This is a genomic window from Paenibacillus tarimensis (assembly GCF_021532315.1).
In the GTDB taxonomy this organism is placed as follows: Bacteria; Bacillota; Bacilli; order Paenibacillales; family Paenibacillaceae; genus Paenibacillus_I; species Paenibacillus_I tarimensis.
Genome location: NZ_JAKGAO010000009.1, coordinates 288,356 through 346,026, shown reverse-complemented (window position 1 = coordinate 346,026; position 57,671 = coordinate 288,356). Strand labels below are relative to the sequence as shown.

The window sequence follows — 57,671 nt, the reverse complement described above, 5'->3', positions numbered from 1 at the left end:
GCGTGGGACTATTCCAGCTGGCCTATCCTTTCATGATCGTGCTGATCACGATTGTTACCGGAGGAATCCCCCTCGCCGTTGCCAAGTGGACGGCTGAAGCAAAGACCCAGGGAGACGAATTACGCGTCCGGATCATTTTCCGCACAGCCTTGCAGCTTACACTAACACTTGCAGTCCTGTTTACTGCTGCTGCCGTCATACTTGCCCCTTGGATCACAGCTCATATTCTGACCGATTCCCGGGTATATTACACTTTCTTATGTATGAGTCCGATCCTCATCATTACGGCTGTCTCATCCGTATACCGCGGGTATTTTCAAGGCTGCCAGAATATGGTTCCGACAGCTGTGTCCCAAATCACCGAAACGGTTGTCCGCATCATTTTTATGCTTCTGTTCTCCAGTCTGATGCTTCCCTACGGTCTTGAATGGGCGGCTGCAGGTGCTATGGCCGGCGTAATTATAGGTGAACTGATGGGCCTTGGCGTACTGTTTATTCAGCATCGCAAGGACCGCATAACCCTTCAGCCCACAGACTTACCTGCTTCAGACCAATCTGAGCCGGATAACTCACTGTCCGCCAACAGTGACAGAAGGTCAGATCAGGTGTCAGCTTCCGGCCGTGACCCTTCGGCACTTCGCAAGCTGCTTGGCTTATCAGTGCCCGTAACCGGCAGCAGATTGGTCGGTTCGCTGTCTTATCTGCTCGAATCCATCTTCACCATGCGCAGTCTGGCCGCTGCAGGCGTTATAACCGGCATAGCGACTGCCCAGTACGGAGCCCTTCAGGGAATGATTATCCCAGTCATTCTGCTGCCGACTGCATTGACTTATTCCCTTGCGGTCTCTCTTGTGCCCTCCCTGTCAGAAGCAGCTGCAAGAGGAGACAAAGCGCTCATTCACAAGCGGCTGCACCAGTCCATGAGGCTGGCTTTGGTATCAGGTGCGCCATTTGCAGTTGTCATGTACTTGTTTGCCGAGCCGATATGCAGGCTGCTGTACGACCACGCCGAAATCACACCTATGCTGCAGTTAATGGCTCCTGTTGCGTTGTTTGTTTACTTGCAGGCTCCGCTCCAAGCAGCCCTTCAAGCATTAGAGAAGCCGGGAACCGCTTTGATGAACACCTTCATAGGCGCGGCGGTCAAGCTGGTGCTCATTGCACAGCTCGCCTCACTTCCGCATCTCGGCATCTACGGAGCATTAATCGCCATCAATGTAAATATCGTTCTGGTGACGCTTCTTCACGGCTTTGGGGTATTACGTGCTGTCGGCTTTCATATGAAGCTTCTGGATTTTGTTAAAGTAGGATCAGCCATGATCATTATGGGCGCGGTTTCCCGTCTGATAATGAACCGCGCGCCGTTGCAGGCGGAATGGCTGAATATGCTGAGCGCATGCGCAGCAGGCGCTGCAGTCTATCTGCTGCTGATGGTATGGATGAGAATTATTGACCGGCATGACATGGCCAGGCTTCCATACGTCGGGCGTTATTTTAAATAATGCTTATGGGGCGCAAGGCCACAAGCTCAGCCGAGATTTTTGTCTCCGAGAATATACAGCTCTCCCCGGCCATTAACCGTGCACCAATAGACCTGACGGATACCCTTCAACCCCGCCAGTGAGACTTCGCGATTCAGCCAAAACCTTGTTTTTCCTGTTTGCTGCAGGTTCTCTTCCATAACTTTACCGTGCGCAATCAGCAGCACGGGCAGCTTTTCCAGCCGGTATGCCGGCTTGCTGCCTGCCGGCATCCTCTTTAACGCCTTGGAAACGGCTGGTTGGAGATGCCGGTCCGCATATAAATCCTTGTTGAGCAGCTGCCCCGGATCGCTTTCAGCCAGCAGGCCAAGGAGACAGAATAACGCAGCCATCCAGATAAACACGATTAGAAACAGCACTAGCAGTATTTCATACAAGAGCTCCATCCTCCCTGACCGGTTGATGGTCATGCTGCTGCCTTCCGTTTCCGGTATGCGGTAGTTTAGCCCGCTTGGATGACCCTCATACAAAGAAAAACAGGACAATTGTTCTAATTGCCCGGCATACGCAATATGGTGTAAAAAAGGCTTGTCACAGCCTCTAAGGAGGAACGGCGATGGTTAATCCGATGAAAAATGCATCAAAAGGCGTTACACATGTCCGCAATGGCTCTTCCCTGCTGGTCGGGACGGTAACCGCTATGATTTGGCTGATGGCGGGCGCACTCCTGCTGTCTGTATTACTCCGTTACAGCAATCTGCAGGAATCAAGCTTGCAGCTGTACGCCTGGATTCTGCACAGCTTGTCCGCTCTGGCCGGCGGCTTTGCTGCCGGACGCAAGACGGAGAGCAAGGGCTGGTATCAAGGAGCGGTCACTGGCGTTATTTATGCCCTGCTGATAATCGTCACCGGCTTTCTTGCAGCAAATGCACCGTTCACAACCGAGACATTCATGCTCCTGGCAGCTGCCGTACCCGCGGGAGCCCTGGGAGGAATGTTTGGGGTTGGAACCAAAAATAATTAGTGAACTGGTCTGCAGCCGTATAGTTCTGCCGCTTTGTTCTATGCTATACTGGCATAGTTATCGAAGCGAACTATACTAGCAGGAGGACCTCCCTAACATGATTCATTACGAGTCCATGCAGACGGTTACCTGGCTTACAGCCTTGACCGTCTTCATTTTATTGTGGGCCGGCACACGCACCTTTCCATTATTCCCGGTCATCCGATTCTTTAAAGAGCTGGCATCATCGCCCCGCTACCTGCTTCATTTTGCGGCACTGCTGGCAATATTGTTTTTGAACAAGTGGGAATTATCGCTGGAGGAGAGTATGAATATTACCAGCGACTTTACAGGATTCATTCATTCACTTGAAGGCGGATTTGTCAGCGGGCTTCAGAATCTGTTTTACGCACCCTGGATGACATCCTTCCTGTCCTTCATGTACCTGATTGTCTTTCAGTCGCTGCTTATCGTCTCAATTGGCATCTATACGTACAAAAAAAATTACCAGTTATATTATGCGACCTGCTACGCTGTTATGATGAATTATCTGATCGCCATCCCCTTCTACCTGTTCTTTCCTGTGAAAGAGGTATGGGCATTCGATCCTACCGTCCAGTTCCGGATGCTGGAAGTGTTTCCAAGCTTCGAAACCCAGTATAGGGAGCTATCGGGGCTTGATAATTGCTTTCCAAGTCTTCATACCTCCATGTCCGTCACAATGGCCATTCTGGCATTCCGCTCAGGTATTAAGGGTTGGGCTTGGTTCTGCGGAATAACGGCGTCCATTATTATTTTCTCTATCTTCTACTTGGGCATTCACTGGCTGACGGATATGTTTGGCGGTGTGATGCTCGGAGTGTTCGCTTCTGCAATGGGTCTGCGGATTGCTCAGGTTCGTCCCCTCCCTGGTAAAGCGCTGGGCGAGGTCGGTGTTCTCTACGCTAGAGACGAAGCCAAATAATGATATAGATGTTCTTAACCTAACTGCAAGCTGCTCCCGGATATAAGGTTCAGGGAACAGCTTGTTTTTGTTAGGCAGACATAAAAAAAAAGCGGTCCGGCCGTAAGGACGTGAACCCGCTCTTGGTGATAACTTACTCCGCTGCCGTTTCAGCTGATACGACATTGTTGATCGCGCTGCGCTCGAAGGTAATCTTCGTCGCGTCATTAACGCGCAGAACAACCGTGTCATCTGTCAGTTCTACAATCGTGCCATGCATACCGCCAATCGTGGTGATTTTGTCACCCTTCTTAAGCTGGTTCAGCATGAGGTTGCGCTGCTTCTGCTTCTTCTGCTGCGGGCGGATAAGCAAGAAATAAAATACCGCAAACATCAGAACAAACGGCCAGAGCATGTTAATCAGACCGCCGCCGCTTGGGGCTGCTGCATCTGCTAACCACATATATATCCCCCCTTTCAAAAACCTTTCTCATTATCTACAAGGCCGTACTTATCAAAGAAGGAATCCCGGAAATCAAGCAGCCGGTCCTCCATGATAGCTTGACGCACGTCCCTCATGAGCTGCAATAAAAAGTGCAAATTATGATAAGTTGTCAGACGGATGCCAAAGGTTTCGTCCGCCTTCAGCAGATGCCGGATATACGCACGGGAATAGTTCGTGCATGTATAGCAGCTGCAAGCCGGATCCAGCGGCCCCAAATCCTCTGCAAACTTGGCATTACGGATTACGAGTCTGCCTTCGCTTGTCATAGTTGTCCCATTACGGGCAATACGGGTCGGCAGGACGCAGTCGAACATATCGATGCCGCGAATAGATCCCTCAATCAGGGCATCCGGCGAGCCCACACCCATCAGGTAGCGCGGCTTATGCGTCGGAAGCAGAGGAACAGTATGCTCCAGCACCTCATACATTACGGCTTTTGGCTCACCTACGCTCAGTCCTCCAATAGCATACCCCGGGAAATCCATGGAAGTCAAATCAAGCGCGCTCTGTCTGCGCAGGTCCTCGTAAGCACCCCCTTGTACGATCGCGAACAAGCCCTGGTCCTGCGGACGTCCATGAGCCTTCAGGCAGCGCTCAGCCCATCTTGACGTACGCTCCGTCGACTGCTTCACGTACTCGTATTCCGCCGGATACGGCGGACATTCATCGAAGGCCATCATAATATCGGAGCCAAGCGCATTTTGAATCTCCATGGCCTTCTCCGGCGAGATGAAGAGCTTGTCCCCATTCAGATGCGAACGAAACTCAACGCCTTCCTCTGTAATCTTCCGCCGCTCACTTAGACTGAATACCTGGAAGCCGCCACTGTCTGTTAGAATTGGACGATCCCAATTCATAAACTTGTGAAGGCCGCCAGCCTTCTTCACCAGCTCATGCCCCGGACGCAGGAATAAGTGGTAGGTGTTACTAAGAATAATATGCGCGTCCATGGCTTTTAATTCCTCTGGACTCATCGTCTTGACCGTCGCCTGAGTCCCTACCGGCATGAAGGTCGGCGTTTCAATAACGCCATGCGGAGTATGAACCCGGCCCAGCCTTGCACCGGATTGCTTACATTGTTTAATTAATTCGTATGTTATCGCCACAGTCACTCATCCAATCCTAGTATATGAACATCGCATCGCCGAAGCTGAAAAACCGGTATTCCCTTTCGATGGCCTCGGCATAAGCCTTCATCGTCAGGTCCGTTCCCGCAAGCGCGCTGACCAGCATCACCAGCGTGGACTTCGGAAGATGGAAATTAGTCAGCAGTGCATCTGTCAGTGTAAACTTATAGCCTGGAAAAATAAATATATCCGTCCAGCCGCTGCATGCCTGAATATGCTCGGCACCATAGCGGGTACCGATCGTCTCCAGCGTCCGAGCGGAGGTCGTACCTACTGCGACAACACGGCCGCCCCGCTCCCTGGTTTCCTTGATCAGTCTGGCATTCTCATCACTCAGCTCATAATACTCTGCATGCATCACATGCTCTTCCACCTTATCCACGGTCATGGGCCGGAATGTTCCGAGTCCCACATGCAGCGTGACAAAGGCGATCTGTATACCAGCCGCGCGCAGCTCTTCCAGATATTCAGAGGTAAAATGCAGTCCTGCCGTTGGTGCGGCAGCCGAGCCTTCATGCTTGGAATAGACCGTCTGGTACCGCTCTCGATCATCGAGCCTCTCTCTTATGTAAGGAGGCAGCGGCATTTCGCCCAGCTGGTCCAGAAGCTCGTGAAAGATGCCGTCATAGACAAACTCAACCGTGCGTGCTCCCATGTCGCCTTCGTCCCGGACAATGGCTTTCAGCAAAGGTGTGCCTTCGGCAGATTCGCCGAAATGCAGCACGGTGCCAATCTTCAGTTTCTTGGCCGGCTTCGCCAGCGTCTCCCAGCAGTTATTCTCTTCCTGCTTAAGGAGGAGCAGCTCCACCTGGCCGCCTGTATCCGCCTTGACGCCATGCAGCCTGGCCGGCAGGACGCGGGTATCATTCAATACCAGCGTATCACCGGGGCGGAGATATTGCTTTAAGTCCTTAAACATACCATGCGTTATTCCGCCGTTCCTCTTATCCAGAGCTAACAGCCTCGACGCCGTACGTTCCTTAAGCGGCGTCTGGGCGATCAGATGCTCCGGCAGGTGAAAATCAAATTGATCTACATTCATGCGTTTATCTTCCGTCCTTACTGATCGTCACGTTATTATAATAGTATTTCAATATATATTGGTAGTCATACCCTGCATCGGCAAGACTGCGGGCACCCCATTGAGATAATCCGACGCCATGCCCGTAGCCTGTGCCTGTAAACCGGAAGGACGGGTCCTTCGTGGCGGCCCGGACGGTGCCCTTACCGCTCATGATATATAAGCCCGGATCATCCAGCTTAACCGGCCTGCCGTCTGCCCCGACTGCATAGACAGCATTGTTATCCGGCTTCTGACGGGAAGAGCCGCTGCCGCCCAGAATCGTATAACGACCGGTTTCATCTACCTGAAACCGGGTACTCGGCAGGCCTCCCAATGCGGAGCGCAGCGTATCAGGTGTCTTCACATCCAGCTTCCTGCCATTGACAAGCAGCTCGGTAACACGTCCGGAAACACCGCGCTTACCGACTTCAAGTGTGGTAACCGGGCCTGCAACCGCCGTAGCCGACTTCCCGCTCATCGACTTCATGAGGGCTTCCGGGGTGAACGGCCCTCTTACCCACTTCATCTCATTGGACTGGACAGCTTTCTCGAGCACTGCGACCCTTACGCCGCTATTTAAACGGGTCACCGGTTCCACAGCGCTCTGGATAAGCGGGATGGGGCGAACCGCTGCACCATCCGTCTTGACTGACATAATTTCAAGACCCGTCAAGGTCTTCGATCCGGTCTGTGCCAGCAGATCCTCCCGTATATAGCCCGTCCGGCTGTCGGGCAGCACAACCCGGTACCAGCGGTAAAGTCCCTTCTCCGAAATCTCGTCGGAGCTTGGCACCGACGTTAAATAGGCAACCGGATTTCCCCATATTTCCGCTGCATCTGCAGTTGCTCCTCCGGCGCTGGAAGAGAAAAGCGCCTCAATCAGTTTTCCCTTGTGCAGTATGACCTCGCCTTTTGTCGCATCCACTGCCGCAATAGTCGGTTCCTTCTCGTAGCCGATTCCCCCATATGCCTGGCTTAATACACTGTCCACCACATGGGCGATCTTGAATCCCAAGCCCTGATAGAGCGCATAGGTTCGGGCGGCTACAGCTTGAGCTTTAAGCGATTCGGCCGGCCATGAAGCCGGCATTTCCCCGCCTACAACTGAATACAGGTATTGCTCGAAGGGAAGCTCATTGATGACAGCGAGCCGCTTGTTAAAGCCGCTGATTTCAAAAGCCCCGCGGTATGTCCGGCTGTACCGCTCGGTAAGCTTGATACCCGTACCGCCTCCAGAGGCAGTTATCCAGGCCTTCGTTCCTTCCGGAGGCAGCGCATAAGACAACCCTGCCTTGGCGGATTGGCTGATCGTATGGTCACTGAGAACCATCAGATAAGCGCCGGCAGACGGATCGAATGACTTCAAGGAACCATAGGCGGTAATCTTAGCCGCCGCTGTCTTTACAGCGTTTAATCCAGCCTCTGACGCCGCTGCCCCGACAAGGACACTATAGCTTGCTTGTTCGCCCGCTGCTGCTGGCGGCTTGACTGCCGGGAAGGCATCAATTCCCGCCGCTCCGAATGTCTGAGCCGCTTCACGGGCTTCGGCCAGCGTGCCGAACGGGCCTGCCTCCAAGCGGTGGGGCCCTGTCACTTCCATCCTGCCGCCTGAAGCTCCCGACAGCGCTGCGTCCTTACTCCATTTATCCAGCGCAGATTGAGCAAGTGCCGCAGTCGCATAGCTTCCCTCAAGTACTTGATAGACCGCCCTGCCATTCTTAAACAGTGATTGAATCGTACCGCTGCCAGAAGATCCCTGAAGGCGCTTGTATGCGGCAGCTGCCACGGCCAGATCCGTTGTCTCGGCAACACGCACTTTGTAGTCATCCAGCATAAACCGCGTCTGCTCGCCAGCGGCAGCCTGCATAACCCCAACCGTTCCTCCCGGCTCCCGGAAGCCGATCTCTAGACCAGAGGCTGCCGATAACGTAACAGCAGGGGTGTTAAGCGTGAATTTGCCCGGAAGCTCCATAAAAATCGCCACCCGAATATTGTCCAGCGCCGGAACAGCCGCCTGTACCGGTACCTTGTACGCCACTGTACCGGACAGCGCCAGCATCAGCGCCATGAACCAAAAAGCCGTCTGCCTGCTGAGCTTGCTTCCCGGCAGCCTGGGCCCCGAATCCTGCTGCATGGTGCCAATCTCAGGCTTATCCCCGCTCATTCTCATTCCCTCATCCCCTTTCCGTCCTGGATATCGTCTCGTCGGGGCAGTGAACAAGCCCCGCCGGCACAGCCTTCATCCGCGCGCCCGAACCAGTCATACCGGCGCTTGGCCACATACCGGTATACTGCGTCTGCCAGAAGCCTCATCCCCGGCAAGCGATAGAGCCAGGCAAGACGCCGCAGACCGCGCAGCGTTCTCATGATGCGCACGATGCCATCCGCTCCAGCGTAAATCCTGCCCGACATGTCCACAACGTGCAGCTTCTCGAGCAGCGCCTCTCTATTAAGCGAAGCCGCCCCGGGTACTTCCGGTGCGTCCGGTTCATCAAGCAGCTGCAGCGGAACATACACCAGCTCAGCGGCAGAGTGAAGCTGCTTTAGACGGGCCACTGTCTGTTTGCACAGCATACATGTATTATCGAACAGTACATACAGCGTCTCCTTCGATACCCCGGTTGTTCCCAAGAAGGACCCCCTCTCCAGCCTCCGCTTCCCTGAGTTTACACGGTTCGGCATGTGTATGGATACGGAACGCTTGGCTTAGAACAGTGTCTGCTCATCCTCGTTCTTCTCTCCCGGTACAGGCAGGCCCAGATGCTTATAGGCCAGCGGTGCTACCATGCGGCCTCTCGGAGTCCGCTGGAGGAAGCCGATCTGCATTAAATAGGGCTCATATACATCCTCGATCGTCTGGCTCTCCTCACCGATGGTCGCGGCGATAGTATCCAAACCGACCGGGCCGCCCCGGAAATTCGCAATCATGGTCCTCAGCATCTTGTGGTCAATCTGGTCAAGTCCCATCGGATCAACCGCTATCAGCTCCAGCGCATGCTTCGCCAGCTCGTAGGTGATCATTCCGTCGCCTCGGACTTGGGCAAAGTCGCGTACCCGCTTCAGCAGCCTGTTCGCGATCCTTGGCGTTCCCCTGGAACGCATCGCGATCTCGCGGGATGCTTCGCCAATCATTTCAACCCCGAGAATGTCGGCGGCGCGGGATACGATGAAAGCCAGCTCATCAACAGTATAAAACTCCAGCCGGCTGACAACACCGAACCGGTCCCGGAGCGGTGCCGAGAGCAGACCTGCTCTCGTGGTGGCGCCAACAAGCGTAAACGGCGGAAGATCCAGCCGTACCGAACGGGCGCTGGGCCCCTTACCGATCATTATATCAAGTGCAAAGTCCTCCATCGCCGGGTAAAGCACTTCCTCAACGGTCCGGTGAAGCCGGTGAATCTCGTCAATGAACAGGACATCCCCCTCCTGCAAATTGGTCAGCAGGGCAGCCAGATCCCCCGGACGTTCAATAGCAGGCCCTGATGTCGTCCGCATATTAACGCCAAGCTCGTTGGCGATAATATTGGAGAGGGTTGTCTTTCCAAGCCCAGGCGGGCCGTACAGCAGAACATGATCCAGTGCCTCTTTCCGCATTTTGGCCGCTTCTATATATACCTTAAGATTCTCCTTGACCTGTGATTGTCCGATATACTCGGCCAAGTAACGGGGACGCAGGCTAAGCTCAACCGCCTGGTCCTCCATCATCAGGTTGGCGGATATAATTCTGTCGTCCATTAATCAAGCCCCTCCCCGTCAACCTTTAAACAGCTGCTGAAGCGCGCGCTTCATTAACGTATCTACGGATTCATCCCCACTAACAGCCGGCTCCAGCTCCACCCAAGCCTTGTCCAGCTCGGAAGCGGTGTAGCCAAGCGCCGTGAGGGCTTCCCTGGCTTCCTGCCAGGCCGCACTACCGCTGCCGGAGGCAGCAGCCGCAGGCATCTCGTAGGAAGAAAGCCCGGAAGCATCTGCGGGATGAGCGGCCAGCTTGTCCTTCAGATCCAGTATCATCCGCTGCGCTGTCTTCTTGCCGATGCCAGGCAGCTTCGTCAGAAAAGCCAGATTCTCCTGGCGGATAGCCGCCACGACAGCATCCGGTCTTCCGGCAGCGAGTACGCCCAGCGCCACACGGGGACCAATCCCCGATACATCGAGCAATTTGCGGAAGAACTGCTGCTCCTCCCTGGTCGCGAAGCCGAAGAGCAGAATCGCATCTTCCCGTACATGGTGATGGGTATAGACCGTCACTTGGTCTTCTTTGCCGGAAAACGCATAGGGGTTCGGCGTGAATACCCTGTACCCGATATCATGAACCTCCACCACAATATATTCCGGCTCGATATGAGCCACTTTACCTCTTACAAAGTCGATCATGGACGCGTCACTCCGTTCGTTTTCTGCAGCAGAACAGCCGAATGGGCATGGCAGATCGCAATAGCCAGTGCATCCGCCACGTCATCCGGCTTCGGTATGGCAGCCAGCTTGAGAAACATGCGGACCATCTCCTGAACCTGCCTTTTTTCCGCTTTGCCGTAGCCCACAATCGCCTGTTTAACCTGCATAGGCGTATATTCCGCCACCGTGATTCCGCGCTGAACGGCAGCCAGTATAATAACGCCTCTGGCCTCGCTGACGGTAAACGCGGTGGTCACATTACGGTTGAAAAAAAGCTTCTCCACCGCTACGGCATCAGGCTTGTACTTATCCATGAGCGCGCCAACCGACTCATAAACCTGCATCAGCCTGGTTTCCTGCGGCGTTCCCGCCTTCGTTTCGACCATTCCGTACTGGACAGGAACCAGTCTGCTGCCGATTTTATCTATAAAACCAAAGCCAACAATGGCTATCCCCGGGTCAATCCCCAATACTCGCAAGCTATTCTCTCCCTCATCAGCCGATGCTGTCCTAAGCTTCATCCCATTATAGCAAATGTTCGTACTCATGAGAACAACCCGCGGCAACCCGGATTTGAACACACAAAAAAGAAGCGCCTCCCAGCGCTTCTAGCCATTCGTCATTACAGCCGTTATGCCTCAATAGGTCAAATCCTGTTGGTCCCTGTTCACCGGCAGTGCATATTCACTGAAGCTGGACAGCACGCTGTTGAACTCCTCCCGGTCTGTTACACGAATGCCTTCATGAAGAGCCCTGACCTGCTCCTCCGGCAGACTGCTCTCCATAAACCGGACATCAAGCTGATAGAAGGTGCGCAGCACCTGGTTCCGGGACGGAGGCCCCTCGAAGAGAGACAGATAATCGTCCTTGCTGATCCCGAAAACGGCACTTTCCTTGCAGGCCGGGGACAAGTCATCGACCCGCTCTTCGATTACCACCGTTCCCTCCTGATCCATAACAGCCGTCCAGCCGGGATTGCTCTGCAGCATCCGGATAATCTGACTGCTTGTCCGCAGCCCGACATCCTGTGACTCCTCCCCGCACAGGTATATCCGCTTCATGCTGACTGGTACCGGCTGCTTGCTCCTTCGCAGCGTCTCAATTACACTTGGCTGCTTCTCTGCTGCCCTGAACTGATTCGCTGTATCAGCCGCTGTGACCTCGGTATCAGCCTCATGTCTCCCTGCTGCCCGGGCCGGCTCAACTGATCCTAGACCCATAACCAGCACTAGCCCGCCTACGGCTGCAAGATGCCAGGTTGGCCTCTTCCGCATGCGCAGACGCTTCTTCAACTGCTTCCAAAGGCTAAATCCCATCATGAGGAAGTCTCCTTCAAAAATCGATTTTCCCTATTGTTTCCTTGGCATGCATAGGTTATGCACAGAAATCCGGCCCGCTTATTAGACAGCCCATGCTTGTTGGAATAAAACAAGGACTGCGCCAGTACCCGACTGAATGCGCAGTCCAACTATAGGAAAAGTTACGCAAGCTACTGATTAATCCATGGTCCTCTGCCGCGCTTTTTGCCAGCTGCCTTCTTAGTATCGCTCTCCTTCTTGACAGAGCGGACAGATGCCTTGCCGGGCTGCTTACGGGAAGATGCCCGCGCTGGCTTCTTCACTACATCAGCTGGAGCCGTGTCTGCCTCTTCATCCCCCTTATGGTTGGAGCCGCGGTCACTAGGCTGCTCCATGTTGCCCATACCAGGATAAATGCTGCCGGCTGGCATCATAAAAGGCACCCCAGCCGTTCCCTGAAAGCCGAACCCCGGATTGCCAGCGCCTGTAAATACCGGCGGCACACCTGCACCCGGCCCGGTCATTCCAGGATAGCCGGCTCCATGCACAGAAGCCATCCCGCCAGCAGCAGGTAATCCGTCCGGCGTCCACCCACCGGGAAACCCGGGCGGCATCATTCCAGGAGCAAAGCTCTGCGGCGGTTGGGGCATCATCATCCCAGGCTGCATTTCCATTCCCGGTACAGGCCACTCTGTCATGCCGCCGGGCAGCATTCCCTGCTGGCCGTATTGAACCGGTTGGCCATACGGTCCATGCTGACCATATGGTCCAGACTGCATCCCAGAGCAGCCCGCATGTGCAGGGTGGCTGGGCCACGCAGCCGCAGGAGCCGGACTTCCGTGAGCACCAGGCCATACACCTGGTTCAGGGGTATGCTGATAAGGGAATATGCCGCCTGGTCCTTGAGGTGTAATACCGGCCTGCTCACCATGGTAGCCCCATCCTGCGACAGGGACAGTTCCTGGAGGGCATGGATATAGTACAGGTACTGTGCCAGGAGGGCAAACTGGCGGTTCAGCCGGCTTGACATGCTCCGGGCAAGTCGCTGCTTCCTTTACCTCTGGCACCTTGGGAAGCTCAAACATTACCTCTGCAGCAGGTACCTTGAACTGCTTGAACAGATCAATATGCACCTGATGCTCGACTTGGTAGGCCTGCGGCTTGATTTCGACCTCAGGAAGCTTCGCTTCGGGCAGCTTGGGTGCGGTTGGCAGTTGATCCACAGCCGGTCCGGTGTAGATTTTGTCCGGATTTCCATGCCCGGACAGCTCCTTCAGCTCCGGCATGACGGCCGGATCACCTGCCTCGGCGGCCGCTTTCGGAATGTTGACAATCTCACCGGTCATCAGTGCATTCGGATTTTTCAGCTGCGGGTTGGCTTTAATCATGTCGGAAAGCGAAATGCCCCAAGCCTTTGCGAGCTTCCACAGCGTATCGCCCTGTGCAACAACATGCTGATGAGCCCAATCACCTGCCGGCGCCGCAGGCTTCGAGCCTGGAACCTTCACCTTCATCCCGACATCAATTGCATCAGGATTCTCGATTTCCGGATTCAGCTTCACGATTTCGTCCAGTGTCACGCCATACTTTTCAGCAATTTTATACAGCGTATCACCTTTTTTAACCATATGGATTTTCACGTGCCGAATTACCTCCTGTCACGGACTTCTGTCGCGGCTGGCTCTGCCCCATTCTATGACGCAGGACGCTGCCGTCAATCATTACATCCTATGCAGGAGAATGGGCGTATGTCCCCTAAATTCGTAAAAAAAGCACAAAAAATATAGGATGGATTGTCCTGCCGGGCATGTCCGCCGTCTGCTGCTTAAGCAATTACATCCCCTTAAAAAACAGCAGGAGCGCTCCGACGACAGCTGAAAGCTGTCGTGAGGCGCTCCTATCCTATCTCATTCGGTTCAAAAACCAGATCAATAATGCAGGCACTTTGGGCCATTTACCGGTGTGAATCTTCATATTTCTTGAAAGCGAGCGTGGCATTGTGACCGCCAAAACCAAAGGAATTGGAGACTGCAACTTTCACGTCGGCCTTTCTAGCCTCGTTAGGGACATAGTCCAAATCGCACGCCGGGTCAGGATGTTCATAATTGATAGTCGGCGGAATAATCCCGTCCACAATCGAAAGAATGCAAACCATCGCTTCTAATGCTCCTGCTGCACCCAGCAGATGACCGGTCATTGATTTCGTCGAGCTCACGGCGATCTTATAAGCATGCTCCCCGAACACAGTCTTAATTGCTGCAGTCTCAGCTTGGTCTCCCGGAGGTGTTGACGTTGCATGGGCGTTGATATAGTCAACCTGCTCCGGCTTGATTCCGGCATCCTGCAGCGCCTCCTGCATCGAGTTGGCTGCACCGCTTCCTACAGGGTCAGGGGCTACCATATGGTGAGCATCACACGTACTGCCATAGCCGACAATCTCGGCGTAAATTCTAGCTCCTCTGTCTAAAGCATGCTCAAGCGTCTCCATGACGAGAACGGCTGCCCCTTCACCGACCACGAAGCCATCACGCTCCGTATCGAAGGGCCTGCTCGCTTTCTCTGGCTCATCGTTTCGGGTAGACATCGCTTTCATCGAAATAAAGCCCGCTAAAGAAAGCTGTGTGATCGGCGCTTCCGATCCGCCTGTAATCATGACATCAGCATGCCCCCACTGCAGCATTCTGAAGGCATCGCCAACAGCATTCGTACTGGAGGCGCAGGCCGTAACGCTGGTGACATTAGGTCCGCGCAGCCCGTAGCTGATCGCTACCTGGCCTGCTCCCATGTTAGAAATCATCATCGGCACGAAGAAGGGGCTTACACGCTCCGGTCCCTTCTCGAACATGGTCTTGGCCTGGTTCTCGAACGTTTCGATACCGCCAATTCCAGAACCCAGCATAACTCCGATCCGGTCCTTATTCTCGCGTTCGAGATCCAGCCCGGCATCTTTTAATGCCATTCCCGCAGCAGCAACCGCAAATTGCGTAAAGCGGTCCATACGGCGGGCCTCTTTCTTATCCATGTAATCGGTCGGATCGAAGTCCTTTACTTCTCCCGCAATCTTCGTATTAAAATTTGTTGTATCAAATCTGGTGATCGTTCCGATTCCCGAGCGTCCTTCCTTCAGGGAAGACCAGAACGGCTCAATTCCAGTGCCAACCGGAGATATAGGCCCCAAGCCAGTAATAACAACACGTTTTCGCAACGGTAGTACCCCCTGCATTATATTTTCCTTGGCGCTATACATGCATGAAATCGTTATCCGTACCCATTTTTGGGGATAATCTTTATTTTAACAAAAGAAGTTAATTATTTCAAACTTGTAAATATTAATAGAATTCATTTTAGCCAACCCTGAGTTTTCACTTCGCCCTTCTGGGCCGCGTGTTGCCTGAGAATTATAACAGGGGGATTTCCAGGCGTTCAGGCCAGGCATCCGTTCACAGAAAAGAGAACGGGGCAGCCGCGAATTCCACGGCTGCCCCGTTTGTTCTCCACTTATACTTCTCCTGCAACCGCCACTCGCAGCATCGAGGACAAGCTCTCCACGCTTTCCAGCAGAAGCTGAGTCTTGTCCGTACTCTCCCATGGCACCTGCAGATCGTTGCGTCCGAAATGCCCATAGGCCGCTGTTTGCTGATAGATTGGACGGCGAAGGTCCAGCATCTGAATGATGCCGGCAGGACGAAGATCAAAGACCGATTTGACCGCTTCCACCAGCAGCTTCTCCCTTACCTTGCCTGTGCCGAAGGTGCGGACCGAGATGGACACAGGGCGCGCTACTCCGATCGCGTAAGCCAGCTGCACCTCGCACTTGTCGGCCAGGCCTGCAGCTACGATATTTTTGGCGACGTATCTGGCGGCATAGGCGGCCGAGCGGTCAACCTTCGTCGGGTCCTTGCCCGAGAAGGCTCCTCCGCCGTGGCGGGCAAAGCCTCCGTACGTATCAACAATGATCTTTCGTCCCGTTAGGCCGGCATCCCCCTGCGGTCCGCCGACTACAAAACGACCTGTCGGATTGATAAAAAATTTCGTCGCTTCATCTAAATATTCCGCTGGAACAGTTGGGCGGATCACATGCTCATGAAGATCCTGCTTAATCGTCTCAAGCATAATATCCGGCTGATGCTGGGTCGAGATAACGATCGTGTCGATCCGGACCGGACGATCCTCCTCGTATTCAACGGTTACCTGCGTTTTTCCGTCCGGTCGCAGATAAGGAAGCTGCCCATTCTTGCGCACTTCGGTCAGACGTCTCGCCAAACGGTGCGCCAGCGAAATTGGCAGCGGCATCAGCTCAGGCGTTTCATTGCAGGCATAGCCGAACATCAACCCCTGATCGCCAGCGCCGATCGCGTCGAGCTCATCCCCGCCCATCGTTCCTTCTTTGGCCTCAAGCGCTTGATCGACACCCATTGCGATATCCGGCGATTGCTCATTCATTGCAGTCAGTACGGCGCTTGTCTCGTTGTCAAACCCGTACTTGGCCCTTGTGTACCCGATTTCCTTTATGGTGCTGCGCACTATTTTGCCGTAATCGATCTTGGCGGTAGTCGTGATTTCTCCTGTGAGGAGCACCAGCCCGGTAGATGTCGCCGTCTCACAGGCAACCCTCGCATTCGGGTCCTGCTCCAGAATGGCATCCAATATGGCATCCGAGATCTGATCGCACATTTTGTCCGGATGGCCTTCCGTTACGGATTCAGAGGTAAACAGACTCCTATGATCGTTCACTATGTATCCCACCCCTTAGGATTCAGCCCAGCTCGACAGGTACTCTTCCTGCTCCGTGCTCAACCGGTCAATTTGGATGCCGAGCGAGCTCAGCCTGAGATCAGCAACATAACGGTCCAGCTCGGCCGGTACCGCGTGAACCTTAGGCTCTATGGCAGCTGCATGTTGGACGACATACTTCAAGGACAATGCCTGCAGGGCGAATGTCATATCCATAACCTCGGCAGGATGTCCATCGCCCGCTGCAAGATTTACGAGCCTCCCTTCCGCCAGCAGATACACCCTGCGTCCGCCCGGGAGTGAGTACTCCGTAATATTTTTGCGCACTTCGCGGATCTGTTCCGAGCGTTCGGCCATATGTTCCTTATTAATTTCGATATCAAAATGCCCGGCGTTGCACAGAATAGCGCCGTCCTTCATGACATCAACATGCTCGCCAGTAATGACATCCCGGTTGCCGGTTACGGTAACAAAAATATCCCCGACCTTCGCCGCTTCGAGCATCGGCAGCACCGTAAATCCGTCCATATAGGCTTCAATTGCCCTAATCGGATCGATCTCTGTTACGACAACCTGCGCGCCCAGGCCTTTTGCACGCATCGCAACGCCCTTGCCGCACCAGCCGTAGCCTGCAACGACAACGGTTTTGCCGGCAGCGACCAGATTGGTCGTCCGGTTGATGCCATCCCATACAGACTGTCCCGTACCATAGCGGTTATCAAATAAGTATTTGCAGTAAGCATCATTGACCGCCATCATCGGGAATCTAAGCTTCCCTTCATTCTCAAGCGCCTTCAGACGGATAATGCCGGTCGTCGTCTCCTCGCAGCCGCCGAGAATATCGCTGGCTTGATGCTGCCTCTGGCTGTGCAGCAGGCCGACCAGATCTCCTCCATCATCGATCAGCGCATTGGGCCGAAAATCTAACGTTTGGTTCAAATGCATGTGATATTCCCGTTCAGTCACGTTATTCCAGGCATATGCGGTAATTCCGCTCTCCACAAGTGCTGCTACGACATCATCCTGTGTAGACAGCGGGTTGCTTCCGCAAACGGCGACTTCAGCCCCGCCAGCCTGCACAACCTGCGCAAGGTACCCTGTCTTTGCTTCAAGATGCAGGCAAATCGCAATTCTCATGCCTTTGAACGGCTGCTCTTTCTTGAACTGCTCTTCAATCGTTTGAAGGAGCGGCATGTGGGCCTTAACCCAATCAAGCTTCAGCTTGCCCTCCGGCGCCAAAGTGATATCTTTAATCATAGACTGCTGCAGTGTTGACATAAGCCCCTCCTAAGTTTTGATTTGGCTTATCGTCCAACGGACGAAGATACCCGCGTTTTTCCAACAGACGGATCACTTCCGATGCTGCTTCTTCGATGGTCATCAGATCGGTGCGCAGCACGAGGTCCGCATTCTCCGGCTCCTCGTAAGGATCATCAATGCCGGTAAGCCCTTTTATTTCGCCTGCGAGCGCTTTTTTGTAAAGCCCCTTTACATCCCGCTCCACCAGCGTGCTGATCGGAGCAGAGACATATACCTCGAGAAATTCGCCGATTTCACTGCGGGCGTAGCTGCGGGAAGCTTGATAAGGAGAGATGAAAGCGGCAAGTGTAATCACATTGTGCTTCGTGAGCAGCTTCGCTACAAAGGCGACCCGCTCGATGTTCTTCACCCGGTCCTCCTTCGAGAACCCCAAGTCCTGGCACAAGCCTTGTCGCACGACATCTCCATCCAGCCTTTCGACAGCCTTGCCGCGCGCATGAAGCAGTTCATAGACGCGGGTTGAAACCGTCGTCTTACCTGCCCCCGAAAGACCCGTGAACCATACCGTCACCCCGGACTGCTGCATCTTAATCCCTCCCATGAATGATGGCCAGCTCTGGCCTTATCCAAGAATGGAGCATAGGATTGTCCATCCCCTAGCCGCACCACCCCCCTCTATAAAAACAACAGGCAGCCGTTAAGCCGCCTGTCTGCTGTCTATCCCTTAAGCCATGGCACCGCTGACGACTTCCTTCTTCGCAGGCTTCCGGTCACTGAAGTAAGCCGCAATGATACCGATCAGAATAAAGAAGCTGTAGTACTTGAATGTAGAGCCGAAGGCTGTGCTTGCCTCCTCCCTGAAGCTCTTCGTAATCTGCGGCCACAAGCTTCTGATCTCTTCCTGCTGGGCATCATCCACCGTACCGACCTGCTGCAGCACAGCATCCAGCTGCGGCGGCTGGTTTGCCCCTGTTTCGGCAGTGCCCTGAACAAGATTCACCAGCTTCTCCTTCACCGTGCTGTCCAGGACCGTATTCGCTTCAATCTTGGCCGACATTTCCGGGATGGCTCTCTCCAGGCCGCCCATGATCAGCGGATTAAGAATCGTTACAAGTAAAGCCGTGCCGAGCACCATTCCGAGCGAACGCGCCATATTGGATACACCGGATACGACACCCACCTTATCCCGCGGAACGTGGCGGACAACCGCACCCATAACAGGGCCGATGATAAAGCCGACGCCCAATCCGGCGATCACGAGCCTCCAGATGATGTCGAGCTTCGTGGAATCCGCGTTTAATCCGCTGTACAGATAACCGGCCACAGCCAGGCAGATCATGCCGAGCACAGCGAATGGACGGGTTCCCATTTTACTGGATAAAGGACCGGCCATCATTGAGCTGAAGATCGTCGCGATCGGCATTGCCGAAATCGTCAAGCCTGCCTCCAGAACCGTCATCCCGCTTACCTCAATCAGGAAGAAGGAGAGCAGGAAGAATGCGTTGACCATACCTACACCGGCAATCAGCAGCGTAATATTCGCGGCATTAAAAGGGATAATCCGCAGCAGTGACAGCGGGAGCATAGGCTCCTTGACCTTCGCTTCGACGACAAAGAAGGCAATAAAGCACACTACACTAGCTGCTAGCAGAGTAATAATATAAGTCGAACCCCATCCCATGTCGCCGGCCTGAATCAACGCCAGGACAAGTGTAAACAAAGCGCCGGTCAATGTAAGCATCCCCAGCCAATCGATCCGCTTGGAAGCAGTCGTGTCCCGGGATTCCTTAATTAACTTGCCCGTTAGAATAAGGCACAGGATGCCCAGCGGAATATTGACATAGAACACGGCCTGCCAGCTGAAAGCATTGGTCAACAGCCCGCCCAAAGCCGGACCGCTCGCGGAAGCCAGGCCTGCGATGGCGCCCCACACACCGAGTATGGCTCCGTGCTTCTCTACCGGGAACAGCTGAACAACGAGAGGAACCGTAACCGGAACGACCATCGCAGCTGAAATGCCCTGCAGTACCCGGAACAGAATCAGCAGCTCGACCGATCCCTTCGCTAAACCGCACAACAAGGAAGTCAGCGTGAACAGAAAAATGCCAATCATAAAAAGCCGCTTTCTGCCGAACTGGTCGGCGATTCTTGAAGCGGTAATGAGGAATACTGCAAACGCAAGGTTATAGCCGTTAATTACCCATGAAATATCCTCGACCGATGCACCAAAAAACTGTGTCATCTCTGGAATTGAAATATTAACAATCGTCATATCCAGCAGTGCCATAAAAAAGCCCAGACTAATTGTAAAGAAGGATAATTTCTGATATTTTTCTCCCATACTTTTCACTCCTATTGTGTGCTAGATACCCGTATGCAGCATGCGTTCATAATCCGTTTGCTTCAGTTCTGCATACTGGTTTTCTTTCTGTTTGTAGTAATAAAGTCTGTCTTCCCCGCACCTCTCGGGGCTAAAGCCTGCTTCGACAAACTCGCGGTTCTGAAGCTTATAGGTAGCCGTGCTGTTAAACTCGCGGACGATGCGGATAAAAAGCGGCCTTGCATAAGGCGGCAGGCTCTTCGACAGATACGCGCAGAAGGCTTCAAAATCGAGCGCACCCGTCTTCGTTTTAACAGCCGCCATACCAGCCTTTCCCTCCTGATGCGGCACCTTGACACCATAGACCATGCACTGGGCGATTTCCGGATAGCCGTTCAACACCCCTGCGACCTCCTGGGTTGAAACGTTCTCCCCCTTCCAGCGGAAGGTATCTCCCATTCTGTCCACAAATTGGTAATGAGGGTATCCGAAAGCAAACCCCACATCGACCCGCTTGAGCAGATCGCCAGTGTTGAAGTACACGTCGCCCGGCTTTTTGACATTGCGCAGCAGCTTCCGTTCGCTCGCCTGCTTATCGGTATAACCGTCATAGGTCGCCTGCTTGGATACCTCAATGAGCAGCAGTCCCGGGCGGTTATCCGTAACCGGTATGCAGAAGCCATTATCGTCCCGGAGCGGCACCTGCTCGATCGCATCAACCTCGACAAGAACATGGCTGCGGATCGTAAATCCGATCGTCTCATCTTTATTGAACGAATTGAAGAAAGCGCCGTTGCCTTCTGTTGAAGCATAAAACTCGCAAATACGGTCAATTTGAAAACGTTCTTTAAAAGTTTTCCAAATCGATGGGTGCAGCCCGTTGCCTACACATTTGGTCAGCGGGTTATGCCCGTCGTTGACGCTTTCCGGCTGGTTCAATAAATAGCGGCACAGCTCGCCAATATAAATGAAGGTATTGATCCGGTTGGCTCTCACGTCCTCCCAGAATGAGCGGGCGGAAAACTTCCGTTTTAAAAACATCACCGAGCGTTCCAGCACAACCGGCCCAAAGCCGATATGCATGGCGCTGCCGTGATAAAGCGGCATGCCTACATAGACCCTGTCCGACGACTTCGACCATAGCGCAAGCTGGGCAAAGCTTTTTGATGCTTTCAGCCACCGTTCATTGGTGATAACCGCCGCTTTGGGTAGACCGGTGGTCCCCGAAGAAAAAATATAATAGCATGGCGCAGACAATTGAATTTCCTTGGTAAATCCGACATTAGTCCCAGCATCGTCATCAGCCGGCCCGCCAATTGGCAGCGTCCATTCAGGCGGTCCAACCTCTTTGCTATCCGGTACAAAAATAAATATCTGTACGCCGGTATCAACCAAGGCCTCCTTTACGTCGGCTATCATCTGCAAACATTCCTCGCCGACAATGCAGTATTTGCCCTTAATGCTGCCAAAGGAATGGATCAGAACCGTGCTGCGCTGGTTAATATTGATGAGCCCGCTGATCGCCCCGATCTTTGCACAGCCTGTGAGAGCAGCCAAATATTCGAAGCGGTTCTCCATGACAATCGCGACGCAATCGCCCCTTTGGGCACCCTGATCTAAAAGCAGTTGCGCATAGCGGTTCGCTCTTGCGTTCAGCTCGCTCCATGAATAGTCCCTGCCCTCGAACAAAATGGCTGTCTTCTCAGGCCACCTGCCCGCATTTCGTTCAACAGCCAGCCCAAGCGACATCCGGGTATCGGGCGGCGGGGTGGCAAAGCGTTTTACTCTTACCAGCATCCGGCCCATATCCAGAAAAGCCTTAGCCCGCTTGAGCTGATGAGTCACCGGTTCAAACATACTGCATCTTCCTTTAGGAATTGATCAATTTCAGCATTCACCTGCTCAGGGCATTCGAACTGGACGGAATGGCCCCCGTTCTCCACCAGCGTAAGCGGCCAGCCAAGCTCCCGCTGAAGCAGCCTGCTGTCATCCAGTGAAACGATCCGGTCTTCTCTGCCCGATAGAATCATGACCGGAGTCCCGTGCTCCGCAAGCGCCTTGTATATATGGGGCGAGGCAGCCGGGAACAGATTGCGGTAACAAGACAGCCAAGCCTTCCGAAACCCTTTTACCTGAAGCTGTCCGAAGAACAAGCCCCGGAACTTCTCAAGACCCTTTTTATAAAAAAAGTTACCGCCAAAAATGTTGAGCATCGCCTGCCCGATAAACAAGCATGTAAGATATTCCCCGATGATTGGCCAGTGATACGGCGAAATGTTCATCGGCCTTACAACGGGGCCGATTAGAACAATCTTCCCGAGCTTAAACTCGGATGAACGTTCTGCCAGCCTGCCCGCAATCGTGCAGCCGATCGAGAAGGCGGCCAAATGAAAAGGCCCTTTCAACTTCAGCTTATGTACAAGCTGAATGATCTGGTCCCCGTACAGATCGGCGTCGCAGCGTACGGATGCGGTATCGGAGCCGCCGAATCCCCATAAATCAAACTGCAGGACGCGGTAATTCTTAGCCAGATCCGGTGCATTTCGTTCCCAGATGTCCAGCGGCATTGGAAACCCGTTGATCATGATCAGCACCGGGCTGTTCCCATCTCCTGACAACTTGTAACGCACAATGCCGTGATCCAGCTGAATCGTCTTTCCATCGTACAGCTTCTCGCGCACGGCTTCGCGGCTTTTGTTCTCCTTATTCTTGAGAATCGGCAGCAGAATGAGCGCGAAGGCCTCCACAGCCAGAAGCAATAGCATCACCGTCCGCAGGAACGGAAAAAACAAGGCAAACAGCAGCTCCAAGGCGATTAAGCCGAACGTCGTAAGCAGTAATTTATGAAAACGGTTCATGTATATGATCCTTCACTTCAAATTTTAGCTGATACGCACATAACGGTTCTCTTCCTGACGGAGGCAGCCCTGACGCTCTAAGAACAGGACATCCGCCAGGCACTCTTCGAAGGCGAACTTAAGCTTCAAGCCCTTATACGGCTTGGGCTCAAGTAAATGGTAGAGCTCCCAGACATGGTGCGGGTGCTCGCAAGCAGCCATAATTTTGCTGAGCCGGTCCTTGTGATAACCTTCTGATAACAGCAGCTGCTCATGCAGCCCCATAAAAGGCATCCCGTGTGCGGGCAGCACGGCTGTATCCGGTGCAAGCTGCAATAATGTCTGCAAGGAGTCCAAGTAGCGCTGAAGCGGATTAAAGCCCGGATCAAATACCGGCAGCATCAGTGAGGGTGTCCGTCCGCGAAGCACCTGGTCGCCGGCTAGCAGAAGCTTCAGCTTCGCGTTGTACAGGCAAATATGTGCATACGAATGGCCCCTTCCGATGATGATTTGCCAGCTGCGCCCGCCTATGTTCAGCTCGGCTGCTTCGGAGATATCTGTGAATGCCTCCGGCAGCCCGAAGAGCAATTTACGGTAGGCATTCTCGCTGCCGAACTGGGAGATGGCCTCCTCATCCATACCATTGTTCTTGTAGTACGCCTTCGTAAGACGGATGTAATCCCCGGCAGCATCCGAATACAGATAGGAACTGAGAAGATACTCCTCTCTAGACATCAGAACTTCAGCTGATGTGCGAGCTGCCAACCAGCCGGCCATACCGATATGATCAGGATGAAAATGCGTGACAAGAATTTTTGTGATCTTACGGCCTCCGAACTCACGCGCCAGCAGTTCCTCCCACATCTGTACAGCCTTCTCTGTATAAAGCCCGGTGTCCACGAGCAGCCAGCCGCCGATGTCCTCGAGCAGCCAGAGATTACTGCTTCCCATGCCGAGTGAATAGGATTCGCCTAAATACAGCCAATACACACCTTCCGCAATTTCCTGAAGCTCTACCTGCTGCTCCGGCTTCGCGTACGAGAAGAGCTGCGGTATACCGCCGGTACTAACCATTCTCACTCCCCCTCTCCCTCCCCGGACGTATTCCACCACGGATAGTAAGAAGGCATATCCTCAGCCAGACTGCTGGAAAATCGGGGCTCTCGCTTCTCAAAAAAAGCGGCGGCTCCCTCTCGGGCATCATCGGATTTCCCCAGGCAGAATATCCCTTTGGATTCAATCTCATGGGCAGCCGCCGGGTGCGAAGCCCCCATCATTCTCCACAGCATCTGACGGGTGAGCGCTACCGACACCGGTGAGGTATGCGCCGTCATTTCACGGGCGATCCGCAGCGCTTCCCCCACTACCTGCTCCGGCGGGTGGACACTGCGGACCAGACCGCTCTCTACGGCTTCCTCCGACAGTACGGTCCTGCCGCTCATGCACCATTCCAGCGCCCGGCTGATCCCGACAATCCGGGGAAGAAACCAGCTGGAGCAGGACTCCATCACGATTCCGCGCCGTGTAAACACAAATCCGAATTTCGCCTGCTCGGAAGCGATTCGGACATCCATAGCCAGCGGAAAGGTAGCGCCGACCCCCATAGCCGGACCATTGATCGCGCCGATCACCGGCTTGCGGCATTCAAAAAGACGAAGTGCCAGAACGCCGCCGGGATCACGGAACGTGCTCTCGTCCATTCCCTCCGACAAGCGTCTGAAGCGGAACGATTCCTTCCCGTCATTAAGCTCGGCACCCGCGCAGAAGATCCGGCCGCGGCCTGTAATGACAACGGCCCGTACCTCCTCATTGACGTCAGCATGGTCCAGCGCATCCATGATTTCGCCTGCCATCTCCAGTGAGAACGTATTGTAGCGTTCGGGACGGTTCAGGGTAATCAGCTGCACGTGATCGTCAATGACAGACTCTATTGTCTGGTAATCCATTAATTCCCTGCTTTCTTCCACCCGATGGCGCGGCAATGGGTCCGGGCAAAGAAGGCTCCTGGATAAGCCGCCCACTTCCTCCACGTCTCGGCCCTCATATTCAGGGACATTTCGGAGGCCTGATGACTGAACTGATCATATTCGACCGCAATGGAAAACTCCGCCAGCTCCCGGACCTCCTCCGGTGTCCCCCAGGACTCCACCATCGCGCTCGCGCTTACATGCTCGAAGCCGGCTTTGTGCAGCAGGGAAGCATTGTACTTCCCATGCCGCATGTTGGAGCCCTTACTATTCAGATATTTCTCGTTCAGTGCCATTCTTCCGGTTATAATTTGAAACTTCGGGGCCATGATATCGCCATCCCAATCCGCATCGCTAACTCCGATGACACCGCCCGGTCTTAGTACCCGGTAAATTTCCTTCAACGCTTCCACCGGCTTCTGGAGATGCATCAGCAGCGTGTTCATCCACACCGCATCAAAGGAAGCATCCTCAAAGGGCAGCTCATAAATATTCGCTTCCAGAAATTCCAGGTTATGCAGCCCCTTTGACTCCTTTAGCTCGTTCGCAAGCTTCAGCTGCTTCGGGCTGACGTCAATGCCGACTACACGGCCCGGGCTGACCCGCTGTGCCAGCTCAGCTGTCATGCCTCCGCTGCCGCAGCCGCAGTCCAATACGCTCATATTCTCGTTCAGATGCGGAAGGAGGAAATCTGCATATTTCTTAATGCTGCGCTTTGACTGAAATTTCGTGACCGCATCACCCCAGCCCAAGCCGTATTCCACTTTCCTTACCGGCTCGGCAGCAGCGGCAGCAACGTCAGCCTCTCCCGATTCCGTATAAAACACGTGCTGATCTGCGTCCCTCAGGAACTGAACCACCGCCTCCGATAACAAGGCAGGCTGCTCATGCATGATTTCATGTGCCGAATCCGGTATATTGACCAGTCTGACCTGAGACTTTAGCCGCTCCTTCATAATTTCTCCGGCTCTGACAGGAGCGAAGACATCGCAGACTCCCTGCACGATCAGCATGGGGGCCGTACCGCCGCACATCAGTTCCTCCTGCGGCGTCCTGGCCAGCGCCAATGTATAAGCCGGAATCACTTCTCCATACCACCCGGAAAACCAGATGCTGCCGTCAATACCAGGGGCAAAGTAAGCATCCGAAATAGCTTTCTCAAATTCCGGCGTGCCCTGCATCTGCTTTTCGATCATATCAAGTGCGATTAAAGGGTAAGGAAGCTCCGGGGGCAATAGCCCCCCCATCGTAATGCTGGTCGAGCTTAGTGCCATCCCGGGATACAGCTCCGCCATCAGCCTTGCCACCCGGGTGCCAAAGGCATGCCCGATAAAATGCGCCTTCGATACTCCGATAGCGTTCAAGAATGAATGCACATCTGAGGCGATATCTTTAATTTCCAGCGATAAGTCCAGCCCTGTACTGCCGTTAACCCCGCGCGGATTGAACATTAATGCCCAGTATCCCGCTTCCGCCAGATCCTTCGACAGCAGCTCGAAATCCGTTGCCGGTCTCCCCATAGCAGGGATCATAACGACAGGGGTGTTCGTCCGGTCACCGCACTCATGCACGACAATCGTACGGCCTTCTACATGTACTTCCATTACAAACCGTTCCTCCTCGGCTTCGATTTCTGGTTATACCCCTACTGACGATTGGTTGAGACAACCGGCAACCGTCCTGATCCGGGACTGCCAGCGGTTTAAGAATTGTTCAACGGTATGCTGGTGATGGCGGTTATTCGAATACCTTACTATCAGCTGCAATCCGCTGGCACGCTCACGAACGATGCAGTCCAGCAGGTACAGCCGGTCCGCCTCCGGTGCAGCGTACATCCCCGCCGTCCAATCTTCCAGCCCAAGCGTATTGAGCTGTGCCTGCTGGAAGTTAAGCCTGACCGCGCACAGTTCATGCACATCTGGCAATTCTCCTTGGTTGGCAAGCAGCTGATAGCTGGTAGCCAGCGGAGAGGACTTTCCGAATCTACCTTTAAAATCCTGAAGCAGCTCCAGCTCATTCCACCCTTCCGACTGCGTGACCGCAATCGGTACATCAGCCGCGAACCAGCCGACAGTGTGGTCAAAGCTGCCCGGGACCGGCAGGTTTCGCTGCTTTAGCCGGTGAGCGATACATACGGTCGTCTCCTTCGTCCAGTCCATAACCGTATCGTAGAGGGCCGCTGCTATTATTGGGAACCAAGATTCCTGAAGAGAAGCTGCAGATATCTGATCATAGGTCAAAAACCTTTCCAGTTCAGCTTCAGATGATGCGGTATTACCCTCGGGACTATCCGGATGGTCTACAGGAATGCTGGACGCGCCTGCAGCGATCATCTCCGTCCAATACGGCCTTGCATCCTGATGAGCTTGGGATTGTGCGTAGGATTCCAGCTTTCCAATATAATCACGGTAGCCATGCTCAGCCGGCTGCTCACCGTCCAGGCGTCCCTCATACCGGTCGAAGAGCTCCTTCCAGATCACTGAAGCCGATACGGCGTCGCACACCAAGTGATGCACCAGCATAATGAACTCGCAACGAAGATCGCCGTTCTCCATGATGATCAGTTCGAGCAGCTTCCCGGCAGCAGGATCAATACTTGGCACAGCTTCCTCAATCTGAGCCTTCCTATAGCTATGCCGCTGCTCTTCATTTAAGCTCTCGGCATTGACGATTCGAACCTTAGGCGTGATGCCTGCCGATGGCTGCTGCCGCCAATGCCCGCCTTCTTGCAAGAACTTGTTCGTCAGCACCGGGTGGGCATCGAGCACCTCCGCAAGCAGCAGATTCCACTGCTGTGCATCCGGCTTTTCCGGCAGCTCTCTGCTTACGGATTGAACCATGACGAACGGCTGCGCCGGATCAGCCAGTCTCAGATAAGCCTCCTGTGCAGGGGCAAGCCCGTAGTCCGCAAAATACCCCAGCCCTTCAGCAAGCTGGATCGTTTCTCTGCTCAGCTTATCCTTGAATTCCAGATGCTTCTTCCACGAGTCGGCCAGCTCGGCTTCAATTCCTGTATGATTCAGGAAATTAGGATCACCTACAGACATCGAACCCTCCCTAAGGCCTGTCAGCATACGGTCACCTTCATAAGGCTTGATCATGGCATCCTCATAATCAACCCCGAGCCAATTGCTTACATCCTTCATAACTCCCTCGGGGTCAGCCACCATCTCTTCATATACGATCCGCTTCGTTCTCTCACCGGGAACCGTATCTAGGAAATCAATGATATTCTGATTGGAAATCCGCCATGCTTCATCCGCAAAGCTCCAGGGGTCCTTCTTGCTGCCCAGCATCTTGTGGAATCTGTTCCGGACCAGCGATTCCGTCACGGACAGCGGATGCCTGTGCAGGTAGATATAGAGCGCATTAGGCGTAATTTGCTCTGCGCGCTGCAGAATATCGAGCTTCTCCGCATACGGCGGCGTCTTGTCTACGACGTAGCGCGAAGGCGTTAATTGCTGCAGGAGCTCATAGACATCCCTGATTGGATATTCAGCGTTGATCATGTTCTGAACTTCTTTCACCGCTTCATCCGGCGTCAGGTTTTTGAGCACCTTAATTGATTCAATGAGTCCATCCTTGAAATGAACCCATTTTCTCCGTTTAAGCGAACGGTCCCATTCCTTCATCGTATCGTAAGGAAGCAGCATGATTTCCGGCGGCGAAAAGATTTCCGAATGCCCCATCAGCATTGTCCGGAGCAGTGTTGATCCTGACCTTGGCGAGCTGAGTACGTAAACAATTCTTTTCTCTGTAGTGTTGAATGATGAGGGAGCGCCTCCTGTCCGTACCGTTGACAGCATGGCTGGCTTGCGCTCCGCTGAAGGAACTGCCGGCTTCGCTTCTGACTTAGCTTTCGGCCCCGGCTTTGCCTCCGCCTTGATTTCCTCGGCCTCACGCTTGGGTGCAGCTGCTGCAAGCAGCCGTTCCTGCAGCCGTTCGGCCCCGCCGAGCTCCTCCTGCAGAAGCAGCGCTATCCGCGAAATTGAAGGATTCATCAAGAGCTCGTTGGCATATATGCGAATGCCGTAGGTTTGATTAATTTTGGAGACCAATTCCATCGACAGGATGGAATCCATCCCGATTTCCGCAAGCTCGGTCTCCTCATCCAGCACAGCCGGATCGATCTTGGTAATGTCCAAAATCCACTGCTTCAAATCGTGTTCAATCTGCTTGACACCGGAGAAGCCTTCTCCTGCCTCTTCTGCTTTCACCGCCTCCACAGCAGCAGGCTGCTTCTGCGGCTCAATTGGTTGAGCTGGCGAATGGCTCCCGGATTGGGACACAGCAGGAGACGGAATGCGCACCCTCGCTCCGGCTGCCCAATGCCGGTCCCTGCTGAAGACATAAGTCGGCAGTGAAATACGCCGCGGCTTTCCGCCCGGATACATTCCTTCCCAGCGGATTTGGACGCCCATTGACCATAGCAGAGCAATTTTACGTATTTCTCCCGCTTGGTAGAACAGATTAATAATATCCTCACTCGTGTTGTCGAATAGGCTCAGCCACCTGCTACGCTCCTCGCCTCCGCTTCGGTCGCCTGCATAAATGCCCCCTTCTGCGGAAGCCTCTCCCGCCAGAAACCGCTGAAGCCGTTCAACCAATTCTGTCCTGTCTGACGCGATTACGGCTGCTCTTACCTCCATGGAGGATCTGCTCACCTGCAGGTTGTAGGCGATTTCCTCCAAGCTTGCGGACTGACCCGCATGCTCCAGATAGTGGAGGAGTTTGCCCGCATACTCGCGCAGACTGTACTCGCTTCTGGCCGAGAAGGTGAAAATCCGGTTCTTCCTTTCCTCCGCAGCGCCGTATGGCCTAGCCGGTTCTTGGAATTCTTCCACGACAATATGCGCGTTCGTACCTCCGAACCCGAAGGAGCTGATGCCTGCGCGGCGCGGCAGCGTCCTGCCATCCCCGCTTTGCAGAGACTTCCATTCTTCGAGCTGGGCGGGAATATAGAATGGGCTGTTCCCCAGCCTCAGCTCGGGATTCAGCTCATTAAGATGAAGATGCGGCGGAATTTTCCTGTTTTTCATCGCCAGCACTGTCTTGATCAGCCCGGCAATTCCGGCCGCTGCTTCCAGATGGCCGATATTCGTTTTAACCGAGCCGATCGCGCATTTAGGCTGATCGCTCCCCACATTGCCGGATTTGGGCGTAAGTGCCCTGAAGGCTTGTTTCAAACCCTCGATCTCAATGGCGTCACCCAGCGGCGTCCCTGTCCCATGAGCTTCAATATACTGCAGAGTCGAAGGGTTTACATTGGCCTTTTCATAGCAATCGATGAGCAGTTCAGCCTGAGCTTCCGGATTGGGTGCCGTTAAGTTCGTCGCCCTGCCGCCGTGATTGATCGCGACTCCTTTTATGACTGCATGGATCGGATCTTTTGCTTCCAGTGCTTGATCCAGCAGCTTCAGCACAATGACGCCGCCGCCTTCACCCCGTACATATCCATTGGCGGAGCGGTCGAATGTCTTGCAACGGCCGTCCACGCTCAGCATGCCCGCCTCACTGAAAGACTGATGCAGAACGGGGCTGAGCATCAAGTTGATTCCCCCGGCGATGGCAAGCTCGCATTCCCCGTTTCGCAGCGATTCGATTGCCCGCGCAATCGCAACAAGCGAGCTGGAGCAGGCCGTGTCGATCGTCTCACTCGGACCGCGCAGATTCAGGAAATAAGAGAGGCGGTTGGCTATGATTGAATGCGCGTTGCCGATCGATGTATATGCCTCTACCTTGCTGCCTGATTGACGCAATAAATCCATATAATCAAAACTGGATGCACCTGCGAAGACACCAACCTTCTTACCGGAAAACTCCGCCGGCGAATAGCCGCTATCCTCAATTGCCTTCCATGCCATCATCATGAACAGCCGCTGCTGCGGGTCCATCTGCTCAGCCTCACGCGGCGTTATATGAAAGAACTGGTGGTCGAAGGCATCCACATCCTGTATAAACCCGCCCCACTTTAAAGCTGTCGGACTATCCGTGCCGCCAAGGCTGTCAAACAGAGCCTTCCAGTCCCACCGCTCCGCCGGAATCTCGCCAATGAGGTCCTTGCCCCCCGCAATATTCTCCCAGAACGCCAGCAGATCGGGGGAATCCGGGAATACACCGTCCATGCCGATAATTGCAATGTCCCGCTGATGCGAAGCCGGATGACTCGGCGCCTCCTGCCAGGTTGAATTCTGATATGAAGCTTCATAGCCCAGAGCTTCCTGCTGCGAAGACGCCTGCCATGCATATGCAGGCGCCGGGTATGCATCATAGGGCTGACCGTAACCCGACTGCTCAGGCGGCAATTCATACGACGACGGTGCCGCGCCCGGGGAGGCAGACGTTACGCTCGGTACGCTCATTACGCTGTCAGTCTCGGACTGATAGCGGTCCTTAAGCGCATCGGGATAATCCTCCAGCAGCTGTTGTGCCAGCTTAAGCATGGACGGGTTAGAGAACAGGATAGCCGGTGACACGTCCAAGTTGAAATTCTCGTTAATCTGGTTTGTAAATTCCATATAAGCGATAGAATCCATGCCGCATTGCTCAAGTGTTGTCTCCGGCATAATGGTCAGATCGACCCGATTGACGAGCTTGGAGGCAATTCGGGCAAGCTCCTCCGCCAGCTGCTTCTCAGATCCGCTGCCGCTGCCGCCGCCTTTAACAACAGCGCCCGCTGCCGGGAGAACGGCTCGCTCATCCCAATAAACATGCTTCATATAGGTATCGATTTTCCTCCGCATCCCTTCAACGACACATACTTGATCAACCGGGCTTCGTAAGCCCTGGATCAACGTCTCTATGCCTGTTTCCTGTGAAATAGGCCGCATGCCAAACTTCTCGACCAGTGCCTGCTCGATCGCCGGATCAACCCGCATGCCCCCGTCTTTCCACAGGGGATAGTTAATGGATAACGCTTTTCCTCTTCGCAGCCCCTGCTGCAGCTGACGGTTTCTCCAAGCACAGAACCGGTCCATAAATCCGTTGGCAAAAGCGTAGTCGCTTTGTCCAGCGTTGCCGATTAAAGCGGAAATGGAGGACAGTGTGACGAAGACATCAAGCTCCTCGCCTTTGGTCGCCCTGTCAAGCAGCAGCGTCCCATACACCTTCGGAGCTGTTACCGCGTCCAAATCCGCCTTCGTCTTGAAAAAGACACTCGAATCCTTCACAATTCCCGCGCAGTGGATAATGCCGTTTACCGTGCCATACCGGGATTTAGCTGCTGCAATGATCTGCTCGACATCCTCCCCGCGGTTCACGTCGCCGGAGACATACACGCAGTCCCCGCCTAATTGCTGAATATGCGACCTGTAACTGTGGAAATCCGGTGCCGTTCTGCGGCCGGCCAGCACAAGACGGGCTCTGTGTGTCTTAGCCAAATACCGTCCGATGGCAAGACCGATTGTTCCCAGCCCGCCGGTTATGACGACGACTCCCTGTTCACGCAGCGGAATTTCGGCCGTCTGCTGCGGCGGTGCATCAGGCAGCCGCCTGAATACCCGGCTATATCTTTGACCGCCCTTGTACATGACCTCATGCTCGTTCATACCGGCCTCGGCCATGATGATCCGGGTCAGCCCTTCGATGCCGGTTCCTCTTGTATATCCGATGACTTGTGTTCTCAGCTTGCTGAATTCATGACCTATTGACTTGGACATGCCAGGCAGCGCTTCATAGACTGGCTCTACCATCTCCTGCCCGCAAGCATAGAGATAAATAAAGTCGATCGTATGACTCAGCCTTGAATGGGCAAGCGACTGGCAGAGGTGAAAATACGAGAGGGGCCCGCTGTCAAGCTGTCTTTGAACACAAGCTGGATCATCCCCGAACGGCTCCTGCGACCAGAGATGAATGATGGTTCTAACCGACGACAGTCCGTCTCCGATGTGCTTCCATAGTGCTGCGTAATCCTCATGATTGACGGGATTCAGCTCATAGCGGCCCGGCGCGACCGGCCTGAACCGCTCACCCCTGGTGACGATGAAAATCTGCGTTGAGCGGTCAAGATTCAGCCTTGCGCATAGCTCCCTGGCGAAGGCAGGTTCATCAGCCAACACAACAACCCCGCCGAGTGCTCCAGATTGCCCCACTCCGGGTTGTACTGTAGAAGGCTCCCAGCTGGCGGTCAAGTAATAAACGGCTTCTTGCTCCGACACCTTCTCGGGCTTGATTTTCCGCGCGACAAAATTGCGAATGATCATTAAGATCTCGCCGCTTTCCGCTGTCACCGTCAGATCGAAACGGGCAAAGCCTTTTTCCTTATCAGACGCACTGCCTTCCGCTGGTTTGGCATATACAATCATTGCTCCCTCAAGCCTATCGAACACCTCCAGCTCGCCGATCGAGAACGGGACATGTATACACTCCTTCTCATCCCTGTAGAAAGCGCTCAGAATATGGAAGGAGCCGTCCAGCAGGGCTGGATGCAGCCGGTAGCCATGACGCTGCGGGCCGCCTTCTGCCCTTATAAACGAAACGGCCTGTTCACCGCTGGTCCTAATCTCGCTCACAACCTGGAAGCTCTCACCCAAATCCAGCCCCAGCTGTTTAAATCCTGCATAAAGCTCTTGCTTTCCGATGCGCGCTGTATAAGCAGCCTTATGTGGAGCAGCCTGCTTCGGAAGCTGCGCCTGCTGTTGTCCCTCATGGACCGTGAACTCCGTCTTAAAATGCAGAACAGTTCCCGCTGCGCTGCTTGTCTGCACCTGGATTACGCCGCTTGTATGATGTACAACGATACGGATTTGAACCGGCGCGTCGTTCACGATCACCGGACTGAACCACTGAATGTTCTTCAGGCGGCAGCGGCGGTCCGGCAACAGGTGATTCAGTGCCTTGACGGCAGCCTCAATGAGCGCAGCGCCTACGAGCACCTTCCTGCCATGCACCTTGTGCTCGGCCAGATAAAATTCCGTTCCCTCCAGCATTGCGGTAAACTCCGCCGTGTCCCCGTTCATCCTCGGTTCGCCCGTTATAAACGGATGCGGATGCTGCTCAACCTTCACAGCAGCCCCCTGCTGCTTCTGGATTTCTGAGAACGAAATCCAATACTCTTTTCCTTCGAACGGATAAGTAGGCAGCGAAACAATCCGATAAGCACCGCCACGGTAATAATGCTTCCAATCGACCGGATGACCGGCTGCCCACGATTTGGCCAGGGTCTCAAGATCCTGCCCGGCAGGCAGCGGCTGATTCTCCAGCTCTTCCGATGCCTTATTCCGCCACATGCCGTTGGCGGCTTCTGCTCCGGCAGCATAGCCGCTCAGTTTTGCTATTAAGTCGGATAGATCCTCGGCGACAATCGCGAGCCGTTCCTCGAACGCCCTTCTGCCCTTGTTCATGGTGTAGCAGATATTTCCGAAGCTGGTCTCCGCCTCGTTCTCCTGACGAATAAGATAGGCGCACAACCGCTCGGCCATCGTCTTCAGCGCCGTTTCCGTTCTGGCGGACAAGACGAGCAGCTGCGGTCCTGTAGTCTGAAGACGGGCCTGCTGCGGCTCCTCATACTCTTCCAGCACCACGTGGGAGTAGCTTCCGCCGAAGCCGAAGGAGCTTACGCCGGCCATCCGCGGGAGATCATGTCTTTTTTCCCAGGCCACCGGCTCCCTGTTGATCACCAGCGGCGAATCTTCAAGCCGGATTAACGGATTCAGCGTTTCAAATTTCGGCATGGCCGGGATGACCTTATTCTTCATCGCGAGAATGACCCGGACAACACCGGCGAGCCCCGCTGCCCCTTCGGTATGTCCAATGCTCGCTTTAACCGAACCGATATAGCATTCCGAGGCTCCCCGGTTCAACTGATCAAAGGCCAATTTGATGCCGTTGATCTCCACTGGGTCTCCCAGCTTCGTTCCGGTACCGTGTGCTTCAATATAGCTGATCCGTTCAGGATCGACGCCTGCTTTGCCCCAGGCTTCACTGATGACGTCCGCTTCTCTTCGCACACTTGGAGCCGTAATAGCTGGAGTATGCCCGCCGTGGTTGATGGCGCTCGCCTTAATGACAGCATGAATGTTGTCCCCGTCCCGCTGCGCTTTCTTCAGCGGCTTGAGGAGCAGCGAAATTATCGCTTCTCCCGGAACGTAGCCGTCTCCCCGCCCGTCGAATGTGTGGCAGCGCCCGCTTTTCGACAGAACCCCCGTACTGCAGAAGTACAAATAATGCCAGGAGCTGAGCAGGAGGTTAACGCCGGAGACAACGGACATCTCGCACTCCCCGTTCTTGAGCGCATTGCACGCCAGGTGCAGCGCTACGAGTGACGACGAGCAGGCCGTGTCCACGGTTAAGCTCGGACCCTTCAAATCAAAATAAAAGGAAGGATAATTGGCCAGCATTGTCGCCGCATTCCCTGTGCCGTCGTATGGCCCGACCCGCTTGCCCGATTTGAGCATCTCGAAGCAGTAATCATGGAAGCAGGCCCCGACATAATACCCCGTATTCGAGCCGCGAATGCTCTCGGCATATCCCGCATCCTCGAACGCGGCATGCGTCACCTCAAGCAGCTTCCGCAGCTGCGGGTCCATAATTTCGGCTTCGGTCGGCGAGACGCCGAAAAACTCCGCATCGAATTTTGCCACAGGATCAATAAAGCTGCCATGCCTGCAATAGAGCTTATCAGGGCGCTGAGGTCTTTCGTCGTACCACGGTTTATAGTCAAAATGACTTTCCGGAATCTCTTTGATCAGGTCGCTCTTATTCATCAAATGCTGCCAGAACTGCTCCAGATCGGCGGACTCCGGAAGCATTCCACTCATTCCGATGATTGCTATATCGTCATTGCCGTCATCCTCGTCATGGTTACCGCTTACCCCGCTGCGCTCCGCCTGCTTCCGCTTGATTATCTCCGCATCTAAGCTGTCTGTGGTGGCGGCATTCTTCCCGGCGGCAGGCTTCTGCTCTGTGCCGCTATTTACGGCCGTACCAAAATAGGCTGCAAATGCCGATGGAAACTGCTCAATAAAGTAACCGGACAGTTCATTAATGTTGGAATATTCAAAAAATAATGTCGGATAAAGCTCGATTTTAATTTCATCCTCAATCTGTTTCGCCAGCTGAAGCAGCTGCACGGAATCAAGTCCGATTTCCATAAAGTTCTTTTTCGAATGCTCGGTAATGTCTTCCCTGCCGGATACCTTGTTTAGCATGCCGACAATATAACCCTTGATGGTCTTCTCCAGCGCCTGCGGGTCCTGCTGCAGGCGGTCCGGCTGGCTCGTCTGCGCCTTGGCTGCTGCAAAATGCTTCCCGGCAAATCCGTCGATTCTGACGGCGAGCTCTCCCTCACTGTTGTAGAGGTCCATCTGCAGCTCAAGCAAGTCATTCTTGACCTTCACCAATCGAACATGGCTATAGGCGCGGAGCGATAACGGGCCGTACATCTGGACCGATTTGACCGAGATCGGTATGTAGGGTTTGCGCTCCGAAGGGCTCAGCAGATGAATTCCGCTCAGCACTGCCGCTTCGATCAAAGCCGGGTGAACCGGCCAGGAGGCCATAACGTCCGCGTCTTGCTGATCGTTCATGTCACCCGGTTTAACGGTAAGCTCGCCCAGGCATTCGCGCTCGGTAATCATATACAGCCGATCCAGTGTTTTTAGTGAAGGCCCGTGCCAAATGCCAAGCTGGTCATCCCAGCTGTAAATGGAATCAGCCGTTAAAACATCCGCCGCCCTCTGCTTCAGCTCCCCGACAGGCAGCAATTGCCTGCCCGCTTCTTCTGAAACGGTGAACCCGGCGGCGGCAATTTCCTGCCGCACGCCGTTCACAACGCTGTGAATGGACACTTCTTTGGAAGCTTCATCAATCTCGGTATAAATCCGTGCTGCACCCTCCGGATTGAGAACGATAGGACTTTTGAAGATGACGTTTTTAAGTTGAAGAGCCCCACGCCAAGGCAGCCTGCCTTCCAGTGCCTTTAGCGCCAGTCCCGCATAGGTCACTCCGAGCAGTATACGGTCGCCATGAACAACGTGATCCCTGACATAGGCATCGTTATAATGAAAATCGACTTCAGCCCGTTCGTCATTGGCTGCTGGCGATGAGGCAGCCGGTACTGCCGCATCGTCAAGGTCCTGCAGCAGCAGTGCCGCGTATTCCGGGTTCAGCTCGCCGGCCTGCAGACGCTTGAGCACATCTTCTATTTTCATGGGCCTCCCCTTTCTTAATTCCTGACTTTACTCCGCTGCTGGCGAATGAGTTGGGCAGCAGCCTCTGGCGTAATACTGCCGCTCCTGACCTGCTGCAGCACATCCATATAGCTGCTGTCTACCGCTGGGCCTGTCGTTGTCACAGGCACGGTCTCCGGTTCGGCCTCTCTGCCAAGCCAGTACCGATTCCTTCTCCAGACCCGCTTCGGAAGCGGCTCTCTTACAGGGCTATAGTTCGGAACATTCGCTGCATCGAAATTTTCCATAATCAGATGGCAATTCGTCCCGCCGAATCCAAACGCTGACATGGCCGCATAAATCGCCCCCTGCTCCGCAGACAGATCCTCTACCCCAAGCGACGGGTAGAACGGTGTTTCGGAGAATTTAAACCTTGGATGCGGCTGACTGCAGTTTAAAGTAGGTACGATTTGCTTATGGTACAGGGAGAGAGCAAGCTTCATAAATCCGGCGATACCGCTAGCCTGAAGCAGGTGGCCCATATTCGATTTGACCGAACCGACAGCACAGTAGCTGACCCGGTCGGTAAATTGACGATATGCCTCGCTGGCCGCCTTGATCTCAATCGGATCGCCTAGCAGCGTACCGGTTCCATGCGCTTCAAAGCAGCGTATTTTCTCAACATCGACGCCGCTATTGGCAATCGCCTGCGTAATGACTTCTCTCTGCCCTTCCTTGCTTGGAACCGTGAGGCCCATCGTCTTCCCGTCGTTATTGACCGCAGAACCCGAGATGACCGCCCAAATCCGGTCACCGTCACGGACGGCAGCATCATAGTCCTTCAGCAGAACAAGGCCGGCTCCTTCTCCCAGCACCGTTCCCTTGGCCTGTTCGTCGAAAACCCGTACCTTTCCGTCGGCAGCAAGAATTCCTGCTTGATTGAAGCCGGCGATTTCGAACGGATCAATGAGCAGCTTTACCCCTCCTGCGACGGCCATCTTGCATTTTCCCAGCCTGATCTCGTCGCAGGCTTTGTGAATCGCGACAAGGGCGGACGAGCATGCGGTATCTACAATTCCCGCTTCGCCTTTCAAGTTATAGTAGTCCGATACACGTGCGGCAATCATATTCGGGATCATATTGACCAGCACATGATCATAATGCTCGACCGGAATGTGATGCTTATGCAGCTTGACATAAGAGGAGTCGCCTGCACCGATGAGGACGTTGACATGCTGACCTGACAAGCTCTCCTTGCTGTAGCCTGCATGGTCAAACAGCTCCTGGGCCAGCTCCAGCAGGAGCCTGTGCTGCGGGTCCAGAATCGCCGCGTCTTTATCGTTAACGTTGAAATAACGGGCATCGAAGGCGTCGATATGGTTCAGGAAGCCTCCCCATTTCAGCTGAGCATGGCTTTCTGCCAGCTTGTTATCCGGATTAGCGTAGTTCAAGCCGTTCCACCGGTCCGAATCGACGGTTCGCAGCAGCTCTCGGCCATGGATCAAGTTCGACCAAAATTCTTCCGGTGAATCCGCGCCTGGGAACCTGCAGCTTATGCCGATAACAGCAATGCGGGGGACCCCGCCAGCCCTGCCTAAGCCTGCCTGCACTGCCGGTTCATTCACGATAGCAGGCGTCTCCTGTTGCTGTGCCTGGCGGGTATCAGCCGCCGGCTCATGTTCACCCGTATTAATGCCCAAGCTGATCAAATACGCGGAGAGCCTGCGGATACTCGGATAGTTCATAATCGCATCCGGGTCAACGGTTTTGCCGAATGTCTCCTCGATCCGCTTAAGCAGCTTCATCATAAAGATGGAATTCATGCCGATTTCCTCGAAGTGACCGCTGCTGTCTATATCACGCTCTGCAATGTCAAACAGCTCCGAACAGATAGCAGTAAGCCGTCGAATCACTGTTTCTTGTTTGCCGGCTGAAGCAGCAGCAGGTACTTCAGCCTGCACTGCTGCCTGCACTGCTGCTGGTATTGCTTCGAGGCTCGAAGCCGTCCTGCCAGGAACGCTGCCGGCTGAGCCTTCTTCGGTAAATTTGGCTTCAATTTTCGTGCGGTCCCCGCACACAACGACCAGCTCGTGCTTCCCGCTGGACAAGGAGGACTGCAGCAGCCGCCATCCCGCTTCCGCTTCCAGAGGCTCCATGCCATATTGGTCGCGCATATAATCCTGCCCCTGTCGATCGATAGCCATGCCGCCGTCCTTCCAGTAAGGCCAGCACAGCGCAATAGCGGCTCCCGAACATTCCCCTCTCTTACGTCGCTCCTCCCGGAGCTTGGCAAAGTGATTAAGGAAGCTGTTCGCGTAGGCATAATCGCCGATATACATCGTTCCAAGCTCGCTGGAAATCGATGAGAACAGGGCGATAAAATCAAGGCTCTCCCCGCTCAACGCCTGATCCAGATGAATGACGCCCGACAGCTTTGGCTTTAACGTTGCTGCAAATTCCGCGGCGCTCTTCTTCCTGAGCAAGCTGCTGGCAACAACACCTGCGCAGTGAAACACACCGTCAATCTTCCCGTACACATCCATTACCTGTCGGATCATTCTTCTAGTATCGTCACCGCTTGCAAGATCGACCGGATAATATTTGACACTGGCGCCTGCCTGCTCCAGCTCAGCCAGGAACCGCCCGTCTTCCTTCCGTAGATGCGATCTTCCGCATATCGCCAGCTTAGCCTTATATTCGCTGGCCATACGCCGGGCGATTATCCTGCCGATACTGCCCATGCCCCCTGTAATTACATATACGCCGCCTGGCTTCAGAACAGGACCCGTCTTCTCGATCGGGGCGTTCCATGCCTTCAAGCGTTTGACATACCGCCTGTCATGGCTGTATCTGACCTCAACCTCAGGGGAACTACGCAGCTCACGAAGAATAATATGCTCGAGCTGAACGGCTGCCGCTCCGGATGCGGCGCTGGAATCCGCAGGCAACCCCCGCTCATCGATCCAGCCGCGATCCACCATGACTGTTCGCAGCGATAGCTTTGGACTTTCGGTTCTTAATGTCCGGGCGAAGCCGGATAATGCAGCTTGCGCAGCCGAATCGGCATTATACCGGTTCTCAAATACATGCAGGATGCTGATCTCCCGTTCGCCCGCAAGCTCCTGCTGGGCCTGAACCAGGCTCAAATAGAATAGGCTGTGTGCCTCAGGTCCTGCTGTTCCCCCCTGGAAGCTGCGCAGGTTCACAACCGTATCGGGCACAATGCCATCTTTCGCCAAGGTGCTGATGAACGCATGCATGTTACCAGGATCGAAAATATAGCGGCGGGCGTCGATCTTAATGAGCGCCACTCCTTGAATGCCGAGTATAAACTCGCTCTCCCCTTCCGCTAATAGACGGTTAAACATCTGCTCATCTTTATCCAATACAAGAATGATTCTTCTCTGTTTGGCGCTTATAGGCTGGCGCGCCTCTTCGATATCCTCTTGCCACACCTCTTCGAACAGATGATGCTCCTGAAGCTCCGGCTCGTTCAATCCGGGCTTGCCCGGCTCCGATTCTGCTTGAATGGCTGGTAAGTTGCCGTCTGGCCGAGACGACGCTGCCGATAAGCTGCCTTCAAACCAATACTTTCTCCGCAAGAAAACGGATGTCGGCAGCGGAATTCTTACCGGCTTATCCGGCGTATACAGCTGTCCCCATTCTATTTCCGCGCCCTGAATCCACAGCGATGCAATCTGGTCCATCCGCAGTGATCGAACCGGTTCTGCGGCCAGCAGTTCGTCAGTTTCCGCATCATTGGCAGCTACGACCCCTGAGAATACGTCTAGCGCGTGCTCGTTCCTTAGATAACGGCTCAGCTTATCAAGCAGCTCATCCAGGCTGCTGACCACAAATGCAGCCCTGCATTTCATCGCTTTCCGTCCCGTCTGCAGCGAATAAGCGATATTCCGCAGGCTAAAGAGCGCAGCGCGCTCATGATCCGTATCCTTCTGCAGCGATTCCACATAAACAGCAAATTTCGCCAGATAGGCCTCTAGCCGATCCATCGTTTTGGCAGAGAAGACGACCAATGATTCCTCCCGCCCGCTGCCATGCTGCTTATAGCTGCTTACCGGCCACTCTTCGACAACCAGATGGGCGTTCGTACCGCTAAATCCGAAGGAGCTGATGGCAGCGCGTCTGTGGTTATGCCCTGTCGGCTCCCACGGACTGAGCTTCGTATTAACGTAGAAGGGGCTGTCCTCCACATCGATGTTTTCGTTGATTTGATTAAAATGGATTGACGGCGGCAGCATCCGATGCCTCATCGCGAGCAATACCTTAATCAGGCTGGCTACTCCGGCTGCCGCGGATAAATGTCCGATATTCGTTTTGACAGAGCCTATTCCGCAGTACTGCTTCTTATTGGTATACGTCCTGAACGCATTGGTCAGCGCTTCGAATTCGATCGGGTCTCCCAGCTTCGTACCTGTACCGTGCGCCTCAACATAGCTGATCGTCTCCGGATGTATCCCCGATTTCTCGTATACCTCCAGCTCCAGACTCGTCTGGGCCAGCCCGCTCGGCGCGGTTATTCCGTTCGTTCTGCCATCCTGATTAATACCAATCCCCTTAATAACGCCATAGATGAAATCACCGTCCACGACCGCTTTATCCAGCGACTTCAGCACGACTACACCGGCGCCTTCTCCGAGTACAAAGCCGTTAGCGCTCTGATCGAAGGTTTTGCACAAGCCATCCGGCGAGAACATACCCGCATTGCTGGATAAAATATAGTAGTTAGGCGTTGTGGACACATACGAGCCGCCCGCGATCGCCACGTCGCTTTCACCGGATATAATGCTCTGGCAGGCAAGATGAATGGCCACCAGGGAAGAGGAGCAGGCGGTATTAACGGTCACGCATGGCCCGTGCAAATCGAGCAGGTACGAGATCCGTGAAGCCAAAATAGCGGAGTCATTCCCCCAGAAGGCCTGCGGCTCCAGTTTAACCCCCAGCATCTGCAGTCTACGGAGGTAGTCTCCCTCCATAATTCCCGCGAAAACGCCGTACTTTTGCTTCTTCAGCTGGGCACCGAGCTGTCCGGCGTCCTCCAGCGCTTTCCAGCACTCTTCGAGGAAGATCCGCTGCTGCGGGTCTGTGTAGATGGCTTCTGTACCCGACAGATTGAAGAAGAGCGGGTCGAACTCTCCGGCATCGGTTAACCAGCCGCACCATTTGCTGTTCGTCTTCTCATAATTTCCGATATTAGGATCATAGAATTCATCTGTATCCCAGCGTTCCTTCGGGATTTCTCTGATAGAGCTTCTGCCCTCGCATAATCCCTGCCAATAATGGTTCACGTCTTCGTAGTCAGCGAATCTGCCTGAGATACCGATGATGGCGATGCCCTTCTCGGCTTCCCTGGCCGGAGCTTCAGCTTGCATAGCCTCTCCCGCTTTCTCAAAGTCTGCAGCTGCTGTCAGGTCTTCCTCTGACTCGTCCGCTGCCGGAAAAAGCTCCTCCTGATGCTTCGTTAACAAATGGTTCAGCAGAGACGCGCCGTCGTTGTAATCGAATAAAACCGTATTCTTCAGCTTAATCTTCAGCTTGCTGTTAAGATCGGCGACAATTTCCACAGCGACAATTGAGTCCACACCCAGCTCGGCGAACGGCTTCTCCATATCCAGCAGCTCCGGCTTAATGCCCAAGCAGCCGGCGATTGAAGCGCGAACCTGCATGATGACAGCGTTCCTCCTTGCCGAACCTGCTCCTGCCTCCTTCTTCTGCGCAGCCGGCGCTTCCTTCCGCTCATCTGCTTTTGCTCTTGAAGGGGAGCCCTGCCTGTTGTCCGCAAGCTTCATATAACCATCGCTCTCCGCCATAATGACGTGCTGCGACCAAAGCGCAGGATCATCCTGCGGCAGTCCGTGGAACTGAATGTGCCTGAAGCCTTCCTGCTTCAGAAGCCGGTTCCAGCTGCGCTCATTCAGAATCGGGCTGCCTGTCTCGCGGTAGACACCATCCTCGTATTTCCACCAGCCGTCCAATAGACCAAAGGTAATCGTGAGATAATCCTGTTTGCGCGTCATTTCGTTCACGATCAAGAGACCGTTACGCTTCAACAGACGCTTCACGTTCTCGAGCACGGCGGACATATTAGCCGTCGCATGAAGCACATTGGTCGCGATTACAAGATCATAGCTCCCTGCAGCAAGCCCTTGCGCGGCGATGTCCTTCTCAATATCAAGCAGCGCAAAGTCCACAAAAGGATAATCCGTACCCAATTTACGGCGTCCGTAATTTAGGAATGAATGGGAAATATCCGTATACGTATATGAAATATTGGCGAAACCGGAGATCGCCCGGCAGACCGCCTCGGCCGTTGACCCCGTACCTGCGCCAATCTCGATGATTCTGATTGTGCGACCCGGATGAAGCGCACGCCATTTGCTCAGCGCAGACTGTACTGCACCCGCCGCGATGCCTATACAGTAATCCGATAGCGGGTTGTTTCTATAGACTGCTTCCACCAGCTGCATGGAGGATTGCGGGAACATCACATCAGTCGCCTCAAGCCTGCCGGTCAGAATATCTTCATAATGCTCAAGACAAGCATGCAGCAAGTCAGCAAAGCCCTTGATCTCGGGGGCTGCCACTGCTGTTCGCCTTCCCCCGCTTAAGCCGTCTACTGCCGTATCGAAGTGTGAAAGCTCCTGCAGAAGGCGGCTGAATTTAGGCTTGAAAGCGGCCCCGCTGCGTTGGACCAGCCCGGCAAGCTTATGTTTGGCTTCATTTTGCAGCAGCCTAAGCTGGTCCAGGAAGGAAACAATGGCCGCCGGATTGGGCGCTTCGCTCGGCAAATTCCAGGCTAACTGGTTTAACACTGCATCTGTTTCTTCAGGACTTCCTGTCATCGTCCAGCCGCGGTTAACCGGCAAATGCTCATATACTGCCTGCTCTGCCTTCATGACGACCAGCTGATTGAGCGGGCTGGCAAGGAGAAAATCGATCATCTCCATCCCTTCGGCCGGCTCGATCGAGTGATAGCCCTGCAGCTGCATCATCCGCTGATAGGCTTCACCGGATACGACGCCTACGCTGCCCCAGTAGCCCCAGTTGATAACCTTGACCGGGAACAGGCTCTGATCCTGCAGGTACTGGCAGAACGCATCCTCAAACGAACTCGCCGCTGCATAATTGCTCTGACCCGGATTGCCGACGAAGGTCTGACAGGAGGAGAAGAACAGCATGAAATCCAGGGGCTCCGACTTGAACGCAGCATAAAGATTCCGCACACCGGTCACCTTCGGGTCCAGCACGGCCTGCAGCATATCTTCTGTCATGCGGCGGATTTCCGTATCCTTTAGCACCAAGGCAGAATGGAAAACACCATGAACCGCCCCGTAAGCCTGCTTCACCCGGCGCACGGCCGATTCAAGCAAGCCTGCATCCGTAATATCTGCCTGCAGGTATAGATATTGACCGCCAAGCTGCGTAATTGCTTCCAAATCCCCGGTAATCCTTGCGTCTAGCGCGCTCCTGCCAATAATCGCCAGGCGGGCCTGCACACTGCGGGCCAAATGCTTGCACAGCTCTAAGCCAATGCCGCCTGCTCCTCCGACGATAACGTACACACCCTGCTTGCGGTAAGGACTTATCTTCTCCGCAGGCAGATTGGCAGGCAGCAGCTGCTGTTCATACAGCTGTCCGTTCTTCAGAACGTATTCGCCGCATGGCGAAAGGTCAGAGACAGCAATTTCCAGCTCCTTGTACAGCCCCTCACTCTTCGCTCCGCTTCCGCCTTCAAGGTCAATATCGAATAAGCGGATTTTCCATTCGGGATACTCTTTGCGCAGCGATTTTACAAATCCGTGAATCAGCGCCGGGTAAGGATGAACCGCTTTGGTGACCGCTGTGGAATAGACATTATTTGTTAGAACGGTCAGTTGGACGAGTTCATCTCTCCACACGGAATCCATCCATTTCGTAAGGCGGTACAGCGTACCGATGGCAGCTGATTCCGCTGCTTTCCCCTCCTGCGGAGATTCCCAGATGATGCCCTGTTGCTTGATCTCGGGGATCAGGTAAATGCGTTCGACCCCTGTATACCGCTGCAGCGAAGCGGCGCTTAGTTCGTCCTCATATAGAATGCCGACTTCATCTTCCCGGTGTAACATGTGAACAACACTCGATAGACCTTCGTCTTTACGTGCCGCCACAATTAATACCCGCCCGCCCCCGGGACTTATACGGAGGGACGGCTCAGAGACCATCTTACTCTTTTGCCTCCACACAGGATAGAACAGGTCCAAGGCGCCGCTCGTTTTGGCCGGTTTGATGACGACCTCCAGCAGCGCTGCACACAGCCTGCCGTCAAGATCGTAAATCCCGATATCGTACGAATAGGTCCCTGTACGGCTAACTGCTGCGCGGTGGCGTTCCTTAAACGGCAGGATTAGATGTACAGACCCGATAGTGAACGGCAGCTGCATCCCGGGCTTATCTAATTCGTATACCAGCAGACACTGCAGCGCCCCATCAACCACGGCGGTTATATGCGCGCTCCGGTCAGCGTCAGCCGCTGACATGGCAGATACATTCAGAACAGCACGGACCTCTTCTCCGCTCCACTCCACTTCCTCCACAACCTGCAGTGTACGGCCATATCGCGCTCCCTTCCCCGCCAGCTTCCGGTAAAATTCTTCTCCATTCATCCGCTCCGTGCCGCTGCTGTACAGGGGCTGGAACTGCAGTAGCGGTGCGCCGCCTGCTGCGAGCTGCGCCCGGCATTTGGCATACACAGACTCTGGCTTAATCCCGCTGCCGCCAAGCTTTAACGCGTAGCCATCACTTTCAGGCTTTAGCTCAATCTGCAGTTCTGCCCGGCTGTCATTGACGATTACAGGACGCAGCAAGCACAGGTCCTCAATCGTCACAGAAGCGCCTCCCAGCGCTTGATCAAGAGCATCGTGGACATACGCCAGCTGCGCGGCTCCCGGCAGGAGGTAGTTCCCCAGAATATAATGGTCCGAAAGGACAGGATGCTCGCGCTCTACCGTTCGGGAATAGATCGTTTCCTTTCGTTCAGGCGCAGCGGCCGGACGGGAAATCCAATAGTCCTCGCCCCCGAACGGGTAAGCAGGCAGCGAAATAAGCAGGCTGTCATCCGGGCGGCCCAGCTGCTTCCAATCAATATTACCGCCCTTCTCATAAAGCTCCTTCACGGTGTGAAGCCGCTTGTAGTCGTTCATGAGCGTATAATCCAAGCCTGCTGCCGGGGTTTGCACCGCTCCGCCCGCCGCCATCGCTTCAAGCTGTTCGGCGAGCTCCGCTGTATGCTTGACGATAAAAGCGGTTCTGACTTGAAAATGATCCCTGCCCTCCTGCAGTGTCCGTGCCAAGTCCCGCAGCCTGATCGTTCCATCTGTGGCCAGCGCCTCACGCAGCTGCCTGAGCTTTTTCTGCAGCACGGACTGGGAACGTGCCGAGACCGGTATAAGATGGTACGTGTCCTCCTGTTGAGACGGCTTTGGCCACGTCACCCCTTCCTCCAGAACAACATGGCAGTTCGTTCCGCTGAATCCGAATGAGCTGACGCCAGCCTTGCCCGCCGAGCCGCCGTGTAACGGCCATTCGACGACCCCAGTATTAATCTTGAACGGGCTGTTCACAAAGTCGATATGTTCATTCGGTACATGATAGTTAATCGTCGGCGGAATCCGCTTATTTTTAATCGCCAGTACGGCTTTCATCAGACCTGCCAAGCCTGCGGCGTTAATCGTATGGCCGATATTCGGCTTATGGGACCCGATCCAGCAGAACTGCTTCTTGTCCGTATGTTTGCGGAACGCATTCGTCAGCGCCTTGATCTCAATCGGGTCGCCCAGCTTGGTCCCCGTGCCGTGGACCTCAAGATAGGCAATAGATTCCGGGTCGACACCGGCCTGCTCCCATGCCTTAAGGACAAGACGCTCCTGCGCCTTGGCACTTGGCGCCGTAACCCCGTTGGTCTTGCCATCCTGATTGACGGTGCTTCCGCTGATTACCGCCTGAATGTTATCCCGATCCTCAATCGCCCTGCTGAGCGGTTTTAACAGCACTGCCCCTACACCCTCGCCAACCGCAATACCGTTGGCACTGTTATCAAAGGTCTTGCAGCCGCCGTCCGGAGACAGCATGCCGGTCTTTGAGGCCTGGACCAGAAAATCGGGAGTAGGCATAACGAAAACACCGCCTGCAATCGCCATATCGCATTCACCCTTACGCAGGCTATCACATGCCAGATGCAGCGCAACGAGCGCCGACGAGCATGCGGTATCTACTGTCAAGCTTGGGCCGTGAATATTAAGGAAATATGAAATTCTTCCCGCCATAATGCCCATATCGCTTCCCAAAAACATTTGGGATTCAATTCCGTTATGATGGAAGACATCCTTGTTGATATAGTCGGAGCCCCGGGCGCCGATGAACACGCCTACCTGCTCATTCTGAATTTTCTCTCTCGGGTACCCGGCATCTTCCAGTGCCTTGTACACTTCCTCAAGGAGGAGCCTCTGCTGCGGATCGGTCCGCTCCGCCTCACGAGGTGAAATATTAAAAAATTCGGCGTCGAACCGGGCAATATTCGGAAGAATTCCTCCCCACTTGCTGATGCTCTTATTCCGGTCTTGGCTGTTCGTGGAATAATAGCGCCTCTCCTCCCAGCCGTTACGCCGGATCTCGCTGATAGCGTTATTGCCTTTCAGCAGATTGTCCCAGTATTCGTTTATGTTGTCTGCACCCGCAAATTTGCCCGACATGCCGATAATCGCAATTTTCTCCCCCTGCCGGGTGAACAGATCATTCACAGAGGTTCTGCTTTCTGCTGTCTGCTGCTTCTCATTCTGAATGGTCCCCGGAGACGCATCTGCTTCTGGGGTTGTTAGCTCCTGACCGGCAGAGACGTTGCGGTATTCCCCGCTAATATAGCGGGTTAGCTCCTCAATTGACGGGTTATCGAAGACCGTCTCGACCCCGAGCTGCAGCCCGAAGCGGCTGTTCAGCGCCTCCGTCAAGGAAACAATCGAAACAGAGTCCAACCCCAGCGTAAAGAAGCTGCTCCCCAAATCCAGCTCTGTACCGGGTTGAAGCAGCCCCTTCAATGTTTCCACGATTCCTCTCTTAAGTTGTTCATACCGCTTCTCCTGGTCAGCGCCCGGTGCTTGCGCTCCCCCATTCACAGCACTTTGCTGCCGGGGATGCGGTATTCCATCCATTGCTGCGATATAACCGGCTAATTCGTCAGGCGTTGCGTAATCGTACAAAATTTCAACACCAATCGAGGTTCCGGTTTCTTGGCTGAGCTGCTCGGCTAATTGCACAATAGTAATTGAATTCAGCCCCAGCTTGATGAAGCTGTCCTGCTTATTGTCTTTGGTAATGGGCACTTGAAGCAATACGTTCAGAATTGTTATGATCTTTTCCCTGATTTGTTCCTTCATCCATTCCACTTGGTTTCCCCCCGAATCCAAAAAAACGATCATCGCTTCTCGCCGCTGGAGATATAAAGCTGACGGGTGATGACATGGTCCGCATCCTTCATTAGATCACGCCACTTCACCGTTATTTTGCCAAGCACCTTACTGTCAAGGAAACCTTCTCTGACCAGCTTCATCGGGATGCCGAGCCCTTCCGACTTGGCGAACAGCTCATCACCGACAATGTGGTTATGTGCACAGATGACGTCGTAATCGATATTCTCGAAATTCCCCGCTTTCAGCAGAACGGGCAGCTGCCTACCGATCATCGGCATGCCTCCCTCCGACTCCCGCTTCCTGCAGTAGGCGTCATAAAGGTCCTTCAGCTCGGGAATATGAGGATATGTACGAATGTGCATTTCGAAGTCATTATCGATAAACACGGCGACTCCGCCCGGCTTCAGCACGCGATGCACTTCTTTAATGGCGGCCACCGGATCAGGTAAATGCTCAATAACCAAACGGATGACCGCAAAATCAAAGCTGTTGCTTGGCATAGCGCAGCCCATGATCGAGCCCTGCATGATGTGATAACGGTCCAAGCCCGTCTGATCCAGATACGATCTCGCAACATCGACCAGATAGGGGTCAAACTCAATCCCCGTAACCCGGCAGGCTGGGAAATGCCTGAGCAGCTTCTCCGTAACATAGCCGGGACCGCAGCCGAATTCAACAATCGATAGGCCGTCACGCAGCCCATACTCCTTGTACTTCTTCAATTCCTTGCCCCAGAAGAGATCGACCTGTCCTCTAAGCCGCTCAATTTCCTTACCAACGTCCTCGGCGATGCTGTGAATGTCGTAGGAATTCCGGTCATCCGCTGGCGGCTCAGCCTGCAGCTGAACCTGCGGCAGCACTGCTACTGCTGCCGGCGGCTGGATCTGCTGTGACACCGCCACCGCTGGCTGTTGGACCTGCGGGGACACTGCTGCAGCAAGCGGCCCGGCCTGCTGCCGGATTTTCTCCACCAGCTTCGTCAGCACATGTCCGGGACCTACCTCAACGAAGTCCATTGCCCCTAGCCCCATTAAGTAGCGAACCGATTCCGTCCATTTCACAGGGCTTGTGATTTGTTCGCTCAGCGTCTGCTTCAGACGCCCCGGCTGGTAAGGTCTTGCGTATACATTGGATATGACCGGGATCGCAGGCTCCGACAGCGTAAATAATTCCAGGTATTGAGCAAAGCTCGCCCGTGCCTCTTCCATGTTCCGGGAATGAAAAGCCCCGCTTACATTGAGCGGCACATAGCTTGCGCCCGCTGATTCAAATAATGACGCAGCTTCTCCGATATCTTCCTTCGCGCCTGAGATGACGATCTGGGTTGGCGTATTGAAATTGGCAACCTCAAGGGAGGTGAACCCGCTCGTAAGCAGCAGCTCGACGACCTTCTGCTCATGCAGTCCAAGAACCGCAGCCATGCCACCGCCAGCCGCCTGGCTCATCAGTTGACCTCGTCTCTGAACGAGGCGAAGCCCCTGCTCAAAACTGAAGGCTCCCGCCGCAAACAGAGCGCAGTATTCGCCTAGACTGTGGCCGGCCGTGTAGTCTGGTTTCCGTCCGGTCACCTTCAGCTTTTTCATATAGCTCAGTACATTGACTGTATACAGCGCAGGCTGCGTATACTGTGTTTGACCTAACTGACGGTACGGGTCCTTCAAGCAAAGCTCCTTAATTGAGTACCCCAACACCTCGTCCGCCTTCGCCGTAATCTCCGGGAACTCATCAAACAGTTCTTCGCCCATACCTTTAAATTGCGAACCTTGACCAGGGAAAACATAGGTTATCAAATCATTTCCTCTCCTCTTGCCTTCATTTGGCTAACGATTGGTAGATAGATTTATGGCTAACCGGAGATAACCGAACCTTTGATCTTCTCCAGATTTTCAATCTCACGGTTAAAGGGGGTAATGACAGCATAAATTTCCTCGTTAGATCGGCCACTCAAAATTCGTTTGGCTACATTAGCCAAGGTACCCCCGGGACCCAGATCCACGTAGACCACCCCGGTCCCCAGCTTTTGCTGTGTGTCTCCCAGCGCCTCTGCAAACTTGATTGGCTCCCGCACAGCCTTCCACAAATAACCTTCCTGCAGCGGGGTGCCCATAAGCTTCCCATACACACAGGAAACGATTGGCCGCGTTGGTATCCTGGTAAACCTTCCGCGAAGATAGTCCTGGTATTCTGCCGCCGCATGATCAACAGCTGCGGAATGATAACCGAAGCGGACAGGAAGCCGCTGATACAGAATACCTTGCTGCTCCAGGAAACGTTCGGCCTTCGCCAGCTTTTCCGATTCGCTGGAAACGACAAAATGGGAGGATGAATTGACAGCGGCCAGCTCGCAGTATTGATGCAGCTGCGGCGCTTCGCCAAAAATCCGGGGATCGTGCAAAATCGCGAGCATTCCCCCTTCAGGGCACCGGTGCTCTAGGATCCCGGCCTGCTTAATGACCGCTTCCAAAACCTCGTCAATCGAGGAAATACCTGAAACAGCTGCTGCGGTAAATTCACCAAGACTGGACCCCAATACAAAATCTGGATCGAGTCCGCTTTCCTGCAGAACTTGAGCTGCCGCATACTCGACCATTACGATCGCAGGATGCGTGTACAAGGTCTGGACGAATCCTTCCTGTGAAGCTTCAGCGCCATACAGCTTGTCAACAACGGAAACGCCGCAAATTTCCTGTACGACCGCATCCATCCTGGTCATACAGTCACGAAACAAAGGCTGCCGGATATAAAGCTCCCTTCCCATCTGGACATATTGGGAGCCCTGTCCAGAGAACATATAGACTATGGTTTTCCGCATAACGCTCCTTGTTATTGAAAATCGAATAGATTTTTTTGATTGCTCCTCATTCGAAAGGATATGAACATTTCTTTATTTTCGATCTGAAAATATAGATTGTTGGCCATGACATAGCCGAACGTACAGCCAACCTCTCTACCGTAGCAGTGGCCGGGATAGATTCTTACCTCAGGGGCAAGCAGCTTTTTCAGCCTCTGGATACTTTCATACATCCCATTGGGGCATCCGCCGGGCCCCGAGCACATTCCACAGCCCTCGATAAATACGGTATCACCTGAAAATAATATACCGTTCCATAAGTAACAAACCCCGCCTGCGGTATGTCCTGGGGTCAGGATGCAAGTAATCGATGATTGTGTAAACGGGATCATCTCCCCGTCGTGAACAGGGTTCAAATTGCGGCATGTGAAGCCATAATAGTCGATTTCCTGCCGCGACATATAGACCTGAGGATTATAGCGGCGAAGAAGGGCGTCTACTAGATGAACATGATCGCTATGAGAATGCGTAAGAAGAATTTTCGTAAGTTTTGCGTCCGCCTGTGTAATGACATGAACGATTGCATCAAGCTCCCAGGCAGGATCAATAATGACAGCCTCCCTGGAATAGAGGTCAATCATGAGATAGCAGTAATTAATAAAGCCACAGTGCCTACCCTTCAAGACTGTGAATTGATAATGGCCCTTGGTTATTTCTGTATACATAGGTAGTTACCGCCTATCCTAGCCATTTGATTAGATTTAGCACTACCCCTGCGAATAAAGCCCCGTATTTCATATGCAGCCATTGTCCATGCATGGCACCTTCCAATACGGATGAATAATCTCCGTCTATGACACAAGGCAGTGATGCGCTAAGATTCCCATATCTTCGACTATAATCAAAAAAGGACCACATCTATCTGCGGGCCCTGTAAGCAAAAGCGGAAAAATTCCCGCTTTAAAGTATGCATTTGTAGACAAGCTTACTGCTGATTGAGGAATTTACCGAATTTTCTGACAAATTTGGGTGCACGTGTTGATCTTCCGTAATCAATGCTTCAACAACAGCTCTTGGGTTCAAGGCCGCTCGCAATCTATGTATACACAGCTCCTCTAACGTGCCGAAACATCGATTAGCATCGCCTAGTAATTAGATGTTTTATAGAACTAAATATACCTAAATAAGGTAATCAAGTCAATACTTATGATAGACTGTATTATTAGGTATTTGTAAGAATTTATTTAACGGCAGTTTCCATATCCATAAACTTCAAAATACCCTAATCTTTATCGACAGGAATCAGCATCCTTTGCATTTCGATTCATATATAACTATGGATAGCGATAACTATATTGAATAGGAATAGGGGGGAATTTGTGAATTGGTATGCACTCTACGTAGAGACTGGGAAAGAAGAGGCTGTCCAGAAATTTCTACGTCTATCTTTTAACGAGCAGATGCTGTATTCACTTGTACCACAGAGAAAAATACCCGAGAAAAAGTCAGGCAGGATCTACCACGTATACAAGAAGCTGTTCCCCGGGTATGTGCTCATCAGAACGAACATGAATCCCGACTTTTATTACCGTCTAAGAGATGTCCCCCATCTATTATGGCTCGTCAATACCGGCCCTCACTACTCGCAGAACCGGGGACTCTATTTCTCACCCATAGCTGAAGCTGAGATCACACCGATATTAGATCTTTTAAATGAGGAAAATACCGTTCATTACTCCCAGGTATTTCTAGGCCTTGATTCTAAGGCGACCATTATTTCAGGGCCTCTTCGAGGAAAAGAAGGAATCATCAAAAAACTCGACAAACGAAAAAACAGGGCAAAAATCCTCCTTCATTTCCTGGAGAAGGAGGTTCTGATGGACGTCGGCATCGAAATCTTAAACCCCATGGAGCATAGGGTAGAAATTGCCGCCAGCAAAACCGTCACCTTCAATGCGCCAGAGGCAGTACAGTTATATACTGCAAGCAGCGATCAATTGGAGGCTGCCGCCTTGGGACCCCTAAGCAGGTTCAGATACGGACAATAGAGCCTGTGGCAAATATCCATCTAATTGGATGAGGTGAACCGGCTTAATGGGTTCACCTCATCGTTTTCTTCATAAAAAACATATCAGAATGAATACCTAAATAAAATCCTCGTCAGCTGCGCTGCCCCGCATTAAGCGCCTCTCTGTCAGAAGGCTCGTAAGCAAAGGTCGGGTAGCTGCCCAGTACACGCACCTGGCAGCCAAGCGCCTCGATCTCTTCAATAGCGGCAGGCAGGAGTACCGTATCAAGCGACATGGCAATATCGATAAAGAAATAATAGTTCCCCAGTTTCTTCTTCGTCGGACGGGATTCAATCCGTGACAGGTTAATTTTTCGCCAGGAAAAAGCGGACAGTACCTGGTGCAGCGCACCCGGAAAATCCTCCGGCAGTGTGACCAGTATGCTCGTCTTGTAATGCTCGGAAGACCGGGCCTCAAACGGCTTGCGGCCAATCAGCCAAAACCGGGTATAGTTGTTGTTATGATCTGTTACGCGCTCCTCAAGCACTTCCAGGCCATGAAGCTTTGCTCCGCTTTTGGTACCTATTGCAGCCCAGCCGGCCCCGGGATTCTCCTTCACCAGCCTCACCGCTTCCGTTGTACTGCTGACATTCTCCCATTCCGCATGCGGCAGATGGCTGCGAAGGAAGCCGGTACACTGTGCCATTGCAACAGGATGGCTCATAACCTTCACAATCCGACTGTAATCGGTTCTGCCGTCTACACCACAGCATTCACGGCTGCGGCCGATCAAATTCTGTACGGAGGGGAAGACCCACTCCGCTTGTATGGGCAGATCCACTTCATGTACCATCCAGTCGCTATGAAGACTCACAGAGCCTTCAATTGTATTCTCAATCGGAATAACGCTATAGTCAGTCAATCCGCCGTCCGTCGACAGGAACACATCCGCAATGAGCTTATGGTAGGCAAATGATGCCTCCGCACCCTGAAATAAATAACGGGCCGCATCGTCTGACGTTGAACCCTCCGGCAGAAGCGCCACTTTAATCATGCCTTTACTTCTCCTTTGATCCGCTCCATGAACGGCAACCGCTCCGGGTTTTCTTCTAGAGCGTTAATGACAGGTCCATGCAGACAAGGCTTCAACCATATAAGCGATGCCTGAATTCCCTCCGAGCTCAGAGATTCCAGCATAAAGCGCTCCAGCTCCGCCTTGCGTCCGCTCCCCGCTTCCACCAGCGCAAGCAGAGTCGGCCCCGCTCCGCTCAGGGCTGCCCCGAGCGCTCCATGATCGGTAGCATGCGACAGGATATGCGACATGCCCGGTATAAGCGCAGCGCGGTATGGCTGGTGCAGCCGGTCACGCATCGCATCCTTGATTTTGTCCAGCCGTCCTGCTGCAAGAGCGGCTACAAGCAGAGAGCTCTTGCTCACGTTATAAACCGCGTCCGCCTTCGTGAACGAATCAGGCACCGCATGGCGGGCCTTCTCCGTCGATAGCTGAAAATCCGGAATTGCCACAAGCACTTCAAGCGCAGAATGAGGTTCAATCCGAATGCAATCCGCCTTATCGCCATCCCACGACGCCACTATAATGCCGCCAAACAGAGATGCTCCGACATTATCCGGATGTCCCTCAAGCTTCGTGGCCAGCTGGAACAGCCGGTCTTCAGAGAGGGGGCTGCCGATCATGGCATTCGCTGCTGTCAAAGCTGCGATAATCGCACTTGCACTGCTTCCGAGGCCGCGCGTAAGCGGAATATCACTGTACATAGCAATATCAAGCTCCGGCACGGTTACGCCCGCCTCATCAAATACAAGCTGTGCCACCTTGAAAATCAAGTTATCTTTATTCTCTGGAATGCCGGCCAAGTGTTCCCCGTAAAGCCTAAACTGAGTCTCTGCCTCAGCAGGTCCCATCTCAATCCAAATATACAGCGACAGCGCCATGCCAAGCGTATCAAAGCCCGGCCCAAGATTGGCCGTGCTAGCAGGCACCTTAACGAGTACCCGCCGTCCCTGCATTACGCTTCACCTTCAAGCTTGCGGATGGCTTCCATAACCGCCGCTTCGGAGTCTTCAACCACAACTGGCTCAGCATTAACGCTCTTGATGGCAATGTTCGGATCCTTCAGGCCATGTCCGGTCAGTATGCAGACAACCGACTCCCCGCCGCGGAAGACGCCTTCACGCTTAAGCTTCATAACACCGGCAATAGAAGCTGCCGATGCCGGCTCCGCAAATATGCCTTCACGCCGGGCAATAGTCTTGTAGGCGTGCAGAATCTCTTCATCAGTTACATAGTTGATCTGACCGCCCGATTCTTCCGCTGCTGCAACCGCCGTCTTCCAGCTGGCCGGATTACCGATCCGGATTGCTGTAGCAATGGTCTCCGGTTCTGCTATAGGCTCCCCTTTTACAATGGCCATGGCGCCTTCAGCCTCAAAGCCGATCATCTTCGGCAGGGAGCTGATTTTACCCTGTTCGTAGTATTCCTTGAAGCCTTTCCAGTAAGCTGAGATATTGCCGGCATTGCCGACTGGGATGGCCAGATAATCCGGCGCTTTACCCAGCTGATCGCTCACTTCAAACGCTGCTGTCTTCTGCCCTTCAATCCGGTACGGGTTAACGGAGTTAACAAGCGTGATCGGATGCTTGGCTGTAATTTCACGCACAATTTCCAGAGCCCGATCGAAGTTCCCTTCAATAGCGATAACCTTCGCTCCATAAATGATGGCCTGTGCCAGCTTGCCCAGCGCGATATTATTATTGGGAATCAGCACGATACAATTTAATCCGCCTCTGGCGGCGTAAGCCGCTGCTGCAGCCGAAGTGTTGCCAGTCGAAGCACACATGATCGTCCGGCTGCCTTCTTCCATAGCCTTCGCGACCGCCATCACCATCCCCCGGTCCTTGAAGGAACCGGTAGGGTTCAGTCCTTCATACTTGAAGTAAATGTCGAGATCCAGCTCATTCGACAGATTATCCGCCCGTATAAGCGGTGTATTTCCTTCATGAAGGGTCAGCAGTGGGGTTTTCTCCGTTACCGGGAGCATATCCCTGTATGTTTCCAGCAGTCCTAAATATCGCATTCCAATAACTCCTTTTATATTAAGTTAGTTTATCGCAAACTATATTAATCCCTTACCGGTTATGCCGTTCGTAAGTTGCAATCGTCAGCCTTCGACACGGTAAGCGCTCTTCACCTTCCGGATCACATCCAGCGATTCAAATACCTGAAGCACCTTCTGAATGGATGCCCTGCTAGCATCATGCGTGATTACAATAATCTCCGCTTCCGGATTGGTTGGATTCGGCTGCTGCAAAACGGATTCCAGACTGACGCCATATTCAGCGAACACCTGTGTGATCTGAGCCAGTACGCCCGCTCGATCATCCACATGAAGGAGCAGGAAGTTCTTGCTCATTGTCTGCTCGTCGCTCATCAGCTTCTTGTCCCGGAAAATAGCGGCCGCCTGCTGGCCATTCACGCCAAGCTTCAGGTTCTTAACGACAGCAACAAGATCGGCGACAATCGAGGTGGCTGTCGGCATTTCACCTGCACCCGGACCATAGAACATTGTCTCACCCACAGCTTCGCCATACACGTATACGGCATTGAACACCCCGTTAACGGAAGCAATCGGATGCGTGTTCTTCACCATCGTCGGCTGTACGGTAACACTGATTGCATCCTTCTCGCGCTCAGCGATACCCAGCAGCTTCACTTCATACCCGAGCCGCTTGGCATATTGGATATCCTCCTGGCTGATCGATGAGATGCCTCTGACAGATACGTCCTCGAGCGCAACGTTGGTTCGGAACCCGAGTGTGGCAAGAATCGCCATCTTCCGTGCCGCATCAAGACCCTCGACATCAGAAGTCGGATCTGCTTCAGCGTAACCCAGCTCCTGAGCCTCCCGCAGCACATCAGAATAGGAAACGCCCTCTTGTGTCATCTTGGTCAGCATGTAGTTGGTTGTGCCGTTTACAATGCCCATAATCTTGGTGATGCGATCGGAAGAGAAGCCCTCAATCAAGGTACGGATAATGGGTATCCCGCCCGCCACACTGGCTTCATACATCACATCACAGCGGTTCTCTCGTGCCTTGGCCAAAATTTCCTGACCATGCAGCGCCATTAAATCCTTATTTGCCGTCACTACGTGTTTGCCCGAAGCAAGAGCCTCCAGTATATATTCCTTCGTCTGGTTGATTCCGCCCATCACTTCAATAATGACATCTATCTCGGGGTTGCGGATTACATCCCAGGGATCATCCGTCAGCTTATCCGCATCGATAGGTACACTCCGCAGCTTGTTCGTATTCTTAACTGCAATCTGCTCAATGATAATTGGTGAACCGGCCT

The 57,671-nt window shown here is 53.7% G+C and carries 34 protein-coding genes (2 of these 34 running past the window's edge); 4 read left to right on the top strand and 30 right to left on the bottom strand.

The annotated features are described in order from the left end of the window. Nucleotides 1-1,502 carry the 3' portion of a putative polysaccharide biosynthesis protein gene (locus L1N82_RS10315; protein WP_235287374.1) on the top strand. It extends 85 nt beyond the left edge of the window, so only the last 1,502 of its 1,587 coding nucleotides appear in the window; its start codon lies off the left edge, out of view; it ends in the stop codon at nucleotides 1,500-1,502. Between the two features lie 26 nt (nucleotides 1,503-1,528). Here L1N82_RS10315 and L1N82_RS10310 read toward each other — a convergent pair whose 3' ends face one another. Then, nucleotides 1,529-1,951 carry a DUF421 domain-containing protein gene (locus tag L1N82_RS10310; RefSeq protein ID WP_235287282.1) on the bottom strand — a complete coding sequence of 141 codons (423 nt, stop codon included), beginning with the start codon at nucleotides 1,949-1,951 and terminating at the stop codon, nucleotides 1,529-1,531. Between the two features lie 146 nt (nucleotides 1,952-2,097). Between L1N82_RS10310 and L1N82_RS10305 the strand changes: the two genes are divergently transcribed. Together L1N82_RS10305 and L1N82_RS10300 are read left to right on the top strand one after the other, a co-directional pair. Continuing rightward, nucleotides 2,098-2,505, top strand: a complete 408-nt coding sequence (locus L1N82_RS10305) for a TIGR04086 family membrane protein (protein WP_235287281.1) — start codon at nucleotides 2,098-2,100, stop codon at nucleotides 2,503-2,505. A 97-nt stretch (nucleotides 2,506-2,602) separates the two neighbouring features. Further along, nucleotides 2,603-3,448 carry a phosphatase PAP2 family protein gene (locus L1N82_RS10300; RefSeq protein ID WP_235287280.1) on the top strand — a complete coding sequence of 282 codons (846 nt, stop codon included), beginning with the start codon at nucleotides 2,603-2,605 and terminating at the stop codon, nucleotides 3,446-3,448. A gap of 133 nt (nucleotides 3,449-3,581) precedes the next feature. On the opposite strand, the gene yajC is transcribed toward L1N82_RS10300, so the two are convergent. From yajC to L1N82_RS10170, 25 genes are all read right to left on the bottom strand, one after another. Beyond that, nucleotides 3,582-3,890 (bottom strand): preprotein translocase subunit YajC, encoded by a 309-nt coding sequence (gene yajC, locus L1N82_RS10295; protein ID WP_235287279.1) that lies wholly within the window; start codon nucleotides 3,888-3,890, stop codon nucleotides 3,582-3,584. Nucleotides 3,891-3,904: 14 nt separating this feature from the next. After that, nucleotides 3,905-5,044, bottom strand: coding sequence for a tRNA guanosine(34) transglycosylase Tgt (gene tgt, locus L1N82_RS10290; protein WP_235287278.1), 1,140 nt, complete (start codon nucleotides 5,042-5,044; stop codon nucleotides 3,905-3,907). Nucleotides 5,045-5,054: 10 nt separating this feature from the next. Continuing rightward, on the bottom strand, nucleotides 5,055-6,101 hold the full coding sequence (gene queA / locus L1N82_RS10285; protein WP_235287277.1) for a tRNA preQ1(34) S-adenosylmethionine ribosyltransferase-isomerase QueA: 1,047 nt from the start codon (nucleotides 6,099-6,101) through the stop codon (nucleotides 5,055-5,057). A gap of 4 nt (nucleotides 6,102-6,105) precedes the next feature. Next, on the bottom strand, nucleotides 6,106-8,292 hold the full coding sequence (locus tag L1N82_RS10280; RefSeq protein WP_235287276.1) for a SpoIID/LytB domain-containing protein: 2,187 nt from the start codon (nucleotides 8,290-8,292) through the stop codon (nucleotides 6,106-6,108). Continuing rightward, a complete protein-coding gene (locus L1N82_RS10275) occupies nucleotides 8,289-8,753 on the bottom strand; it encodes a thiol-disulfide oxidoreductase DCC family protein (protein ID WP_235287275.1) in 465 nt (154 codons plus the stop codon). Before L1N82_RS10275 ends, L1N82_RS10280 begins: the two co-directional genes overlap by 4 nt. Nucleotides 8,754-8,828: 75 nt before the next feature. Continuing rightward, the gene (ruvB, locus tag L1N82_RS10270) at nucleotides 8,829-9,857 is read right to left on the bottom strand and encodes a Holliday junction branch migration DNA helicase RuvB (RefSeq protein ID WP_235287274.1); all 1,029 of its coding nucleotides are present in this window, start codon (nucleotides 9,855-9,857) and stop codon (nucleotides 8,829-8,831) included. Nucleotides 9,858-9,875: 18 nt separating this feature from the next. Further along, a complete protein-coding gene (gene ruvA, locus L1N82_RS10265) occupies nucleotides 9,876-10,496 on the bottom strand; it encodes a Holliday junction branch migration protein RuvA (RefSeq protein WP_235287273.1) in 621 nt (206 codons plus the stop codon). Beyond that, entirely contained in the window at nucleotides 10,493-10,996 is a 504-nt protein-coding gene (ruvC, locus tag L1N82_RS10260) for a crossover junction endodeoxyribonuclease RuvC (protein ID WP_235287373.1), read from the bottom strand. The genes ruvA and ruvC overlap by 4 nt, the downstream gene beginning before the upstream one ends. A gap of 159 nt (nucleotides 10,997-11,155) precedes the next feature. Next, nucleotides 11,156-11,836 carry a BofC C-terminal domain-containing protein gene (locus L1N82_RS10255; protein ID WP_235287272.1) on the bottom strand — a complete coding sequence of 227 codons (681 nt, stop codon included), beginning with the start codon at nucleotides 11,834-11,836 and terminating at the stop codon, nucleotides 11,156-11,158. Between the two features lie 170 nt (nucleotides 11,837-12,006). Then, entirely contained in the window at nucleotides 12,007-13,455 is a 1,449-nt protein-coding gene (locus L1N82_RS10250) for a LysM peptidoglycan-binding domain-containing protein (RefSeq protein ID WP_328284464.1), read from the bottom strand. Nucleotides 13,456-13,769: 314 nt separating this feature from the next. Further along, a complete protein-coding gene (gene fabF / locus L1N82_RS10240; RefSeq protein ID WP_235287271.1) occupies nucleotides 13,770-15,020 on the bottom strand; it encodes a beta-ketoacyl-ACP synthase II in 1,251 nt (416 codons plus the stop codon). Nucleotides 15,021-15,313: 293 nt separating this feature from the next. Beyond that, nucleotides 15,314-16,549: a methionine adenosyltransferase gene (gene metK / locus L1N82_RS10235; RefSeq protein WP_235287270.1), complete on the bottom strand. Its 1,236-nt coding sequence runs from the start codon at nucleotides 16,547-16,549 to the stop codon at nucleotides 15,314-15,316. A gap of 15 nt (nucleotides 16,550-16,564) precedes the next feature. Then, on the bottom strand, nucleotides 16,565-17,827 hold the full coding sequence (locus L1N82_RS10230; RefSeq protein ID WP_235287269.1) for an adenosylhomocysteinase: 1,263 nt from the start codon (nucleotides 17,825-17,827) through the stop codon (nucleotides 16,565-16,567). Continuing rightward, the gene (gene cysC / locus L1N82_RS10225) at nucleotides 17,799-18,395 is read right to left on the bottom strand and encodes an adenylyl-sulfate kinase (protein WP_235287268.1); all 597 of its coding nucleotides are present in this window, start codon (nucleotides 18,393-18,395) and stop codon (nucleotides 17,799-17,801) included. The genes L1N82_RS10230 and cysC overlap by 29 nt, the downstream gene beginning before the upstream one ends. 138 nt (nucleotides 18,396-18,533) lie before the next feature. Further along, entirely contained in the window at nucleotides 18,534-20,150 is a 1,617-nt protein-coding gene (locus tag L1N82_RS10220; RefSeq protein WP_235287267.1) for an MFS transporter, read from the bottom strand. A 21-nt stretch (nucleotides 20,151-20,171) separates the two neighbouring features. Then, nucleotides 20,172-21,986 (bottom strand): long-chain-acyl-CoA synthetase, encoded by a 1,815-nt coding sequence (locus L1N82_RS10215; protein ID WP_235287266.1) that lies wholly within the window; start codon nucleotides 21,984-21,986, stop codon nucleotides 20,172-20,174. Continuing rightward, a complete protein-coding gene (locus L1N82_RS10210; RefSeq protein WP_235287265.1) occupies nucleotides 21,971-22,987 on the bottom strand; it encodes an alpha/beta fold hydrolase in 1,017 nt (338 codons plus the stop codon). The genes L1N82_RS10215 and L1N82_RS10210 overlap by 16 nt, the downstream gene beginning before the upstream one ends. A gap of 24 nt (nucleotides 22,988-23,011) precedes the next feature. Beyond that, nucleotides 23,012-24,040, bottom strand: a complete 1,029-nt coding sequence (locus L1N82_RS10205; protein ID WP_235287370.1) for an MBL fold metallo-hydrolase — start codon at nucleotides 24,038-24,040, stop codon at nucleotides 23,012-23,014. A 2-nt stretch (nucleotides 24,041-24,042) separates the two neighbouring features. Beyond that, a complete protein-coding gene (locus L1N82_RS10200) occupies nucleotides 24,043-24,912 on the bottom strand; it encodes a crotonase/enoyl-CoA hydratase family protein (protein WP_235287264.1) in 870 nt (289 codons plus the stop codon). Next, nucleotides 24,912-26,537, bottom strand: a complete 1,626-nt coding sequence (locus L1N82_RS10195) for an alpha/beta fold hydrolase (RefSeq protein WP_235287263.1) — start codon at nucleotides 26,535-26,537, stop codon at nucleotides 24,912-24,914. The genes L1N82_RS10200 and L1N82_RS10195 overlap by 1 nt, the downstream gene beginning before the upstream one ends. Before the next feature lie 33 nt (nucleotides 26,538-26,570). Then, a complete protein-coding gene (locus L1N82_RS10190) occupies nucleotides 26,571-37,082 on the bottom strand; it encodes an SDR family NAD(P)-dependent oxidoreductase (RefSeq protein ID WP_235287262.1) in 10,512 nt (3,503 codons plus the stop codon). Nucleotides 37,083-37,096: 14 nt separating this feature from the next. Beyond that, entirely contained in the window at nucleotides 37,097-48,466 is an 11,370-nt protein-coding gene (locus tag L1N82_RS10185; protein ID WP_235287368.1) for an SDR family NAD(P)-dependent oxidoreductase, read from the bottom strand. A 38-nt stretch (nucleotides 48,467-48,504) separates the two neighbouring features. Continuing rightward, on the bottom strand, nucleotides 48,505-50,289 hold the full coding sequence (fabD, locus tag L1N82_RS10180; RefSeq protein ID WP_235287261.1) for an ACP S-malonyltransferase: 1,785 nt from the start codon (nucleotides 50,287-50,289) through the stop codon (nucleotides 48,505-48,507). Between the two features lie 56 nt (nucleotides 50,290-50,345). Then, on the bottom strand, nucleotides 50,346-51,290 hold the full coding sequence (locus L1N82_RS10175; RefSeq protein ID WP_235287260.1) for an acyltransferase domain-containing protein: 945 nt from the start codon (nucleotides 51,288-51,290) through the stop codon (nucleotides 50,346-50,348). 32 nt (nucleotides 51,291-51,322) lie between these two features. Continuing rightward, complete coding sequence (locus tag L1N82_RS10170) at nucleotides 51,323-52,015, bottom strand: MBL fold metallo-hydrolase (protein ID WP_268821904.1); 693 nt, start codon at nucleotides 52,013-52,015, stop codon at nucleotides 51,323-51,325. Between the two features lie 654 nt (nucleotides 52,016-52,669). On the opposite strand from L1N82_RS10170, the gene loaP reads away from it, so the two are divergent. Further along, the gene (loaP, locus tag L1N82_RS10165; RefSeq protein WP_235287258.1) at nucleotides 52,670-53,338 is read left to right on the top strand and encodes an antiterminator LoaP; all 669 of its coding nucleotides are present in this window, start codon (nucleotides 52,670-52,672) and stop codon (nucleotides 53,336-53,338) included. Between the two features lie 112 nt (nucleotides 53,339-53,450). Here loaP and pheA read toward each other — a convergent pair whose 3' ends face one another. From pheA to L1N82_RS10145, 4 genes are all read right to left on the bottom strand, one after another. Then, nucleotides 53,451-54,353, bottom strand: a complete 903-nt coding sequence (gene pheA / locus L1N82_RS10160; protein WP_235287257.1) for a prephenate dehydratase — start codon at nucleotides 54,351-54,353, stop codon at nucleotides 53,451-53,453. Further along, complete coding sequence (thrB, locus tag L1N82_RS10155) at nucleotides 54,350-55,327, bottom strand: homoserine kinase (protein WP_235287256.1); 978 nt, start codon at nucleotides 55,325-55,327, stop codon at nucleotides 54,350-54,352. The genes pheA and thrB overlap by 4 nt, the downstream gene beginning before the upstream one ends. Next, complete coding sequence (thrC, locus tag L1N82_RS10150; RefSeq protein WP_235287255.1) at nucleotides 55,327-56,394, bottom strand: threonine synthase; 1,068 nt, start codon at nucleotides 56,392-56,394, stop codon at nucleotides 55,327-55,329. Before thrC ends, thrB begins: the two co-directional genes overlap by 1 nt. Before the next feature lie 84 nt (nucleotides 56,395-56,478). Then, nucleotides 56,479-57,671 carry the 3' portion of a homoserine dehydrogenase gene (locus L1N82_RS10145; RefSeq protein WP_235287254.1) on the bottom strand. Its footprint extends 94 nt past the window's final position, so the window shows 1,193 of its 1,287 coding nt (coding positions 95-1,287); its start codon lies beyond the right edge, outside the window; the stop codon is at nucleotides 56,479-56,481.

Bases quoted from the DNA above. Each gene is read 5' to 3' on its own strand.
- L1N82_RS10310 (WP_235287282.1), bottom strand. From the start codon at position 1,951: ATGACCATCAACCGGTCAGGGAGGATGGAGCTCTTGTATGAAATACTG.
- L1N82_RS10305 (WP_235287281.1), top strand. From the start codon at position 2,098: ATGGTTAATCCGATGAAAAATGCATCAAAAGGCGTTACACATGTCCGC.
- L1N82_RS10300 (WP_235287280.1), top strand. From the start codon at position 2,603: ATGATTCATTACGAGTCCATGCAGACGGTTACCTGGCTTACAGCCTTG.
- yajC (WP_235287279.1), bottom strand. From the start codon at position 3,890: ATGTGGTTAGCAGATGCAGCAGCCCCAAGCGGCGGCGGTCTGATTAAC.
- queA (WP_235287277.1), bottom strand. From the start codon at position 6,101: ATGAATGTAGATCAATTTGATTTTCACCTGCCGGAGCATCTGATCGCC.
- L1N82_RS10280 (WP_235287276.1), bottom strand. From the start codon at position 8,292: ATGAGAATGAGCGGGGATAAGCCTGAGATTGGCACCATGCAGCAGGAT.
- ruvB (WP_235287274.1), bottom strand. From the start codon at position 9,857: ATGGACGACAGAATTATATCCGCCAACCTGATGATGGAGGACCAGGCG.
- ruvA (WP_235287273.1), bottom strand. From the start codon at position 10,496: ATGATCGACTTTGTAAGAGGTAAAGTGGCTCATATCGAGCCGGAATAT.
- L1N82_RS10255 (WP_235287272.1), bottom strand. From the start codon at position 11,836: ATGATGGGATTTAGCCTTTGGAAGCAGTTGAAGAAGCGTCTGCGCATG.
- L1N82_RS10230 (WP_235287269.1), bottom strand. From the start codon at position 17,827: ATGTCAACACTGCAGCAGTCTATGATTAAAGATATCACTTTGGCGCCG.
- cysC (WP_235287268.1), bottom strand. From the start codon at position 18,395: ATGCAGCAGTCCGGGGTGACGGTATGGTTCACGGGTCTTTCGGGGGCA.
- L1N82_RS10220 (WP_235287267.1), bottom strand. From the start codon at position 20,150: ATGGGAGAAAAATATCAGAAATTATCCTTCTTTACAATTAGTCTGGGC.
- L1N82_RS10215 (WP_235287266.1), bottom strand. From the start codon at position 21,986: ATGTTTGAACCGGTGACTCATCAGCTCAAGCGGGCTAAGGCTTTTCTG.
- L1N82_RS10210 (WP_235287265.1), bottom strand. From the start codon at position 22,987: ATGAACCGTTTTCATAAATTACTGCTTACGACGTTCGGCTTAATCGCC.
- L1N82_RS10205 (WP_235287370.1), bottom strand. From the start codon at position 24,040: ATGGTTAGTACCGGCGGTATACCGCAGCTCTTCTCGTACGCGAAGCCG.
- L1N82_RS10200 (WP_235287264.1), bottom strand. From the start codon at position 24,912: ATGGATTACCAGACAATAGAGTCTGTCATTGACGATCACGTGCAGCTG.
- L1N82_RS10195 (WP_235287263.1), bottom strand. From the start codon at position 26,537: ATGGAAGTACATGTAGAAGGCCGTACGATTGTCGTGCATGAGTGCGGT.
- L1N82_RS10190 (WP_235287262.1), bottom strand. From the start codon at position 37,082: ATGAAAATAGAAGATGTGCTCAAGCGTCTGCAGGCCGGCGAGCTGAAC.
- L1N82_RS10185 (WP_235287368.1), bottom strand. From the start codon at position 48,466: ATGAAGGAACAAATCAGGGAAAAGATCATAACAATTCTGAACGTATTG.
- L1N82_RS10175 (WP_235287260.1), bottom strand. From the start codon at position 51,290: ATGTTCTCTGGACAGGGCTCCCAATATGTCCAGATGGGAAGGGAGCTT.
- L1N82_RS10170 (WP_268821904.1), bottom strand. From the start codon at position 52,015: ATGTATACAGAAATAACCAAGGGCCATTATCAATTCACAGTCTTGAAG.
- pheA (WP_235287257.1), bottom strand. From the start codon at position 54,353: ATGATTAAAGTGGCGCTTCTGCCGGAGGGTTCAACGTCAGACGATGCG.
- thrB (WP_235287256.1), bottom strand. From the start codon at position 55,327: ATGCAGGGACGGCGGGTACTCGTTAAGGTGCCTGCTAGCACGGCCAAT.
- thrC (WP_235287255.1), bottom strand. From the start codon at position 56,394: ATGCGATATTTAGGACTGCTGGAAACATACAGGGATATGCTCCCGGTA.